54 protein-coding genes and 1 pseudogene (1 of these 55 cut by a window edge) are annotated in these 57,671 nt (G+C 45.4%); 35 read left to right on the top strand and 20 right to left on the bottom strand.

Annotated features, from left to right (window positions below; all coding sequences use genetic code 11):
• The first annotated feature begins 500 nt into the window (after nucleotides 1-500).
• From EHO61_RS06105 to EHO61_RS06095, 3 genes are all read left to right on the top strand, one after another.
• A complete protein-coding gene (locus tag EHO61_RS06105; RefSeq protein WP_135812743.1) occupies nucleotides 501-1,535 on the top strand; it encodes a tyrosine-type recombinase/integrase in 1,035 nt (344 codons plus the stop codon).
• A 105-nt stretch (nucleotides 1,536-1,640) separates the two neighbouring features.
• The gene (locus EHO61_RS06100) at nucleotides 1,641-2,462 is read left to right on the top strand and encodes a hypothetical protein (RefSeq protein ID WP_210415308.1); all 822 of its coding nucleotides are present in this window, start codon (nucleotides 1,641-1,643) and stop codon (nucleotides 2,460-2,462) included.
• A gap of 1 nt (nucleotide 2,463) precedes the next feature.
• Complete coding sequence (locus EHO61_RS06095; protein WP_135812741.1) at nucleotides 2,464-5,694, top strand: DEAD/DEAH box helicase; 3,231 nt, start codon at nucleotides 2,464-2,466, stop codon at nucleotides 5,692-5,694.
• 92 nt (nucleotides 5,695-5,786) lie between these two features.
• Here EHO61_RS06095 and EHO61_RS17425 read toward each other — a convergent pair whose 3' ends face one another.
• A complete protein-coding gene (locus tag EHO61_RS17425) occupies nucleotides 5,787-5,975 on the bottom strand; it encodes a hypothetical protein (RefSeq protein ID WP_425460336.1) in 189 nt (62 codons plus the stop codon).
• 241 nt (nucleotides 5,976-6,216) lie between these two features.
• Here EHO61_RS17425 and EHO61_RS06085 point away from each other — a divergent pair, with 241 nt between their 5' ends.
• Nucleotides 6,217-6,435, top strand: a complete 219-nt coding sequence (locus tag EHO61_RS06085; protein WP_016551389.1) for a helix-turn-helix domain-containing protein — start codon at nucleotides 6,217-6,219, stop codon at nucleotides 6,433-6,435.
• A gap of 335 nt (nucleotides 6,436-6,770) precedes the next feature.
• On the top strand, nucleotides 6,771-9,470 hold the full coding sequence (locus EHO61_RS06075; RefSeq protein ID WP_135812739.1) for a TrlF family AAA-like ATPase: 2,700 nt from the start codon (nucleotides 6,771-6,773) through the stop codon (nucleotides 9,468-9,470).
• Nucleotides 9,471-9,517: 47 nt separating this feature from the next.
• On the opposite strand, the pseudogene EHO61_RS06070 reads toward EHO61_RS06075, so the two are convergent.
• Nucleotides 9,518-10,156 (bottom strand): annotated as a pseudogene (locus EHO61_RS06070) (DDE-type integrase/transposase/recombinase); the annotation flags it as partial.
• 496 nt (nucleotides 10,157-10,652) lie between these two features.
• Between EHO61_RS06070 and map the strand changes: the two are divergent.
• Nucleotides 10,653-11,396 carry a type I methionyl aminopeptidase gene (gene map / locus EHO61_RS06065; RefSeq protein ID WP_135812738.1) on the top strand — a complete coding sequence of 248 codons (744 nt, stop codon included), beginning with the start codon at nucleotides 10,653-10,655 and terminating at the stop codon, nucleotides 11,394-11,396.
• Between the two features lie 15 nt (nucleotides 11,397-11,411).
• On the opposite strand, the gene EHO61_RS06060 is transcribed toward map, so the two are convergent.
• On the bottom strand, nucleotides 11,412-12,008 hold the full coding sequence (locus tag EHO61_RS06060; protein ID WP_135812737.1) for a dihydrofolate reductase family protein: 597 nt from the start codon (nucleotides 12,006-12,008) through the stop codon (nucleotides 11,412-11,414).
• A 125-nt stretch (nucleotides 12,009-12,133) separates the two neighbouring features.
• Between EHO61_RS06060 and EHO61_RS06055 the strand changes: the two genes are divergently transcribed.
• From EHO61_RS06055 to EHO61_RS06045, 3 genes are all read left to right on the top strand, one after another.
• Nucleotides 12,134-12,550: a GFA family protein gene (locus tag EHO61_RS06055; RefSeq protein WP_135812736.1), complete on the top strand. Its 417-nt coding sequence runs from the start codon at nucleotides 12,134-12,136 to the stop codon at nucleotides 12,548-12,550.
• 395 nt (nucleotides 12,551-12,945) lie between these two features.
• On the top strand, nucleotides 12,946-13,368 hold the full coding sequence (locus tag EHO61_RS06050; protein WP_135812735.1) for a VOC family protein: 423 nt from the start codon (nucleotides 12,946-12,948) through the stop codon (nucleotides 13,366-13,368).
• 209 nt (nucleotides 13,369-13,577) lie between these two features.
• Nucleotides 13,578-14,036, top strand: coding sequence for a hypothetical protein (locus tag EHO61_RS06045; RefSeq protein ID WP_135812734.1), 459 nt, complete (start codon nucleotides 13,578-13,580; stop codon nucleotides 14,034-14,036).
• Nucleotides 14,037-14,118: 82 nt separating this feature from the next.
• Here EHO61_RS06045 and EHO61_RS06040 read toward each other — a convergent pair whose 3' ends face one another.
• The gene (locus EHO61_RS06040) at nucleotides 14,119-14,544 is read right to left on the bottom strand and encodes an SRPBCC domain-containing protein (RefSeq protein WP_135812733.1); all 426 of its coding nucleotides are present in this window, start codon (nucleotides 14,542-14,544) and stop codon (nucleotides 14,119-14,121) included.
• A gap of 194 nt (nucleotides 14,545-14,738) precedes the next feature.
• Here EHO61_RS06040 and EHO61_RS06035 point away from each other — a divergent pair, with 194 nt between their 5' ends.
• The 3 genes from EHO61_RS06035 to EHO61_RS06020 all read left to right on the top strand — a co-directional run bounded on the left by EHO61_RS06035 (nucleotide 14,739) and on the right by EHO61_RS06020 (nucleotide 16,969).
• The gene (locus EHO61_RS06035) at nucleotides 14,739-15,326 is read left to right on the top strand and encodes a YdeI/OmpD-associated family protein (protein WP_135812732.1); all 588 of its coding nucleotides are present in this window, start codon (nucleotides 14,739-14,741) and stop codon (nucleotides 15,324-15,326) included.
• 188 nt (nucleotides 15,327-15,514) lie between these two features.
• Complete coding sequence (locus tag EHO61_RS06025) at nucleotides 15,515-16,249, top strand: hypothetical protein (protein WP_135812731.1); 735 nt, start codon at nucleotides 15,515-15,517, stop codon at nucleotides 16,247-16,249.
• An 84-nt stretch (nucleotides 16,250-16,333) separates the two neighbouring features.
• Nucleotides 16,334-16,969, top strand: coding sequence for a class I SAM-dependent methyltransferase (locus tag EHO61_RS06020; protein WP_135812730.1), 636 nt, complete (start codon nucleotides 16,334-16,336; stop codon nucleotides 16,967-16,969).
• A 57-nt stretch (nucleotides 16,970-17,026) separates the two neighbouring features.
• On the opposite strand, the gene EHO61_RS06015 is transcribed toward EHO61_RS06020, so the two are convergent.
• Nucleotides 17,027-17,506, bottom strand: a complete 480-nt coding sequence (locus EHO61_RS06015; RefSeq protein ID WP_135812729.1) for an SRPBCC family protein — start codon at nucleotides 17,504-17,506, stop codon at nucleotides 17,027-17,029.
• Nucleotides 17,469-17,849, bottom strand: a complete 381-nt coding sequence (locus tag EHO61_RS06010; RefSeq protein ID WP_135812728.1) for an ArsR/SmtB family transcription factor — start codon at nucleotides 17,847-17,849, stop codon at nucleotides 17,469-17,471. Before EHO61_RS06010 ends, EHO61_RS06015 begins: the two co-directional genes overlap by 38 nt.
• Nucleotides 17,850-18,014: 165 nt before the next feature.
• Here EHO61_RS06010 and EHO61_RS06005 point away from each other — a divergent pair, with 165 nt between their 5' ends.
• From EHO61_RS06005 to EHO61_RS05925, 17 genes are all read left to right on the top strand, one after another.
• The gene (locus EHO61_RS06005; RefSeq protein WP_135812727.1) at nucleotides 18,015-18,872 is read left to right on the top strand and encodes a class I SAM-dependent methyltransferase; all 858 of its coding nucleotides are present in this window, start codon (nucleotides 18,015-18,017) and stop codon (nucleotides 18,870-18,872) included.
• A 21-nt stretch (nucleotides 18,873-18,893) separates the two neighbouring features.
• Entirely contained in the window at nucleotides 18,894-19,310 is a 417-nt protein-coding gene (locus EHO61_RS06000) for a hypothetical protein (RefSeq protein ID WP_135812882.1), read from the top strand.
• Nucleotides 19,307-19,741, top strand: a complete 435-nt coding sequence (locus EHO61_RS05995) for a DUF488 domain-containing protein (protein WP_135812726.1) — start codon at nucleotides 19,307-19,309, stop codon at nucleotides 19,739-19,741. Before EHO61_RS06000 ends, EHO61_RS05995 begins: the two co-directional genes overlap by 4 nt.
• Before the next feature lie 24 nt (nucleotides 19,742-19,765).
• A complete protein-coding gene (locus EHO61_RS05990; protein WP_135812725.1) occupies nucleotides 19,766-20,227 on the top strand; it encodes a hypothetical protein in 462 nt (153 codons plus the stop codon).
• A complete protein-coding gene (locus EHO61_RS05985; protein WP_135812724.1) occupies nucleotides 20,208-20,636 on the top strand; it encodes an SRPBCC family protein in 429 nt (142 codons plus the stop codon). The genes EHO61_RS05990 and EHO61_RS05985 overlap by 20 nt, the downstream gene beginning before the upstream one ends.
• 150 nt (nucleotides 20,637-20,786) lie before the next feature.
• A complete protein-coding gene (locus tag EHO61_RS05980; RefSeq protein WP_135812723.1) occupies nucleotides 20,787-21,623 on the top strand; it encodes an AraC family transcriptional regulator in 837 nt (278 codons plus the stop codon).
• A gap of 66 nt (nucleotides 21,624-21,689) precedes the next feature.
• On the top strand, nucleotides 21,690-22,553 hold the full coding sequence (locus EHO61_RS05975; protein ID WP_135812722.1) for a helix-turn-helix domain-containing protein: 864 nt from the start codon (nucleotides 21,690-21,692) through the stop codon (nucleotides 22,551-22,553).
• A gap of 92 nt (nucleotides 22,554-22,645) precedes the next feature.
• The gene (locus EHO61_RS05970) at nucleotides 22,646-23,092 is read left to right on the top strand and encodes a DoxX family protein (protein WP_135812721.1); all 447 of its coding nucleotides are present in this window, start codon (nucleotides 22,646-22,648) and stop codon (nucleotides 23,090-23,092) included.
• Nucleotides 23,093-23,281: 189 nt separating this feature from the next.
• Complete coding sequence (locus EHO61_RS05965) at nucleotides 23,282-23,650, top strand: ArsR/SmtB family transcription factor (RefSeq protein WP_135812720.1); 369 nt, start codon at nucleotides 23,282-23,284, stop codon at nucleotides 23,648-23,650.
• 19 nt (nucleotides 23,651-23,669) lie between these two features.
• Nucleotides 23,670-24,047 carry a DoxX family protein gene (locus EHO61_RS05960; protein WP_135812881.1) on the top strand — a complete coding sequence of 126 codons (378 nt, stop codon included), beginning with the start codon at nucleotides 23,670-23,672 and terminating at the stop codon, nucleotides 24,045-24,047.
• A 27-nt stretch (nucleotides 24,048-24,074) separates the two neighbouring features.
• Nucleotides 24,075-24,548 carry an SRPBCC family protein gene (locus tag EHO61_RS05955; RefSeq protein WP_135812719.1) on the top strand — a complete coding sequence of 158 codons (474 nt, stop codon included), beginning with the start codon at nucleotides 24,075-24,077 and terminating at the stop codon, nucleotides 24,546-24,548.
• 92 nt (nucleotides 24,549-24,640) lie between these two features.
• Nucleotides 24,641-25,180 (top strand): SRPBCC family protein, encoded by a 540-nt coding sequence (locus EHO61_RS05950; protein WP_210415307.1) that lies wholly within the window; start codon nucleotides 24,641-24,643, stop codon nucleotides 25,178-25,180.
• Nucleotides 25,181-25,242: 62 nt separating this feature from the next.
• Entirely contained in the window at nucleotides 25,243-25,806 is a 564-nt protein-coding gene (locus tag EHO61_RS05945; RefSeq protein WP_135812718.1) for a dihydrofolate reductase family protein, read from the top strand.
• Nucleotide 25,807: 1 nt separating this feature from the next.
• Complete coding sequence (locus tag EHO61_RS05940) at nucleotides 25,808-27,373, top strand: MFS transporter (protein ID WP_135812717.1); 1,566 nt, start codon at nucleotides 25,808-25,810, stop codon at nucleotides 27,371-27,373.
• Nucleotides 27,374-27,408: 35 nt separating this feature from the next.
• Entirely contained in the window at nucleotides 27,409-28,245 is an 837-nt protein-coding gene (locus EHO61_RS05935) for a hypothetical protein (protein WP_135812716.1), read from the top strand.
• An 18-nt stretch (nucleotides 28,246-28,263) separates the two neighbouring features.
• Nucleotides 28,264-29,820, top strand: a complete 1,557-nt coding sequence (locus EHO61_RS05930) for an NAD(P)/FAD-dependent oxidoreductase (protein ID WP_135812715.1) — start codon at nucleotides 28,264-28,266, stop codon at nucleotides 29,818-29,820.
• A gap of 321 nt (nucleotides 29,821-30,141) precedes the next feature.
• A complete protein-coding gene (locus tag EHO61_RS05925) occupies nucleotides 30,142-30,402 on the top strand; it encodes an RNA recognition motif domain-containing protein (RefSeq protein WP_010409572.1) in 261 nt (86 codons plus the stop codon).
• Between the two features lie 144 nt (nucleotides 30,403-30,546).
• Here the strand turns inward: EHO61_RS05925 and EHO61_RS05920 are convergent, their stop codons facing one another.
• From EHO61_RS05920 to EHO61_RS05910, 3 genes are all read right to left on the bottom strand, one after another.
• Nucleotides 30,547-30,978: an LB_289 family protein gene (locus EHO61_RS05920; RefSeq protein ID WP_342776052.1), complete on the bottom strand. Its 432-nt coding sequence runs from the start codon at nucleotides 30,976-30,978 to the stop codon at nucleotides 30,547-30,549.
• A gap of 198 nt (nucleotides 30,979-31,176) precedes the next feature.
• A complete protein-coding gene (locus tag EHO61_RS05915; RefSeq protein WP_135812713.1) occupies nucleotides 31,177-31,605 on the bottom strand; it encodes a thioesterase family protein in 429 nt (142 codons plus the stop codon).
• 35 nt (nucleotides 31,606-31,640) lie between these two features.
• Nucleotides 31,641-32,360 (bottom strand): YIP1 family protein, encoded by a 720-nt coding sequence (locus tag EHO61_RS05910; RefSeq protein ID WP_167884815.1) that lies wholly within the window; start codon nucleotides 32,358-32,360, stop codon nucleotides 31,641-31,643.
• A 141-nt stretch (nucleotides 32,361-32,501) separates the two neighbouring features.
• Between EHO61_RS05910 and EHO61_RS05905 the strand changes: the two genes are divergently transcribed.
• Nucleotides 32,502-33,401, top strand: coding sequence for a glycerophosphodiester phosphodiesterase (locus tag EHO61_RS05905; protein WP_135812711.1), 900 nt, complete (start codon nucleotides 32,502-32,504; stop codon nucleotides 33,399-33,401).
• On the opposite strand, the gene EHO61_RS05900 is transcribed toward EHO61_RS05905, so the two are convergent.
• From EHO61_RS05900 to EHO61_RS05870, 7 genes are all read right to left on the bottom strand, one after another.
• A complete protein-coding gene (locus EHO61_RS05900) occupies nucleotides 33,390-34,964 on the bottom strand; it encodes an FMN-binding glutamate synthase family protein (RefSeq protein WP_135812710.1) in 1,575 nt (524 codons plus the stop codon). The two genes, EHO61_RS05905 and EHO61_RS05900, sit on opposite strands and share 12 nt — an antisense overlap.
• 112 nt (nucleotides 34,965-35,076) lie before the next feature.
• Nucleotides 35,077-35,874 carry a UDP-2,3-diacylglucosamine diphosphatase gene (locus tag EHO61_RS05895; protein ID WP_135812709.1) on the bottom strand — a complete coding sequence of 266 codons (798 nt, stop codon included), beginning with the start codon at nucleotides 35,872-35,874 and terminating at the stop codon, nucleotides 35,077-35,079.
• 183 nt (nucleotides 35,875-36,057) lie between these two features.
• A complete protein-coding gene (locus EHO61_RS05890) occupies nucleotides 36,058-36,450 on the bottom strand; it encodes a DoxX family protein (RefSeq protein WP_135812708.1) in 393 nt (130 codons plus the stop codon).
• 67 nt (nucleotides 36,451-36,517) lie between these two features.
• Entirely contained in the window at nucleotides 36,518-38,452 is a 1,935-nt protein-coding gene (locus EHO61_RS05885) for an AMP-dependent synthetase/ligase (protein WP_135812707.1), read from the bottom strand.
• Between the two features lie 118 nt (nucleotides 38,453-38,570).
• Nucleotides 38,571-40,364, bottom strand: a complete 1,794-nt coding sequence (locus tag EHO61_RS05880) for a diguanylate cyclase (RefSeq protein WP_246032030.1) — start codon at nucleotides 40,362-40,364, stop codon at nucleotides 38,571-38,573.
• A gap of 38 nt (nucleotides 40,365-40,402) precedes the next feature.
• On the bottom strand, nucleotides 40,403-41,773 hold the full coding sequence (locus EHO61_RS05875; RefSeq protein ID WP_135812706.1) for a polysaccharide deacetylase family protein: 1,371 nt from the start codon (nucleotides 41,771-41,773) through the stop codon (nucleotides 40,403-40,405).
• Nucleotides 41,774-41,880: 107 nt separating this feature from the next.
• Nucleotides 41,881-42,393, bottom strand: a complete 513-nt coding sequence (locus EHO61_RS05870) for an LB099 family protein (protein WP_135812705.1) — start codon at nucleotides 42,391-42,393, stop codon at nucleotides 41,881-41,883.
• Nucleotides 42,394-43,009: 616 nt separating this feature from the next.
• On the opposite strand from EHO61_RS05870, the gene EHO61_RS05865 reads away from it, so the two are divergent.
• Both EHO61_RS05865 and EHO61_RS05860 read left to right on the top strand, forming a co-directional pair.
• A complete protein-coding gene (locus EHO61_RS05865) occupies nucleotides 43,010-43,849 on the top strand; it encodes an SDR family oxidoreductase (protein WP_135812704.1) in 840 nt (279 codons plus the stop codon).
• Between the two features lie 101 nt (nucleotides 43,850-43,950).
• Nucleotides 43,951-44,376, top strand: a complete 426-nt coding sequence (locus EHO61_RS05860) for an Rrf2 family transcriptional regulator (RefSeq protein ID WP_135812703.1) — start codon at nucleotides 43,951-43,953, stop codon at nucleotides 44,374-44,376.
• Nucleotides 44,377-44,620: 244 nt separating this feature from the next.
• On the opposite strand, the gene EHO61_RS05850 is transcribed toward EHO61_RS05860, so the two are convergent.
• From EHO61_RS05850 to EHO61_RS05840, 3 genes are all read right to left on the bottom strand, one after another.
• Nucleotides 44,621-44,968 carry a TfoX/Sxy family protein gene (locus EHO61_RS05850; protein WP_135812878.1) on the bottom strand — a complete coding sequence of 116 codons (348 nt, stop codon included), beginning with the start codon at nucleotides 44,966-44,968 and terminating at the stop codon, nucleotides 44,621-44,623.
• Between the two features lie 81 nt (nucleotides 44,969-45,049).
• Nucleotides 45,050-45,391, bottom strand: a complete 342-nt coding sequence (locus EHO61_RS05845; protein WP_135812701.1) for a type II toxin-antitoxin system PemK/MazF family toxin — start codon at nucleotides 45,389-45,391, stop codon at nucleotides 45,050-45,052.
• Nucleotides 45,378-45,626, bottom strand: a complete 249-nt coding sequence (locus EHO61_RS05840) for a ChpI protein (protein ID WP_135812700.1) — start codon at nucleotides 45,624-45,626, stop codon at nucleotides 45,378-45,380. The genes EHO61_RS05845 and EHO61_RS05840 overlap by 14 nt, the downstream gene beginning before the upstream one ends.
• A 286-nt stretch (nucleotides 45,627-45,912) precedes the next feature.
• On the opposite strand from EHO61_RS05840, the gene EHO61_RS05835 reads away from it, so the two are divergent.
• From EHO61_RS05835 to recD, 3 genes are read left to right on the top strand one after another with little or no spacing between them, the layout of a single operon-like run.
• A complete protein-coding gene (locus tag EHO61_RS05835) occupies nucleotides 45,913-49,356 on the top strand; it encodes an exodeoxyribonuclease V subunit gamma (RefSeq protein ID WP_135812699.1) in 3,444 nt (1,147 codons plus the stop codon).
• A complete protein-coding gene (locus tag EHO61_RS05830; RefSeq protein ID WP_135812698.1) occupies nucleotides 49,353-53,042 on the top strand; it encodes a UvrD-helicase domain-containing protein in 3,690 nt (1,229 codons plus the stop codon). The genes EHO61_RS05835 and EHO61_RS05830 overlap by 4 nt, the downstream gene beginning before the upstream one ends.
• Entirely contained in the window at nucleotides 53,039-54,820 is a 1,782-nt protein-coding gene (gene recD, locus EHO61_RS05825; protein ID WP_135812697.1) for an exodeoxyribonuclease V subunit alpha, read from the top strand. Before EHO61_RS05830 ends, recD begins: the two co-directional genes overlap by 4 nt.
• Before the next feature lie 6 nt (nucleotides 54,821-54,826).
• Here recD and EHO61_RS05820 read toward each other — a convergent pair whose 3' ends face one another.
• On the bottom strand, nucleotides 54,827-57,671 hold the 3' portion of the coding sequence (locus EHO61_RS05820) for an adenylate/guanylate cyclase domain-containing protein (RefSeq protein ID WP_135812696.1). 5 nt of this gene lie beyond the right edge of the window; 2,845 of the gene's 2,850 nt are visible here — the last part of the coding sequence; its start codon lies off the right edge, out of view; its stop codon occupies nucleotides 54,827-54,829.

The raw sequence follows: 57,671 nt of genomic DNA, 5'->3' as shown, positions 1-57,671 counted from the left end.
GATTTTTTTTGTTAGACTAGTTCTGAACACGACCGTTTCCGAATCGAGAACCTTCCCTATCCATGGGCAAAGCAAATCCGTTAAGCTACTACAGAAAGTGATTCGTGCAAAAGTCTCCGAACTCTTTTTCGAAAATTTTCGTACCCTGTTCGTTTGCGCCGCTTCGCGCATAAAGAATCGAAAAGAAGAATATTTTAAAATTCAAAACAACCCGCGCGATCGCAGTGCGCCTAACGGTGGATTCTCCCTTAGAGGATAGGCCATTTCCCTTTCCAATCGTCTCTTAAGGAACAAATTTTGCGACTCAGGAACAATTTCTCCACCATCTCCGAAAAATTGCGTTATGCGCCTCTTTTTTACAATTTTAGACACTTTTCGGTCAAAATTTCTTGACGGATCGGCAGAGATTCGCCCATTTTAAATGCCTTTGGGACCCAAGGGGCAGAGCCATGGGGAGAAGATATACTATACAAATATTTAGTAATTTTAAATTCTGACCTATGCCTTCCCTCATAGAGATTCGCAGAATTTGGGAGAATGGACGTGCTATTGTGATCGTTCGTTCTTCTTTTAATTCCGATTTGGTTCGAGACTTTCACCGGCATAAGAAAGCAACTTGGGATCCTATCCAGAAACATTGGAAATTCCTTTTTTCGGAGCCCTTCCTTTCCGGACTCGTTTCGAAATACGGCAAAAGGATCGATGCGGATCTGGACATTCTGCTTCTTCCTTTGAAGACGGAGCTTTTGCGTAGAAATTATAGTAAAAAAACGTTAAAAGCATATTTTTTATATAATAGGGCATTTCTACGCTCTTCCGAATTGAACCCATATCATGTTCGGGAAGAGGATCTAAGATCTTATCTGGATAAGATCCTTTATGAGAAGAAATTGGCTTCGGTATCGATGCGATCCTTGGTGCAATCTCTCAAATTTTATTATAATCATGTAATCGGAATTCCTGCGTTGCGATCCTATTCTTCCCCTAAAAGGGAGAATCGTATTCCGGAATCGCTTTCGAGATTGGAAGTATCTAGGATTTTAAATGCATTAGATAATCTTAAACATAAACTTTTATTGAAGATTTGCTACGGGGCAGGTTTAAGAGTAAGCGAATTGACGAGACTGCGGGGGATAGACATTGATTGGGAGAGAAAAACGATCCGTGTCCGGCAAGGGAAAGGTAAAAAAGACAGGTTTTCTCTTTTGCCCGACATTTGCAGAGAAGAGCTATCGGAAATCATCTCTCGACAAGGCCAAAATTCTTGGATCTTTCAGGGAATGGTTTTCGGGAAATGCCTAAGCGTTCGTTCCGCGGAAAAGATCTTTTCCAATGCGAAAAAAGCAGCGAATATCAAAAAAGATGTTTCAATACACGATCTTCGCCATGCATTTGCGATCCATCTTTTGGAATCCGGAGCGTCCATTAAAGTGATCCAAAGGCTTTTGGGACACGCGTCGGTGAAGACTACGGAGATTTATGCGCGTATTACCGATCCGAACGCAATCAGGATCAAAAGTCCCCTCGATCTCTGATTTTACGAACATTCGGCTTTTTGGTTATTTTAGTGGGTTATGCGCACCTACGGAGATAGGGAGTTATCTGCCATGCCGCGCCCCTCGTCAAAGCGCCTGCCGTCCATGGCAGGCTTAAACATATATGAAAAAATGACTGATCCAATTAGGTTAATTTTTTATAACGAACCGGATCTTGTTTATGGGTCGGAAATTGAAGTAATAGATATTGAGGAATTAGCTCAATATATTGGAAAGATTATTCTTGGTCACTCGTATCATATCGAGCGGATTATTAATTCTGTTCCTTCATCAAATCCTAAACCTCCTAATAGGGCAATTGAAATTGCAATATCACATCTTGCAAAAACTGAAGAGAAAGAAATCGAAAAGAGAGACGGGTGGATATTTCAAATTATTTCCTGGATCACAATTCAAACGAGTTATAAGGGAGAAAAAGTCTTTTTTCAAATACCTCACGATGCACCTGCACAGCACGGGACAGACGGGATTGCTGTGGTTTTAGATAATTCATTAGGAATTAAGAATATTATCATAACAGAAGATAAGGCGACAAAAAATCCAAGACAGTTAATTAACTCTCAAGTATGGCCTGAATTCAAAAAATATGAGAAACGGTTTAAAGATAGCCTTATCGTGAATCGTATTTCCGGTTTATTAAGTGGAAGAATGGGGGAAGACGAATTTGATAAAGCTATGCAAAAAGACATTTACAGAATGGAAATCCGAAAATATCGCATTTGCATTACTGGAACCCCGAGGCACGTTGATTCAAGTGGAAGGAAAGAGCTATTTAAGAATTATGACATGTATGTTAAAGGTCCCAAGAGAAGGAATGCAGATATTCTAAATACGGAAAATATTAGAGATTGGATGCAAGGACTTAGTATCCAAGTTATAAAATATTTAGAAAGTCTCAGGAACTGAAATGTATAATCCTCAAGTTGAAGAAAAAATTAAAGAAATTCCTAAAATAGAGGGCATTGACCTTGATCGTCTCCCTCAGGAATTGACAAAGGCATTTGCTGAAATTGTTCACTTCAGGAGAATCCTTGCAACTGGTCAAGAATTGGATTTGGATAACATTAGTAATCGTTTAGAATCATTAATGAAACTTGCATATAATCTTGAGACTGCAATTTCGATTGTTCCAAACAGGAAGAATCGAGATTCAGTGGCTTTCGTTAGCGCAACCGCTCATTTTCTTATTCTTCAATTTCAGAATATAGAGAATCAAGGGATTCGAATTGATGCCCCATTTCGTGATGATTCAATTTCGCCTGGAATTTCGGCAGTTTTATTGTTCATGATAGGCAATAGTCCAGCTGATGCTGCTGAGATTTCAACCAAGCTTCAATCCAATAAAAACATAAAACCGATTCATAGCGTTCTTTTGCGCTATATTAAGAATTTAGCACAAGGTAAATTAAACGAGATTTTAACCCAAGAAGAGGTTCTCTCTTTCTTTAGTTCTGACGACAGCTATTATAATTCGGCAGCAGATATTCTTTGGATAAAGATCTGCTTAGGCTTGAAGGAGTTGGCTGCAAGACTTTTGGGGAAGCATGGAAATAAATATTCTGACTATTTCCAGGAAGTTATAGAACTCTCTAAAATGGATTTAGATAATAACAGAGTTAGTATTTTTGCTGGTCCATATCATTTAGCAAAGCTTTTAAAAATTCTAGAAAATGACTTAATTGAACGGAGCGTAATGAATATTCCTCCCCCGACTGGAATTGATAATTCTTCCTGGCACAAACTAATATTAAATATTGTTTCAGAACGACCATATTTGTGGGAAAATCATTACGAAGCGATTATTAACTATTCATTTCTAAATATGGGGGTATCTGGGGTATTAACATTTCCTACAGGAGCTGGAAAGTCGACATTGTCTGAACTTAAGGCAGCAGTGGCTCTTCTATTAGGGAAATCTGTAGTATATTTAGTTCCAACTCATTCTTTAGAAGAGCAAATTAATGATAATATGAAACGGATTTTTCCAGAATATAGTTCTGATCTTATTTTCGAAATGGATGCAGAATATACTGATATTGGGCTTAGAGAACTACCTAAAATTTCAGTTATGACTCCGGAACGATGCTTAACGCTTTTCGGAGTTAATTCTGAATTATTTAGAAACGTAGGGTTAATAATTTTTGATGAATTTCATCTGATTAGCGGAAAAGCAGATAATTTGGATAGAAGAAATGTTGATGCGATGCTTTGCTTGTTAATGTTTCTTTCCTGGTACCCTCAGGCGGACTACTTGCTTATCTCGGCAATGGTTGCAAATGGAGAAGAAATTTCTCATTGGATTTCAACAATAACCGGGCGCCAATGCGAAAGTTTTGCTTCTTCTTGGAAGCCGACAAGACAAATGCAAGGATGCATTGTTTATGAAAAGAAGCAAATAGATGAATTAAATAGCAGACTCCAATCAGAAAAACGGAATGGAAAGACGCAAGCTCCAAGTTCCAAATTAAAAGAACAATTAAAAATTCACCCTCTAATTATGTTTAGCCTCAAGAATATGTGGGAATCGAAATTTTTCTCAGATTATTACATTGCAGATCTTTTTAAAGGAGAGAGTTTGTTAAGTGCTAACAAGTATTGGGGGCTTACACCAAATAAAAATATAATTGCGGCCTTTATTGGAGCTCAATTTGTTTCACTTGGGTTGAAAACATTGATCTTTGTTGATAATCCTAAGAATGCAGAGTCTACAGCTAGACAAATTTCAACTTTTATAGATAATGAAAATAATCAAAATTTGCTCGAGGAATATTCAGGTTTAATTAATAAAATTGAGACTGAATTAGGTGATCGGAAATATTCGTTTATAACAAATGACGGAATTATAGGAATTCATCACGGATCAATGCTTCCGGCTGAAAGGACATTGGTTGAAAGGTTATTTAAACAAAAGAAAGGATTGAGCGCAATAGTGGCTACTCCGACTTTAGCGCAAGGGGTAAATTTACCAGCAGAAGTTGTAATAATTGCTGGCGATGAAAGATACAACGAAGACGAGAAGAAAGTTGAACGAAAGGAACCATATGAAATATTAAATGCGGCTGGCCGAGCTGGTCGAGCGGGGATGTCAGCTCAAGGTATTGTAATTGTTATACCAGGCAAAATGGCTACGATTGATAACTTGGTTTTATCTTCTGAATGGTGGAACCTAAAAAATGAAGTATTTTCAAAGAGCGATCAATGCTTAGTCCTATATGATCCATTAGAATTTATTTTAGATAGTATTCAAGATTTAACTTCCGAACTAACGGAAGAGCAAAGAAGTATAGCTCATAGGCTGAGCTTTGATGTCGCTTCATCAACAAATGTAGAAGAGATTTATAAGCGTTCCTTATCGTTTTTTCGCGCGAAAACAGAGAACAGGGTGGCGGAATTCGAAAAGAAAATAGAAATCTTTTCGCGCAGAAAGAAGGAATTAGAAAGTGATGATTCTTATCCGCTATGGAATAGAAAAATTAGCTCTTATACAGGATTAGATTCTACTTTAATTGCAAACTTAAGTAATCAAATGCAATCGTACGGCTTAGAAAAAATATTTTTGCTAACCGTTGAAGAACAAATCAATCTCTTTGCAAATTGGGTAGTCGAGTCAGGAGATGAAATGAATCAATTGCTTTATAGAGCAGATTCAACTGATTTTATTTATAAACTCGTTGATGTTAAACGAGAAAATAGAAATATCGAAAATTTTAAAAAGGGTTTTTATAAATCAATTCAACTTACTTTGATGTGGATTAATGGAGATTCTCTTGCAAAAATTGAGGAGGCCATTCATTCGAAACCTGATACTCATTGTACTCGGGCTAGGCGCTTTGCACTTAAAATTATTCCCGATTTGAGTTTCATTTTAGGTATATTCTCTATGATAATTAAGGAAATTCATCTTGAGCTAGATAAAGATTTACTTGATATTCCACTGAGCATCCGGACCCTAGCGAGTTGCGTTCGCGAGGGGGTTGATAGTGTCGCAAAGTTAGCGTTCAAATATTTAAATAAAAATCTATCACGTGTTAGTTGCCATATTGAATTTAGTGAATCAAATCTTGAATTAGTTGATTTTTCTATGATTTCCACTTTCGATGGGCTTTTAAAAGCTATTGAAAACACGAGTGATATTTGAAAATGCAATTGACAATAACGCTTCGGGGGAACGCCCGAACGCTTCGCGATCGGGACGCAAAATCTTTACTTAACTTGTTCTAACGGCCCTCGTTAAAACTGCTTCGCAGATTTTACTCGGGCTTTCCTCGGTGATTTAATTACCTCGTTAGTCGTGAATACGGAGTAAAAGAAGAAGGGAGACTTCTTATAAATCTTCATAAACTTTAAGAACTCATCCATGTATAATCTACATTTACCGGATTCTATTTTTGAAATCTGGCTTCTGCTCCTCTTGATCATTTTACCTACTTGCGCCTGAGTAAGATTTGCTTCTATTCTAGCTATCTTTAGTTGGTTATAAAAAGCTTTCTTCTCTTCCTCGGAAATTCTCCCTATTGTTTGTCTGTAGGTAGCACTTTGAGACTTGCTTTTGGATTTTCTCGTCATAAATGAGCCTTTAGCGATCGGAAATCTCGAAAGAATATATGACCCACGGTATGCCGCGTTTACTTTTTGTCAACTCTGCCGCAATATACCGTGTGTGGATTTTGAAGAATTTTTATTAAAAGTCGGAAAGAATATTCAGACAGTGCGAAAAGAAAAAGGGCTTACTCAGGAAAATATGGATGAAGGCGATTATGCCGTTCCTGTTAGGACTTTACAAGATATTGAAGCGGGCAGGGCTAATTTTACCGCTAACTCAATTTTCAAACTCTCTAAACGATTAAAAGTTAAACCCAGAGATTTATTGGATATTTAAAAGCTTTGCGTTAAGTCTTCAATTCCAATTCTATTGGCATTCCCTAACCGGCTTCGCCTTCCTTGGCTCAGCCAGTTAGACATTCGGGGCGCGGCACAGCAGATAACTAAAAATTGTCGCGGCGCTTCGGGATCGCTTCGCGACCCTTGCTTGGGCTTCGCCAAATTCCGCTTTGTCACTCGTCTTGCAAAGCAAGTCTCGCGCCAAGTCCTTCGGACTCGCGGAACTTCGACAATTACTGGTCGTTATCTGCCATGCCGCGCCCCTCATTATAGCGCCTGCCGTCCGTGGCAGGCTAATCTTAATGTTTATACAATAGTAGGAAAATATTCTTTATGAATCAATTAGGGTCTCTTTGGAGAAAGTGGGATTTGCACATTCATACGCCAGCGTCTATTGTGCAAAATTATGGTAGTGATGACGGCTGGGAAAGGTTTATAACTGAATTAGAATCTCTTCCTGCTGAGATTAAAGTTATCGGAATTAATGATTATCTTTTTATTGATGGATACAAACGAGTGTTATATGAGAAAAAGAATGGGAAGTTAAAGAATATCGATTTAATTTTACCAGTAATTGAGCTCAGAATTGATAAATTTGGTGGAAGCTTAAATCATTTAAGCCGTCTTAATTTTCATATAATATTTTCAGACGAATTATCAGCTGAATTAATTGAGAATCATTTTTTAAATGCATTATCAAGTAAGTATCAGCTAACACCCGTTTACGATAATCTTAGGACATCTGCTAAATGGGCGGCCCTTCCAACGCGAAGTAGTCTACATGATCTCGGTGAGAAAATTATTAATTCAGTTCCTGAAGCTAAGCGCGTTGAGTTTGGGCATCCCTTGATCGAAGGATTTAATAATCTTTGTTTAAGTTTAGATTCCGTTTATGAAGCGTTGGGCTCTCATTATTTTACAGGAAAATTTATTACTGCTGTTGGAAAAACTGAATGGTCAGACATTAAATGGAATGATCATACAATTGCAGAAAAGAAGACTATAATCAATTCAGCAGATTTTGTTTTTACCTCTGCAAGTTCGCAGCAGGATTGGGAAAAGGCTCACAAATCGTTATTAGAGGCAGGTGTAAATTCCAGATTATTGGATTGCAGTGATTCGCACAATTTTTCAGACAGTGAGCTTAAAGATCGTTTGGGCAAATGTTTGACGTGGATAAAATCCGATCCTTCTTTTGAGGGTTTGAAACAAGCATTGTTTGAATTCAAAAGTCGAGTTCTGATTTCAGAACAAAAACCAATTGAGCCTCTATTTCAAATTAGGAAAGTAAAGTTTAATTTTCCAGAGCAAACAAAACTAAAAAGACAAGAAACGCAAGATGATTTCTGTTTTCGGGGAAATCATGAAATTTCTTTTAGTCCATATTTAACATCGATAATTGGTGGTCGAGGAACTGGAAAGAGTACGATTTTGAATCTCTTGCATGAAAAGCTTGATAAAGGGGTTAATAGTTTTTTTAAAACCAATGTACTTGTTTCATCTTCACCTTTAAAAATTGAAGATCACGTCATAGTAGATGGCGTTTCTGATAGAAATGCGATTGATTTTTTGCAGCAAAATGAAATTGAGCAGTTTGCGATAGATCAAAGACGATTAACTTCAGCTATTTATTCTCGGATATTGAAACTGGATACTTCTAATGTTTTAATTGAAAATACAAAAAAAATATCAGATATTTGCTCTTTAATCGAGAAACAAATACGTAGATTAGATCAATTGGCAGTTTTGCAATCCGCGCATTCAGAAAAGAAAAAACAACTTACTACCAACAAGAGTGTTCTTGATTCATTCAAAGATGAAGACTATCAAAGAATAAGTAATGAGTTAAGTTTAAATAATAAACAACTTTTGTTATATCGGTCTGGAAAAGAACGTTATGAGGAATTACTAACCGCATTAGATAAAATTGTGCTTCTATACTCCAGTAAATCTAAGGTTGATTCTGAGAATCCATTTGAAACGGAGATCCAACTAATTGTAGAAGAATTAAATAGGTTAATTGAGTTAAGTAAAGGGAAAGATTCAATTGGTGAAGCAAGGAAAGCAGAAATAGAACTTATGCAAAAAGCTTCGATTCTAAAGATCGAGATGCAAAAGTTTCTTACGCAGAGAGGTCTCTCTGCTGAAAGCCTTGCTGACGCAGGTGCTGCAGCAGAACGTGTCACGGAATTAGAAGAGGAAATCTCATCGATAGTTAAGAATATGGAAGCAATCTCAGAAGAAATTGCCACATTTTCAGTGGATGAAGAGCCAAAGCTTAAATATGAGGAATCTTTAAGGAAATTATTAGCCACTATAAATTTAGATCTCAAAAATTTGAGCAGCGAAGTTCGGCCTATTGAGCTTCATTATGAGTTTGATTCTTACAGCATGAGGGAGAAGTTAATAGATAATATTGTCACATTTTTGGCCGACCGGTCTCGAAGAGATCATGTGAAGGATATGTTGGAAGGTATAGATTTGTCATCTCTGAAAGATGCAGAATCTATTTCATCGAAGATTTCCGATAGCACGAAAACTGGTAAGGCTCTTAAAACATTTTTTTCAGCTGAAGAAAATTTGGAGAAACTGAGACTCATAGCCTTTTTAGAATATATGAAAGTTGAGGAATACGGGAGGATTCGCGTTCTTTACGATAATAAGCCGATTGAATCTACATCGTTCGGACAGAGATGTACTGCTGTAATTGTTATCCTTATTATTTTAGGAAATACTCCGATTGTAATTGATGAACCTGAAGCACATTTAGATAGCTCTTTAATTGCCAAGTATCTCGTTGAATTAGTGAAATCTCGTAAGATTCATAGACAAATTATTTTCGCTACCCATAATGCAAATTTTGTAATTAATGGAGACTCTGAACTTATTCATTGTTTGTCTATGGATTCAAATAACAAAAGTAGTATTGATAGTATTACTATTGAGGATCTTAATCATCGTGAAAAGTTGTTGGCTTTAGAAGGCGGAGTTGAGGCTTTTCAGAAACGTGAACTGCGCTATGGCATCGACTAGTTGTACAGTGATAGTATTCGCCTGACATTTCTTCAGAAAGAAATTTCCTAATTTTCTAAAATTGGTTCGTCGTTTTCCTCGGTTTTGATTCCTTCGATAAAGACCTGAAATGGAGTTCTTCCATTCATATTTCTTCCTTGGTGTGCCCTCTTGTAGTTGTATTCTTCGAAGAAGATCTCTAGATCAATTTGCATTTCTTCAATCGATTCATAAAATTTGGTTCTTCCTGCAATTCTGAAATGTTCGTCGAGTAAAGTTCTATGAAGACGTTCCACATAGCCGTTACTCTGAGGTCTTCGAACCTTCGTGGTTCTGTGCTCGATATCTTCTAATTGAAGAAAAAGTTCGAACGGGTGTTGGTCTTCTCTTCCACAATACTCACGACCATTATCGGTCAAGACAGTCTGAACTTTAACATTGTGTTCCTCGAAGAAGGGAAGAACGTCGTTGTTAAGAGTTTGAACAGCCGTGACAGGGATTTTAGTATTAAAGAGTCGCCCCCATGCGAATCGGCTGTGGCAATCGATTACGGTTTGTAAATATACTCTTCCGACTCCCTTTAGAGAACCAACCATGAAAGTATCCATAGATACCAATTCTCCTGTAGAATCGGCTTGTATGTGCCTTTCTCTGTATTCAGGATCGAATTTTTCGAGTAGCCGGATCTGGTTTTCGCTGAGGGGAATATCCCATAATCTTGCAGGCTTTGCTTACATTTTCTAATTCATTTGCAAGCTATAGTAAATTTAGCTTTCTTCTGGTGGCTTTTGCTGTTGCATTGGTGTAGGTGGTCATCGGTTTCTCCTGAGTTTAAATAATTTGTCGTAAAATCATTTACTCTTTCAGAAGAAACTGGGGCCACCGGTTTTTCGATGACTGTCAGGTGAATACTATCTCAGCACAGTAAATTTTTGGGGGTAACTCCAACGTTGATATTGGAACAATAGAAAAACGGAAGGAATTGACCGGGTAGGGCTATTGATTTGCTTGTAAAATTACTCTATAAATCACAGTTTAAGTAATAAATTTTACCTACGCCTTAATTGGCTCAAAAGTTGCACTTCACGATGTTGCGCGATTCTTATTTTATTCCGCCAAGTGCTTGCACGCGTACGAAACTTCATAAATCACGATTATTGCACAAAATACCCCAAAGAGGAAAAAAAATAAATCGAGGTTCTTATGTCAATTGAATCGGAAAAAGATATGATCGGCTTGCGGAAGGTTGGAAATCTAGTTGCCGATACCATAAAACTTATGATTGCGAGCGCAGTTCCTGGAGTTACTACGAAATCCCTCGACAAAATTGCTCGGAATTACTTTGAATCTTTTGGTGCGCGTTCTGCTCCTGAAATTACATATAATTTCCCCGGTGCCACCTGCATTAGTGTAAATCATGAAGTCGCGCATGGAATTCCCGGATCCCGTGTTTTACGGGAAGGCGATCTGTTGAATGTGGATGTTTCCCTCGAACTTGACGGTTATTTTGCCGATGCGGGGTATTCTATTTGTCTTTCTCCTACTCATCCGAATCTTGCGAACCTTTGTAACGCTTCTCATGAGATTCTATTGAAAACCATTCAATCATTGCGTTCGGGAAACAGAATAAACAAAATCGGAACGACCATCGAAACCGAGGCCAAAAAACGGGGTTATCAAGTGATCAGGAATCTTACAGGCCACGGGACAGGTAGGCGCTTGCATGAAGAACCTGTAAATATCGTCAATTATAAAGATCCTGCCGACCTAAGGCTTTTATCTAAAGGTATGGTACTTGCTGTCGAAACCTTTATCTCCACTGGTGCTAAGCTTGCGATCGAATCGAAGGATGGATGGACTTTGAAGACACCCGATAAGTCATATGTTGCTCAATTTGAGCATACGATCATCATAACGGAACAGGAACCAATATTGTTAACAGCTTAAGTCCGGGTATCTTATTCAATAACTTCCGGTTTTCACTTCGCCTGCACGTTTGTAATTCGCGATGATGACACCGCTTGGAGAGACTTGACTTTCCGTCATCTGGAATGCAGCCGGAATCGTGCCTTCTACAAACAACCGTTTCCCGTTGCCCAACGTCAGCGGATAGATCTTCAGCCAAAACTCGTCGACCAAATCCTGTTTCATCAGTGTCTGAACGAGGTTTGCACTTCCATAAACGTGCAAATTCCGCCCATCCTGCCGTTTGAGTTCGGTAATTTTTTCCACGATATCCCCACCTAAAAAAACGGAGGGTTGCCATTCATGAGAAGTCATGGTGTTCGAGGCGACGTACTTGGTCGCCGACATGACGCTGGGCCAGAAGTCCGCATGCTGCGGCCAATACGGTGCCCAAATTTCAAAGGTTTTGCGCCCTAACAGCAGATCAAAAGGTACATTCATCTGCTTCTGCATGACTGCACCGACAACAGGATCGGAATAGGGAACTTGCCACCCGCCATACGTAAAGCCTCCGCTAGTATCTTCCGTTGGCCCGCCCGGGCCTTGTATGACTCCATCAAGAGTGATGAATTCGAGAACAATAATTTTTCTCATAACCGAATTCCTGATAAAATATTTTCTAACTCGATTTTGGAATAAAAACCCATACACGTCAATGGCATTAAAAGGTTGGCGTTCTTGTTTCTAACGCCCAACATGACGATTACTGGAGAACAAAGATGAGTGATCCCTATTCTGGCGGATGCGCCTGTGGCGCAATTCGCTACAATATTTCCGATGATCCGATATTTATGAATGATTGTCAATGCCGGGACTGCCAAAGAATGAGCGGCACAGGGCATGGATCGTATATTACGTTTCCATCTCGAGCCGCCGTAAAGCTTAACGGTGAAGCCTCACACTTTGATATGGTTGGCGACAGTGGGAATGTTAAAACCGGTAGTTTTTGCGCAAAGTGCGGCTCGCCGGTGTACATGACCTTTGCCGCAATGCCGGAATTATTTACGATACATGCGGCAAGCCTTGATGATCCGACTCGATACAAACCGCAGGCAGTGACGTATGCAATTCGCGGTCATATTTGGGACCACCTCGATCCATCCCTGCCGAAATTCGAAAAGATGCCTCCCGGCTAATCTTCGGTTGGTAAGTCGAATATATACTTTCTAGATTCGAAAAATGGAATATATCAGAGTTCCTAATTGGCCATGCTTGTGGATATAAAATCTTTCATTCAAAAAAGAAGTTCTGTAATTTGTAGCGGAAACCTCTCATTTTTTATAATTTATCTCCTTATTTTGATTCCATCAATCAACGTTCAGGCGCAAAATTCGAGCTATTGCTCTTATATCGATGACCGTGATCTGAAAAATAAATGCAAGGCGTCAGTCAAGTGAAATGCATCGTCTCAGTGAGCGCCTAAACGTCTGTTGTTGGCGAAAATTTTCGCGCTTATGAATGAAGATAAAAAACAATTTCGCTTGTAACACTTTTTGCGGGCTGCTATTTGATTTTGGAAAAGGTGAGCAATATGGAAGACGCAAAAAATGAAAATTCAATCCGGCCGGTTAACGCAACACCGAAGGTAATCGGGATCGGTGGTATTTTTTTCTTTTCCGACAATCCGAAGGAAACGAAAGAATGGTACGCTAAAAATTTAGGACTTGAGATCAATGCTTGGGGTTCGGTGAGCTTTGAATCCAGAAACATGAACAATCCCGATGAAATAGACTCCCTCCAATGGAGTCCTTTCAAAAAAGGGGATGAATACTTTTCTCCGTCCAAAAAGGATTTTATGATTAACTACCGAGTCCAGAATATGGAAGGACTTGTAAAGAAACTCAAAGAAAACGGCGTAACCGTACTGGATGACATTGCAAGTTACGACTATGGAAAGTTTATCCATATTATGGACGCGGAAGGCAATAAGATTGAGCTCTGGGAGCCGCGTTGACAAAGTTTCTATGATGCCGGGCAGTAAAAAATCTGAGTTCGTATTTACGGAACGGAAGACAAAGGGATGAAGTCGTTGCAGGAAGAATCTGGTGGGTAAAACGTCGGGACGGCGATCTATAACCGTAGGCGGTAAGGCTTTTGCTTGGCAAAATTTGTGCCTGTCTGTAACGTCTTCTTTAGAATCTCGGAATCGCCCGGAGGAAACCCATGTCGGCCTTTGTTCTCAAGATCTTACTATTCGTTTATATCCTTTACTCCCTTCTGAAATTCTTCGAGTTCTTTTATCGCTCCGAAAAAAAGAAACAGGAAGGCTTGGAAATGGTGTACGAGAAAGGTAACGGGAAGATCATTCAAATTTTCGATACTGTGATCTTGATCCTTATGATCTTGTTTCTTGTTCTTCTTGCTTTCACCGGCGTCGAATACCTTAGTTTTACAACCGGTTTACTCGTCGGTATGACCTTGATCCAGGTGTACTTTCATCGTTTTTCCAAACCGATTCCACCGGAAAAATCCCCGAAACCTCCGATCACGGCTCTCAAGCTTATGTCTTACTCGATCCAAGCACAGCCAGGTAATGCTTGGCGCGAATTAGTGTTCATGACCGTCCTGTTTCTTTGGGCCTTGTACAAACTTGCCACGGAAGGATTCGGCTGGTTTCATTGAGGTTTTTCAGAAACTACCGCTTAGTAAGACTTGTTGTTTAAAATGAACTCCGAGTTTTTTTAAAATAAAATCGCGGGACCCTTCATTTCCCTCGGGAAATCTCAGCAACGAGACGATCCAGATTTTGCTCGTTTGCAGGCACGACGATAGGCTCCAGTCGGCTTGCGACTTCCGGATTTTCGAATTCTTGAGACCAAGACACTAAGGTTCCTGTCGCGGACGGCGTTAAGGTGATGGTCAATTGGTATTTCGGCTCTCCAACATGCCGGATCACGACTTTCTTTCCGGACTCGATTTCTACAAAAACGTTTTCGTTCGGATAATCCGTGCCGTCAGGTCCGTGCATCGTAAAAACCCAACTCCCTCCATTCCGAAATTCACAGATTTCGAAAGTATTTGTGAAGCCCGCCGGCCCCCACCACTGAGATAAGCGTTTCGGATCGCCGATTGAGGCAAAAATCTGCTCTGCGGTTGCCTGGATTTCTCGGGACGTGTTGAATGTAGTCATATACGTTTCCTAAATCTTACGTTTTATATTCGATAAATAACTTTTATATGGAAAATACAAAAAGCATAATTTCTCCGAAGAAGAGTTTTTCGACGGACGATCTGTGCGTTACTGTAATACGGTATCGCATACGACGTTCGGAACAAGAAAAGGAGGTTACAGATTTTCAAAATGGGCGGCGTATGTACAGGGAGATGAGTAAAACGAATCCCAAAGTCGATCAATATGTGAGTAAAGCCAAGCAATGGCGGGAAGAATTCGAAAAGTTAAGAATGATCCTTCTCGATTCCGGTTTGACCGAAGAGCTCAAGTGGGGCCAACCTTGTTATGCGCTGGAGAAAAGCAATATAGTACTGATACATGGATTTAAGGAGTATTGCGCGCTTTTGTTCTTTAAGGGCGCCTTGTTAAAGGACTCCAAGAAGATTCTCATCCGACAAACGGAAAACGTACAATCCGCGCGTCAGATCCGATTTACGAATTCCCGACAAATTACGAAGATGAAACCCGTCATAAAAGCGTACGTTCGGGAAGCGATCGAAGCGGAAAAATCCGGTTTGAAAGTAAGTTTTAAAAAAACCGCGGAATATACGATTCCTGAGGAATTTCTAAGTAAATTGGACGAAAACCCCGCCTTAAAAATCGCTTTTGATGCGCTGACTCCCGGCCGGCAAAGAGCGTACATTCTTCATTTTTCCGCCGCCAAACAATCCAAAACCCGGGAATCTAGGATTGAAAAATGCACGCAGAGGATTCTTGACGGAAAGGGATTGGATGATTGATAGGTTGCACATTCATAAACCGCTTCGGGAGGAACGGAAGGAATTGATAAAAGGATCGCTACCTATGCGTCGAAGTTTTTGTTGCAATCTTCCGGCACCGATATAGTAAAATGGCTAGCGTATGATATCTCTTGAAAAGTTAAGGAAGCTCGCCTTATCTCTTCCCGAAGCGACAGAAGAACCTCATTTTGAAAGACATTTCCTTTGAACTCGTAAAAGAACCTACGAAAGCGGCGCGCGGAATCGGCTCAATCGGTCTTGAGCAGAACGTTCAATGGCCTTTCGTCTACGAATTCCTGGATTCTTTGAACAAAAAGTATGACTCTGAATTGACTCTTATCAGCTTCGATGCCGCACATAAATTCCCGTTCTCCAATAGTGCATATGCGTATTATAATTTTCCCACGGATGCCCTCGTCGCTTATACGCAGTCCAAGATTCCCTTCGAAGCGGAAATTGTTCATGACCCTTATTTTACGCATAACGCTTTTAGCACCGAGGAAAATAGGGAAATCCAGCTCGAATACAATAAAGGTTCGGCGAAGTTGCTTCTTCGCAGCGGTAGGTTCTGCGGCGTCGCGGATATCGCACTTACCGTATTCGGTCTAAGCTCCGAAGATTTCCGTCAAATCGGCCCCGATATCTTAGTCGACATCTCCGACAATCGGTTCTTCCCGATCAAAATCGAAAACGGTTTTCCGCCGTCCTCCGATTTTGTACCTTCCACTCGGGACCTAGTATATCGACCGAGCGAAGATTCCGGTCCTTTTGTAGGTCCGATCGTCTTCTATAGAAGTAACTACGACGCTAGCTGGTCGTTCGGATATACGTACACTCATTCAAAATTACCTTATTTTAATAATATAGTAGTGGAAATCAAAAGCGAAGATGTAAGAAAGATCCCGAACCGGTTCGCCGTCTGAACTTTAAAGAGCCGGCTGGGGTCCAAAAAGGCAAAGAAACGGGAAAAATCCGGTCGCAATCGATAGACCGGAAAGGAAGAGCGCATGACCGACCCTTGGACGAATCGATGGAATGAAAGATATGCCAAAGAAGAATTCGCTTTCGGCACGGAGCCGAACGAATATCTGAAAGAACGATTGGTAGGATTGTCTCCGGGGACCATTCTTTTTCCGGCGGAGGGGGAAGGGCGCAATGCGGTCTTCGCGGCCAAGCTAGGTTGGAAGGTCTCGGCATTCGATATCAGCAGCGAAGGAAAGAAAAAGGCGCTCCGGTTAGCGGAAAGCAACGGCGTTACGATCGACTACCGAGTTCTTTCCGAATTGGATTCTTCCGAATACGAACCCGAGCAATTCGACGCGATCGCGCTAATCTATGCCCATTTTCCCGCGGACGTCAAATCTTCCCTACATAGGACTCTCGCCAAATTCCTGCGCCCGAACGGAATCGTCATCTTCGAAGCATTCAGTAAAAAGCATATCGATTATGTAATGAAGGACGAGAGAGTGGGCGGTCCGAGAGACATAGAATCCTTATTCTCTATCCAGGAATTGAAAGCGGATTTTCCGAATTATGAAATTCTTGAACTTGTGGAAAAGGAAATCGAATTGAGCGAGGGTTTGTTCCACAACGGAAAAGGTTCCGTGATCCGATTTACGGGAAGAAAACCGCGCGGCGTTTGACGGTCCGCGCATAAGTTCTTTAATTTAGATCGTCGATTTTTGTCGTTTTTCGACCGTTTATTCTTTGCCTACATGCCAATATTCTAGGCCGTCTATGATGTTTGTCCAACCGCGATGGTGGGCTTCGATTTGCTCTTTCGTCAAGAGGAGTTCGTGAGTTAAGGTTACGAGTGTTTGCGGTTTTCGAACCGTCTTTCCCTCGCTTTCTATCGTGACTTCCGGCAAGGCGGTAAACGTAACGGTAACAAGAGTATCCTGATCTCCCGTCATATGGGATCTCCAAGTAAAGACCAATTTGGTCGGTTCTTCGATGATCTTGTATTCTCCCGTATGCGGTAAAACCTTTCCGTCAAGAGTCATATCGATCCGGAATTTGCCTCCGGGACGCGGATCCATGCTGACGGACCCTATCCCTACGCCCATCGTATTGCAGCATAAGAACCATCGTGAAAGTTCGTCGGGCTTCAACCAGGCGCGAAACAACCGAGCCGGCTCGGCGTTAATTTTTTTTTCTACTTTTAGGACCTCTTTGGTCATGATCTTGCTCCTCTATAAAAATTTCGAGTCTGTCTAGTTTATTGGTCCAGAATTGCTGGTGATAAGCGAGCCAGTCCGATGCCTCGGAAAGGGTTTGGTTTTGAAGTTCCAATCGGTAACTTCTCCCGTCTTCCGGATCCCGCACCTTGCGCACAAGACCGGCACTGGTCAATACGTCGATATGCTTTGCGACTCCCGCAAAGGACATGGAAAAAGGACGAGCCAGCTCTGAAATCGTGAGAGGCTGTTTCCGCAATCTTGCCAGCATCTGTCTTCTCGAGCTGTCCGCTAACGCCGCGAACACGCTATCCAGTTTCTGCTCGTTTTTCCTAAGTTCAACCATCTAGTTGAATAAATGCTCCTCGGGCAAAACCTTGTCAAGTATTAAACCTATTAGTTGAATAAATGTTCGGAAATTTTTTCTACTCCTATACAGCTTCTCCGGGTCGGTAAGAAAGGAATTGACGGAAAACGCGAAAAGGTGCAAGTCCTAGTACGAGAGAAAACTATGCAAGATAAGAAAGCGATCGGACCGGAAAGCTCCGCGGTGCGTGTGGCTTTGTGGCGTGCCATGCACGTTCAGATAGATTCTCCTCCTCATTTGTTGGAGGACGAGATCGGTTTGAAATTGACGGCTCCGGACGAGGGTTGGCGCCAACGTCCGGACATGCATCCGACGGGGACCGCGACGTATCGGGCATCGATCGTGGCAAGGGCTCGCTTTATCGAAGATCTGGTTCTGGAAGGTTGCGATCGCGGGGTACACCAATATGTGATCTTGGGTGCGGGTTTGGATACGTTTGCACAGCGTCGCCCGTCGATTGCATCTAAGCTTCGGATTTTCGAAGTGGACCAGCCGGGTCCTCAGGCTTGGAAAAAACAAAGATTGACGGATCTAGGTTTCGGCATTCCGGATGGGCTTCATTTCGTTCCCGTGGATTTCGAAGCGGGCGAATCATGGTGGAATCTTTTGGAAAAGTCCGGTTTCGATAAGAGTCAGCCGGCGGTAGTCGCCTCCACAGGAGTCACGATGTATCTTACCCAGGAGGCGATCTTTGCGATGTTACGTCAGATCGCTTCTCTTGCTCCGGGTTCCACTCTTGCTATGACCTTTATCCTTCCTTTGGAACTGATCGATCCGGAGGAACGTCCGCAACATGAAGCCGTTTATAAGGCGGCGCGTGCGGCAGGAACTCCTTTTCTAAGCTTTTTCAGCCCGCCAGATATGCTTGACCTGGCCCGTAAAGCCGGCTTCTCTCAAGTGCAATACGTATCGGCGGAAGATCTTGCCCGGAAATATTTTACGGGAAGAAGCGACGGGCTGAAACTTTCCAGCGGCGAAGCTTTTTTGATAGCATCCACCTAATTCGGACCCAGGAGATATATGATGAATCCTAGATTAAGAAACATACTTTCCGTACTTGTCGCAATCGTTCTCGGTAGTATCGCAAACATGGGGATCATAACTCTCGGCGGCCGAATCATTCCCCCTCCGGAGGGCGCGGATGTGACGACTATGGAAGGATTAAAAGCGTCCATACATCTGTTCCAACCTAAGCATTATATGATTCCCTTATTGGCCCACGCCATAGGCACGTTTGTGAGCGGACTTGTCGTTTCTTTTCTCGCAGCGAGCCGCAAAAGGGAGCTTGCGCTCGGGGTATCCGCACTTTTCCTGTTAGGCGGAATTATGAATTCCTTTACGCTTCCTGCGCCGGTTTGGTTTATCGTTCTAGATCTGACGCTTGCCTACCTTCCTATGGGATACCTCGCGGAAAGGCTTGTGACAAGGAGAAGCGCTTGAAGCTATTCACTCTAGGGTTCACCCAAAAAAGCGCGTCTCAGTTTTTCGAACTGCTCAAACAGCCGGGATTAAAACGAGTGATAGACATCAGATTGAACAACGTATCTCAACTCGCAGGGTTTACGAAAAAAGACGATTTGCAATTCTTCCTAAGGGAGATTCCGCATATCGACTACGTACATTCCCTAGACTTGGCTCCGACCCAGGAAATATTGGACGAGTACAAAAAGAACAAAGGCGATTGGAAGGTTTTCGAGAAGAAATTCCTAAATCTGATGAAGAAGCGAAAAGTGGAAACCCTCTTTCCCAAAACTCTCTTCGACGGCGCCTGCCTGCTTTGTAGCGAACCTTCCCATGAACATTGTCATAGGCATTTTGTGGCAGAGTATCTGAAGGCCTCTTGGGGTAATATTGATATCATCCATTTATAAAACGATTCGAATCGGAGGACCAAAATGACGACAAAGACCAGTATCAATTTTCCGAGAGTGCTTCTGGGAGGAATCCTGGCAGGACTGATTTTCTTCGTTGTTGCCGGCATCGTAAACGGCGGCATTCTTAAAAACGATTTCGAAGGTTGGATGCAAAGAACGAGCGGAGTCATCCATCCCTTGCCCCAATCCGATTCGCTTTTACTTTGGGCTTTGATGTGCTTCCTTCAAGGCGTCGTCGGAGTTTGGATTTATGCCGGAATTCGTCCTCGCTTCGGCGCCGGGCACAAAACGGCCTTGATCGCCGCTTTGGTTCTTTGGATCGCTTCGAAATTTTCCGTATCCATCGATTTCATCGCTCTCGGTATTTTCCCGTACCGTATTCTCGTAGGTCAATTGATCGGAAGTTTCGTTTCTACTTTCCTTGGCATCTTCGTAGGCGCCTGGTTTTATAAGGAGGAATCCCATGCCGGACATACTTCATAGAGTAGGAATCCGATCTAAGCCCGATCAGGTTTTCGAAGCGATCAATACGATTCAGGGGCTGGCTCATTGGTGGACGATCGAGACGTCGGGAAATACGGGACTCGGCAAAATCGTGGATTTCGGTTTTACCAAGATGAAGGTCACGAAATCCGTTAAGAATAAGCTGCTGGAATGGAGATGTATGGAAGGTCCCGAGGAATGGCTCGATACTTCCGTCACTTTCAAATTGGTTTACAAGGAAAAGCAGACATTCGTTCTTTTTTCCCATGCGGGGTGGAAATCTCCGGTGGAGTTCATGCACCATTGCAGTACGAAATGGGCTACGTTTCTTTTGAGTCTCAGGAATTGGGTGGAACGGGGAGAAGGACATCCTGCTCCGTACGACGTTAAGATTCACGTAAACGATTGAAAGACCGCTCCAGGTCTTTTTTCGACGGACCTTCCAAGAAGCGGAAAAAAATTCCGATGGATCCGATTTTTCTTTCCGGATCGCAAGAAGTATCAAGCGGATCGTTTTCAGGTCTGGTATTCTCCTCTCGTAAGCATCGATAGAAACGGCATGAATTTCGTTCAAAAAGCCCTTTGGTTCGTGGAAAGTCATTGGAGGGAAAACATCTCCTTGGACGAAATCGCCAAAGCTTCCGGAGTTTCGCCCTTCCATCTCACCCGAACGTTTGCGGACGCGATGGGAATTTCTTTGATGCGATACGTTCGTGCTCGTCGGTTAAGCGAGGCTGCAAAGCGACTGATGGAAAACGGAGAATCGATTCTCGACCTAGCCCTCGAAACCGGCTACGGATCTCATGAAGCCTTTACCCGTGCCTTCCGCGATCAGTTTTCCGCCACTCCCGATCAGGTACGAAACAAAGGAAACCTGAAGAACATCGATCTAGTGGAGGCTATCACGATGAATTCCCAACCTATTACCGTCGCACTCGACCCGCCGCGATTCGAAACTTTAAATCCCAGAATCATGGTCGGTATTCTGGAACGCTACGATTGCCAATCTCCCGGAGGAATTCCGAACCAATGGCAGAAATTTTCCCCGTATCTCGGAAACATTCCCGGACAGATCGGAGAGGATGCCTACGGAGTCTGTTATAACTTCGACGAGGAAGGAAACTTCGACTATTTGAGCGCTGTGGAAGTAGTCGAAGGCCACTCCTTGCCGAGTGGTCTCACTTGTCTTAAGCTACCTACGCAACGTTATGCGGTGTTTTCCCATAAAGGACATATCGCCGGAATCCGGTCCACGATTTCCGCGATCTGGAACAAATGGTTTCCGGAGTCCGGTACGAAACCCGTCAACGCGCCGAATTTCGAAAAGTACGGAAAGGAGTTCGACCCAGCTACCGGGGAGGGCGGTTTGGAAATCTGGATGCCGGTGGAAAAGTAAGTGTCTCTCCGACGTCGGATCCGATTTTTGATTTACGTTTCCGCGTCGGAATTCTAAAAAACACGTATGGTCGAGCGGGAAATTTCCATTCCTTCTTTTTCACTATCGGAGATAGAAAGGGTTCCCGAGTCCGTATTTTACGCAGGCAAATTGGAGGAGCTCCCTCCTACGTTCCGGGAATATTCCAGCTCTCATAGACACAATTATTTTGCGGTTTTCTTTTTTCTGAAAGGAGAGGGAACCCACACCATAGACTTTACGGAGTTCAAAATCCGTAAACATTCGGTATTCTTTTTAAAGCCGGGGCAAGTGCATTCCTGGAATTTCATCGGCCGGATCGAAGGGTATGCCCTAAAAGTCTCCTCGGATTTTTACGCACAGAGCGGCTTTCGATCCGCTCTTCGAGACTTTCCTTTCTTTCGATACGGATCCACGGTTTCGGGAATCGTACCTAAGAATATCGAATCCATAAAGTCGGATTTCGAAAGATTGGTCTCCTCTAGAAAAACCGAGGAGGATCCCAGAGTCCTAAACGCGATCTCCCAATTGATCTTCTTGCAATTGGAAAAGGAGTACGCCGACGTATCGAATCTATCCTCTCAAGACTCCAAAGTCGCGGAGTTTCAGCGGATGCTGGATGAATACTTTCTACAAAAAAGAAACACCGCATTTTACGCGAGGGCCCTCGGACTTTCTCCCGCGCTTCTCAATAAACAATGCAAGTCCGTCCTAGGACAATCCGCAAAATCCCTGGTTCATGACAGAATCATGCTGGAGATCAAGAGACTCCTGCTTCACAGCGACTTGAGTCTTTCCGAGATATGCAGGGACTTGGATTTTTCCGATTCCGCATATTTCAGTCGCTACGTAAAGATCCGATCCGGATTGACTCCCGTGGAAATTCGGAACCGAGTACGAAAAGTGCAATAGAAGAATCGATCCGTCCATTTACGAAAACCCCGCTTGCGTGTTACACTCGTTTTCGTAAAGGCGAGGGAAATCGCCTTTTACAGGAGAATGGAATGATCGAAAAATTGCTTTTTACGGAGGCGAACTTCGCTTATACGATTGCGAGGATTACGCTTGGAGCGGTGATGCTTCCCCACGGTCTGCAGAAGTTGTTCGGGTGGTTCGGAGGCCACGGCTTTTCCGCTACGGTGAACTTCTTTTCTTCCCAAGGAATTCCGAGCCCGGTTTCCGTGCTGGTGATTCTTGCCGAATCTTTCGGCGCCTTAGGACTTCTCCTCGGTTTCGGAACTCGAGTTTCTGCCCTGGGGATCGGCCTTGTCATGATCGGCGCCGCGATCTACCAAAGGCAGAACGGATTTTTTATGAATTGGTTCGGTTCCCAGACGGGAGAAGGATTCGAATACCATCTGCTTGCTATTGGAATTTCGGCTCTTCTATTTCTCGCCGGAGGAGGAGCCTGGGCTTTGGATTCCGTACTTTTGAAAAGAATCCTGCCCTAGATTTCCTACCTGGAATGGCCTCTCCGGGTAAAGTCCCGGTGGGGTCACCTCTGATTCTGCCAATTTGTCCAGGGTTTCCGAGATTTTCTTCCGAATTCCGGAATTCTCAGAAAAAGCCGAACCCTTTTCTTTTTTCCATTGACAAAAAGTCTGAGTACTTATTATTTTACCAGTTGGTTAATTAACTATATGGTTTCATCTGCGGTACAGGAAGATCGGTTGAGCATTACCTTTGCCGCACTTGCGGACCCGACTCGCAGGCAAATTTTGTCCACCTTGCAAGGGGGGGAGGCTTCCGTGAAGGAACTCGCGGAACCTTTCGATATGAGTCTGCCGGCGATCACCAAGCATCTAAAAGTATTGGAAAAAGCGGGACTGATTTCGAGAGGTCGGGAAGCGCAGTGGCGTCCGGCAAAATTGGAAGTAGCCCCCTTAAAAGAAGTATCCGATTGGATCGATCGCTACCGCAAGATTTGGGAAGAGCGATTCGATCGTTTGGAAGAATATTTAAAGGAGTTACAACAGAATGGGCACGACGACACAAGAAGCCGGTCATAATCCGGCAAAAACCAAAATCATGATTCGGAGTATCGCGTATTGGGTTACCACCGTTCTTACCGCCGCGAGTTTTTGCTCGGGAGGGATCATTTATATAAGCGGAAGTCCTGAGGTCGCTGCGGGAATGCAACAATTAGGATTTCCTCCTTATTTTCCGATGATCCTAGGTCCGTGGAAGTTGCTTGGCGGAATCGTAATATTGCTTCCTAGGTTGGCTCTTTTGAAAGAATGGGCCTACGCGGGAATGTTGTTCAACCTCACGGCCGCTAGCGCCGCGAACGCGTTTGCGGGAAATGCCGCCTGGCATATCATAACTCCTCTCGTGGTTCTGCTCTTGGTCGCCGTTTCCTGGGCGCTTCGTCCCGAAAGCAAAAGACTTGCAGGCACTTCGATATAAGACCGCTTTGAAAAGGAGAAATCGGATATGGAAAAAGAATTAGAGTCGAACACCGCTGACCGCGAAATCTCCACTACGAGAATCTTCGATGCGCCCCGGGAATTGGTTTGGGAAGCCTGGACGAATCCGAAACACATCGTACATTGGTGGGGGCCGAACGGTTTTACAAATACGATAGATAGCATGGAAGTGAAACCGGGAGGAATCTGGAAATTCATCATGCACGGCCCCGACGGAACGGATTATCCGAATCAGATCGTTTATTCCGAAGTAGTTAAACCGAGTCGTCTCGTCTATACCCACGGCACCGGCGAAGCGGATTATCCGGGAGAGTTCCGGGTGACCGTACTCTTTACGGAAAAGAACGGAAAGACGGAACTTTTCATGAGGTCTGTCTTCAAAACAGCGGAAGCGCGCAACGAAGTGGTCGAGAAGTACGGAGCGACGGAAGGTCTGAACCAAACGCTTACGAAACTTGCGGATTATCTGCCTAAGATGTAAGAAACGCGTCGAATACGACCGGCGAGGATTCTTTCCGTCGGCCGTCCTGAATATTTTTATAAATCGAATCCTCGGATTCGTAGGGAAAAACAATGTTTCGGTTAAAATCGATTTTAAAGGGAATCGGACTCTTAGTCCTGGTCCTCTTATTGGGAGTGATCGGATTTGCGGCTACTAAGCCGGACCATTTCCGTATCGAAAGGTCGATCGAGATCCAAACCTCCGCGGAAAAAGTATATTCCGTACTGACGGATCTGCGCCAAGGGTCCACATGGTCTCCGTTTGAAAAGGATCCTGGAATGCAAAGGAAATTCAGCGGATCCGAAACAGGAAAAGGAGCGATCTACGAGTGGGAAGGCAAGGAAGCCGGAGTAGGAAGGATGGAAATCACGGAAACGGTCCCTTTTTCCAAGATCGTGCTCAAACTGGACTTCCTAAAACCGTTCGAAGCGCATGACATCGTGGAATACACCATCGCCTCCGACGGAAAGACTGCACGACTCACCTGGGCCATGTACGGTGCCAATCACTATTTCTCGAAAGTAATGTCGGTGTTCTGCGATGTAGACAAGCTGGTCGGTTCGGAATTCGAAACCGGATTGGCAAATCTCAAACGTATTCTGGAAAAATGATACTATATGTTCCGATGCACCCGTTCGGTCGCCAAAATCAAAGACAGGAGAGACGTACTAAGATGAGAAAAATCGTTTTTCAAATGCTAACCACTTTGGACGGTTATTATGCCGGATCGAACGGGGAAATCGACTGGCACCGTGTGGACGATTCGTTTAACGAATACGCGATCGATTTTCTGGATCGAGTGGACACTCTGGTGTTCGGTCGTCTTACCTACGAGCTTATGGCGGGGTATTGGCCCACCGCCGTGGCGTCGGAACGGGATCCTGCCGTTGCGGAAAGAATGAACGGTTTGGATAAAATCGTCTGCTCGAGAACGCTGAAAAAAGCGGATTGGAAAAATACCAGATTGATTCGCGAAAACGTGGAAGGGGAATTTTCGGTTCTGAAGAAAACGTCCGGAAAGGATATCGCGATTTTCGGCAGTTCCAATCTAGGCGCCTACTTGGCGGAACACGGATTGATCGACGAATACAGGATTATGATCAATCCGCTGTTTTTAGGAAGAGGGAAGCCGCTTTTCGAGGGACTTTCCACTAGACTAGAACTCGAACTTTTCGATTGGAAACGTTTCGATTCGGGACTCGTTTCCCTTTTTTACAGACCGAGAAAGGACATTTAAAATGAATTCGAACGTTAGTCCGCGCGCCGGTAGCAAGGAATGGATCGGCCTGGCGGTAATCGCTTTACCGTGTTTATTATACGCCATGGATCTGACGGTGCTTTATTTGGCGATTCCCCAACTTGCGGCGGAACTGAAACCTTCCAGCTCTCAGATGCTATGGATCGTGGATATCTACGGATTCTTGGTGGCCGGATTTTTAATTACCATGGGAACCCTAGGGGATCGTATCGGTAGACGAAAGTTATTGCTCATGGGCGCCGCTGCGTTCGGAGTCGCATCCGTATTCGCGGCCTTTTCCAAGAGTGCGGAGATGCTCATTGCGACCCGTGCCCTGCTTGGGATCACCGCAGCGACCCTGGCGCCTTCCACACTTTCCCTGATACGGAACATGTTTTTGGATGCGAATGAACGTACCTTCGCCATCGGCATCTGGGGAACCAGTTTTTCGATCGGAGGAGCCATAGGTCCGCTCGTAGGGGGCATGTTGCTGGAACATTTTTGGTGGGGTTCCGTCTTTCTTTTGAGCGTTCCGGTGATGGTCTTACTTCTGTTGGTAGGACCGAAATTATTACCTGAATTCAAGGATCCGAATGCGGGAAGATTGGATTTTACAAGCGCACTTCTTTCCCTTTTGGGTGTTCTCTCCGTAATCTACGGACTGAAAAAAATTTCCGAAGAGGGCCTCGGTAAGGTTCCTCTCGCGTTCATTTTCGCAGGTATCTTCGTGGGATTCCTATTCGTAAGAAGGCAAAAGACTCTTTCCGATCCTCTTTTGGATCTGGAGCTATTCAAAATCCCCGCTTTTTCGGGAGCCCTGGTCGCAAACACCATGGTCATCTTCGTGGCATTGGGCAGTTTTTTGTTCGTCACACAGTATCTTCAATTGATTTTGGGATTGTCTCCTTTGGAGGCGGGGCTTTGGACTCTTCCGGGAGCGGTGGGAAATGTGGTGGGATCCTTGACGGTTCCGATTTTGGTCAGACGCATCAGACGTCTCTACGTTGTGATCGGCGGCTGCGTACTCTGTATCTTGGGATTTTTTCTCTACTTCCAGATCGAGGGTGGTTCCGGACTCGTATATATTTTTCTCGGCGCCTTATGCTTGTCGATCGGGATCTGCTGCGTGGTCATCTTAGGAACGGATATCATCGTAGGCGCCGCTCCTCCGGAAAGGGCGGGGGCGGCGGCGTCTATTTCGGAGACCGGAGCGGAGTTCGGCGGAGTTATGGGAATCGCAGTCTTAGGCAGCATCGGGACCGCAGTTTATAAAAATCGAATGAAGGAAATTTCCTTGGACGGTACGGACCCCCATTCCCTCGAAGCCGCTAAGAGCACTCTCGGAGCGGCGGTAGCGATCGCCAAGGATTTACCGGAACAACTCGGCAACGCGTTAACGGAAGCGGCTCGTCTGGCGTTTCTGGATTCTATGCGGCTTGTAATACTGATCTGCGCCGGGATCTCGACCGTACTTGCGGTCGGAGCCTTATTCATCCTCAAAAATCCTAAAAAAGCGGAAGACATTTCGGGTGTTCCGAGGGAAGAAACTGCGGAAATGGTTGAATGAATCGAACTGCATGGTAGGAAGAGTCAATCCGACTCATGAAAAATCTTTTAAGACAATTCCTGCCGCCGATTCTAGTCAACTCGGCCGCTTTTCTCCTTCGCTCGATTCGGAACCGATCCGGTTCGACGTTTTCGAATCTGGACGAAGAAAGCATTATCCGTAAGTATCTGGAAGCGCTCGGCATCAAAGAGCGTTTCTGCGTGGATATCGCGGCTTCGGACGGTATTACCATGTCCAATACACTGTTTCTGTTTCGTCAGGGCTGGAACGGGATCGCGGTGGAGTACGACGCGATCAAATTTTCCAAGCTTGCCGGTTTGTACGCCTCTTTTCCCGATTGCTATTTGATCAAAACGAAGGTTACCCCGGACAACGTGATCGCGGTATTAGAAGCAGGATTTTGCCCGGAAAAGTTCGCCTTTCTGAATTTCGATATAGACAGCTACGATTTCTTCGTCCTGGAAAAACTTCTTTCCAAATATAGGCCTTCTTTGGTCTGTCTGGAAATCAACGAGAAAATTCCGCCTCCCATCTCGTTTTCCGTTCTTTACGACGCGGACCATTATTGGAAAGAGGATCACTTTTACGGCCAAAGCATTTCCCAAGCGGAGATCCTTTGCAAAAAATTCTCGTACGACATAGTGGAATTACATTATAATAATCTATTTATCGTTCCCCGCGAGATCAATACCGCAAAGGCTCTTTCCGTCGAGGACGCCTACGACGTCGGCTATAGAAATAAACCGGATCGGAAGAGCAAATTTCCGTGGAACGAGGATATGGAAGCGCTACTCACGATGCAAAAAAAGGAAGGGATCGAATTTTTGCGGGAAAAATTCAAATCCTATTCCGGCAAATTCCTGCTGAACTGATCCGAGCAGGGAAATAAAATGATCCAAGAACTCCATCTTCGGGTATCTCCCGAGATCGCAGGGCAAGAAGAGGAACTAAAGAAATACGTTTCTAAGTCCGCCGGGATTTCGATACGCGAGCTCCGTCATGTGGAGATTTTGAACCGTTCGATCGACGCAAGACAAAGGAATGTACTGTTCGATTTAAGAGTTCTGGCTTTTATCGAGGAGGAGTTCCTGGAAATTCCGGTGCGGTTGCCGGAGTATCCGAACGTAAAAGACTCGGAGGAAGTGCTCGTTGTCGGAGCAGGCCCTGCCGGATTGTTTGCAGCACTGGAACTTATACAAAACGGTCTGAAACCTGTGATTCTGGAAAGGGGAAAGGACGTTTCCCGTAGACCTTTGGATTTGCGACAGATTAACGCGCACCATACGGTGGACGAAGATTCCAACTATTGTTTCGGAGAAGGCGGCGCCGGAACTTATTCCGACGGAAAATTATACACGAGATCCAAGAAAAGAGGTAATGTAAGAAGAATCCTGGAATTGCTAGTGGGTTTCGGTGCTTCCAAGGAAATACTCGTTGAGGCCCATCCGCATATAGGAACGAACAAGTTACCTAAGATCGTCCGTAAAATCCGCGAAACGATTCTGGAAAGGGGAGGTGAGGTTCATTTCGACCAACGGGTCACGGACATCCTACTGGAGGGGAATTCGATCCGAGGAGTTCTTACAAAGCGGGGGGATCGCTTCAATGCGGAACGGTTGATCTTGGCTACGGGACATTCCGCCAGAGACATATTCGAATTATTGCATGCAAAAGGAATCCAAATCCAGGCAAAACCTCTTGCCTTAGGAGTCAGGGTGGAACACCGGCAGTCCCTAATCGATTCCATCCAGTACCGCTGCGGAGAAAGAGGTCCGTATCTGCCGCCTTCCCCCTATAGCATCGTAAAGCAGGTAGAGGGCAGAGGAGTGTATTCTTTTTGCATGTGCCCCGGCGGAGTCATAGCGGCTTGTGCCACGAAACAGGAGGAAATCGTTACGAACGGCTGGTCTTCTTCCAAAAGAGCCAGGCCCACTGCAAATTCCGGTGTCGTGGTGGAGCTACAGCTCCAAGATTTTAAACCCTATGCCAAATTCGGTCCTCTCGCCGGGATGGAATTCCAAAAAGAACTGGAAAAACGAGCCTGGATTGAAGGGGGAAGAACCCAAACCGCACCCGCCCAGAGACTCGTGGATTTTGTGGACGGCAAAATGTCGGAAAGCCTTCCCAAGACTTCTTATGCACCTGGAATAAAATCCGTGGAATTGGGTTCCGTTCTGCCGGGATTTATATACGGACTTCTTCGCGCCGGATTTCGCGAATTCGACAAATCTATGAAGGGATATCTGACCAACGATGCTGTGGTTCACGCACCGGAAACCAGAACCTCTTCCCCCGTTCAGATTCCGAGAGATCCCGAAACCCTTGAGCATGTGAAGATCAAAGGATTGTATCCGTGCGGAGAAGGGGCCGGCTATGCCGGCGGAATCGTGTCCGCGGCCATGGACGGAATCCGGTGCGCCGGCGCGATCGCCAAAACCAAACGGTGATTTCTTTCGGAACCGATTCAGGAAGGGCGATTATTACGATTCCAAACTTATAAGCTCGAACAATTTCTTATGCTTGCATGTTCTCGAATATGATTTTATAGTGGCTTTATTGCAGGTTCGCTGATCTTTATAACCGCACATGTCATAGTAGTAGATCCATCTCTTTTGGACCTAAGTTTCCCAGAAAGTCAGGAAGTTCCGGTAGCAAAAGACGGTGGATACCCGCTCGAATCGCTTCCTCGACCTTTAGGTTGTTTTCAGGAATCGACAATTACCATTTGCGAAGTCCCGGCTGCCTAAAATGAAACTATCGAGGAAAGCATGCAAAATCGCAAACTTTTTGTTGGAAATCTCAACTACTCTGTAGGGCATTCGGAAATTAACGAATTGTTCTCTAATTATGGCGAAGTTGCTTTCGTTAAAATCATCGAAGGCAAAGGTTTCGGCTTTGTAGAGATGGCAAACGAACAACAGGCAGAAAACGCCAAAAACAGTCTGAACGGAACTGAGTTTAAAGGCAGAACGCTGAACGTAGACGTTGCAAAACCGCAAACGTTCAACAATAGACCCAAAAGACATTAATCCTCGAAGCGAATTCGCTTCGCCGGTAAAACGAATTAGGACAAGGTAAGGGGCGAAAACTGCTTCCCTATCTTGTCCTTTCTATTTCAATTTTTAGATGAAACCGATCCGTCCCCAGCGTTAGAAGACGGATCAAAATGAGGGTTAAACCCCCACTTCTTCCGTAGACTCTGCGTCTTCTTCCTCTTCGAATGAGAGGAGTTCCAGCAATTCCTGGTAGGCCCGTTCTTTTTCCACGACTCCGGTTTTCTTGATCGCTTTTCTCAAAACGTCGTCCCACTTTTTCTGAGGAATGACAGCTTGCATATCTTCCAATACCTCTAATATCGCAATATCATCCTTGGTATTGAAAATCTCCGTAGCGTCGTGGCGAAACAACCCGGACAACTGTTCGATGAAGTCTCCAATGCTGCTTCCTTTGGAACGTCTCTGCAGGGTTTCTGTTTTTTTTTGCGCTTTGCGGAGATCTCTTTCTCGTCTCTCCAACTCGGTCCGTTTCATAGAAGAACCCTCTCTTTCCGGCTGTACTTGCCATTCTTTCCAGAAGGCCTGCCAGGCAAAGAAAAAACCGTGAATCGATGTTTGGGAAGCGCAGGCCTATTCCCGTTCGGGGTACCTTTTAGCCCTTAGAGGAGGGGTTTTTTTGCCGGTTGAAAATCCTCTCGCCCTTCTTTTTCTCTTTTTTGACTCGTTTCCCGAGAACTTCCGAACTCCGAGCCTATGACTATTAGACGAAGGCTTGGTAGGAAAAAGTTTCCTCCTTGTAAGATCGGCTTAAAACCAGCTTTTAAAGGTTTGCGGGACTTCCGTGACTTTTCGAGTCGAGTAGTCCATAAAGACTAGTCCCGTTTTGGCTTCGCAAATTACTTTCCCCGAGATCGGTCCGTCGGTATGAACCATACGATAGTATAGGTCGCAACCTTTGGAACTGAAATCGTCCGCTCCGATTTCCACGCGAACCTCGTCTCCGAAAAACGCCTCTGCCTTATAAACCACTACCAGGTCCGTAAGAATGATTCCGGATCCTTCCACATCCAATTCGTTCGTTCCCTTTTCCCGAAAAAGTCTGGCCCTTGCCTCGTGCAATAGGGAAACCACTCTGTCGTGAGCCAGGTGAGCGGCGAAGTTCGTATCGTAGATTCTGATCCTAAGGGAGGTGGACCAGGAAAGTTTTTCGGGCAGTTGCAGTTGGACTCGCGCCATATTCGGCTCCTTTTTGAATTCGAGGATTTTTATTTTTAGTTCGAATGACCTTTTTCCCTTCTCGCTTTTTCCAATCTTTCGATGACTTCTTTCGCTTCCTGGATTTTTTCCTTTTCCTCTTCGGGTGTCATGGGTTTGGGATAGGAAGGTCGGAACAGGTCTTGGGAGACTCCTCCATTCATCCAGAAAAAGAACAAAAGGGAAACCGAACCGACGGCCAGGCTGCTGATAAGCGAATTCCTACGTTCGCATTTCAATCCGTAATAAAGGACGTTCAGAAGTAGATAGCTGGAATAGAGGAAAAAAAGGATCAAAACGGTGAAACGGAACCATCCGGCCGGAAGCACAAGATAGAGTAAGGAACAGAGCGGGACAAGAAAAGCCAATCTGGACAAGAAAGTGACGCTTTTTCGTGCATCTGTCAGTCCCCGGGAATATTTCGGAATCCAATAGAGAAGAATTCCTCCGATCAGTAAAAAGCATCCGGAATAGAGTGCGGAGTACGTCGCTTCCCAAAAAACGGAGGGGAAAAGAACTCTCAAAAGAAAATCCAGAACGGAGCCTCCGAAGGCCAGAAAAACGGCCGCAGATTGCAAAGAGAAAAGCCCGCTAAAGAAAGAACCGATTAGGAAAAAGAAAAAAACCCTTCGGAAAGAGACTAGAAAATTCGGATCCGTACCCGCGTCTCGGAACGCGGAACTAGGCGAGCGTAATACGATTAAGACTTCTCGAATGTGGCCGGCCAGAATTGTCATCATTATGATGGCGCAAAGTTTGTTACGAAATGAAAAAAAGGCAAGCGATTCTCCTGAAAACTTCTTTTCCGAAAGCCGAACGGAGTTAGAAAGGTCCTTGTCGTTTTGATAACACCGCTTTCCGCGGAAGGAGCGATCCACATGTCCTCGACTAGATTCCGGATGCGCGGCCGAAATTCCCTTTTTCTCGGCGTCTTTTTCGTATTTCTACTTTTCGGAACAAATTGTGTTCCTCATTCTCCGCGCACGGATCTCGTGCGGAAAGAGTTTCCGCAGTCCGTACTGATTCTAGGACACAGAGGTGCCAGAGCCTTGGCTCCGGAAAACACCCTTTCCGGATTTCGCTTAGCGATGAAATACGGACACGGCTTCGAGTTGGACACCATGCTTTGTAAGACCGGAGAATTGGTCGTTATACACGATTATAATCTGGATCGTGTGACGAACGGAAAAGGGAAGGTTAAGGACACGTCTTTAACGGACATCAAACGGCTGGATGCGGGAAGTCATTTCGCTCCCGAATACAAGGGGGAAGAGGTTCCGACTCTGGAGGAAGTGTTAAACGAATTCGGCGGAAAATCGGTGATAGACATCGAGATCAAATCCGAAGATTCGGGCGATCCCGCGAAACAGGTGGCGGACGCCGTTATAGACCTTCTCACGAAAAAGAAATTTCCGAAATACGTCTTCGTCTCCTCTTTTAATCCCTTCGTGTTGGAACGGATTAAGGAAAAGAAACCGGAAATCCTGAGAGGACAAATTTACGCTACGTTCAAGGATTCCCAGATGCCCTATTACAAGAAAGTGGCATTGAGAAATCTCTTACTGAACGACAAAGCTGTTCCGGATATATTGGCTCCGGAACAGCTGATGGTGGACGAGGAATACGTGAAAAAATACCATTCCCTAGGATATAAAATCTATCCCTGGACGGTCAACGACCCCTCCGATATGAGGAGACTCCTCAAGGACGGGGTCGACGGAATCATTACCGATCGTCCGGACCTTCTTTCCCAAATCCTGAAAGAATCAGGCAGATGATTTTTCCGGAATAAAACTGGTGTAATCCATCATCGTAGTAAAACGGACCGGTTCGCGTTCGTATTCCAATACTTCGGAAAGCGTTCGGAAACGGTTCAGTCCGGCACCTATTTCTATGTCCGTACCGGTAAATTGAAGAGGGTGCTCGTATCCGCAGGCGTGTGCGACCGCAAGTAATTCCTTCCGGAATCCTTTAATATAACTTGCGGCTCGCTCGGCCTTGAGATTCACGTCTAGCCCTGCTTGCAACCATTTACTTTGAGTTGCGACTCCGGCAGGGCAATGACCCGTATGGCATTTCTGGGCTTGGATGCAACCTATGGACATCATGGATTCCCTGGCTACATTGATCAAGTCGCACCCCATCGCGAAAGCCACGATGGCTCTATCAGGAAAACCTAATTTTCCGCTCCCGATCCAAACGATTCCGTCCGCGATCCCCGCATTCTGAAAAATGCGATACACCCTGGCGAATCCCACTTTAAAAGGTAAAGATACATGGTCGGTAAACGTTAAGGGCGCGGCTCCCGTGCCGCCTTCTCCGCCATCTATGGTAATGAAGTCGGGGCCTTTTCCGCCGGATTTCATTCTTTCCGCCAACTCCTCCCAAAATTTGGACTCTCCTACCGCGCTCTTGATGCCCACGGGAAGGCCGGTTTCTGCCGCTATCCTTTCTATAAAATCCACAAGACCTTTTACGTCCGTAAATTCGGAATGTGCGTTAGGCGAAATGCAATCCTGTCCCACTCGAATTCCTCGGATTTTAGCGATCTCGGCTGTGACTTTGGCGCCGGGTAAGATTCCTCCTTTCCCCGGTTTTGCGCCCTGGGACAATTTGATCTCTATGGCTCTAACGTACGGATTTTCCGAAAGACGTTCCAGGAACTTGTCCATGGAAAACTTCCCTTTTTCATCTCTAGCGCCGAAATATCCCGTTCCCAATTGCCACACCACGTCCGCTCCGAAGGCGTGATACGGAGAAAGACCCCCTTCTCCCGTATTCTGATAACAACGAGCGAGTTTTGCTCCTCGATTGAGTGCGGATACCGCTCTTTCCCCCAAAGATCCGTACGACATGGCGGATATGTTGATTATGGAAGAAGGACGATAGGGTTTTTTTCTACCGTGGGATTCCCCCATGACTTTCAAGGACGGGATCATGGAAGGATCTCCGTTTAGAAATTTGGCCTGACCTTCCGGAAAAGGAAACGCGGAATGCTTTATGATCGGATAGCCCGCGTCGTATAACAATTCGGTGGTTCCGAAACCGAAATTATTGTTCTGCTTCTTCGAGGTCGCGTAAACCCAGGATCGTTCGGCGCGATTAAAAGGCATCTCCTCCTTATCGTTGGCGACCCAATACTGTCTCAACTCGGGACCGATCATCTCGAACAGATAACGGATATGGCCCACGATGGGAAAGTTGTGTTTTATCGTGTGTTTTCTTTGAAGCAGATCGTGGATGAAAACCGAGATCAGAAAAATAGCGCTGACGCCGAACCAGAATAACCAAGGGTGATTGTCTATAATCCTAAGAGTTGCGAAGAGTTGTTCTTCCGACATGGGCGAAAGTATACATACAAGGAAAGATTTTGCAATTTCCTTTCATCCACGAACGGGAATTTCTGCTTCAAACGGTCCTACGAAAAATTCGAATTTGCCGGGCGACTTTCGATCAGACTTTTAATCGAAATTCCTTTTTGAATTCTTTTCTAGCGGTCATTCTGATCCCGATGAATTTGCGCAGATCCTGGATTACGAACGTGTTGCTTTTCACCCAATCTCCGGTATTAATGATGTTCATTTTCGGCAGACAGAGAAAGTCGTGCGTGTGTCCCGAAATCAGCACTTTTTTGCCTTGGTGTGCGAATTTTGCCAGCTTCTGGTAATAGGCGAGAGTTTCTTCGGCGGTCGTCGGGTCTTGTCTATTCAAGTGTTTGTGATAAAAATTCTCGGAGAATCGGAAGATTCCCGGAAACAAGGAAGCGAAGACGTGTAAGATTCTTAATATGAATATGGACCCGATCCAGGTAAATTTGTTGTATTGTCCCTGGTGGCCGTGCAACGCGATCAAGACATCGTCCTCCGCTTTTTCACAGATGATCCAGTCCCTTGCCCGCAGATAGCTTTCCACTCTGGGAGACAATCTCATCAAATAGGAAGTCGTATCATGGTTTCCTACGATGTAGTATTTCCTTCCCTTACCGCTGGAAAGGCGGTCCAAACGATCGAATAATTTGTTGAATCTTTTCTTTCCCTTTATTCTGGTCAACCTTCTGTCCGCGCTGAAAAACCAACTTTCGATGATGTCTCCGACCAGATAGAGATTATGAAACTTGATCTCCTTCCGGTCCAAATGATCGAGTAGCTGGAAAAGCTCTTTATGCTTATGCGATTTGATCTTTTTGTTCAGCAGATAATGAACGTCGGAAACGAAGAATCCGTCGTATATTTTTCCTCGTGGGAATTTCATCAGATGAAGCGGCCTTATTCCATAAGATCCGACGGATTGGAAATGTCAACGGAATCGGCCGTTTGTAAGGGGAAGTTTCGATCGAATTTGGGATAAAAATACGTTACGATCCGCAGACCTTCCCAGAAAGAGGGAATCTCCCAAGCTCGAAATTTCGATCTAAGAGAGATTCCGATCCGAAGTTTAGGGAGCGGGACGACTGTCCCATTCTATACTCAGAATGATCGTGCAGGAGGCAAGGGTAAACAAGGCCAACCCGAAGAGCAAGCCTCCGTCGTTGTGGACGACGATGCCTATAAAAAGAAGGTGGGAAAAGACCGCGCCTACCATCAGGAAGAATCCTCCGATCGCTCCGATGAATCTTAGGGGTGGGATCAGGAGTAAAACGGCTATGAGAAATTCGAATGTTCCCGTCCAGATCCTTCCCCAAGGTTCCATTCCCATGGTAGAGAAAATTTCTACGGACTCGTCCGCTCCGGTGAACTTGAAAAAAAGGGTCTGTAGAAAGATAATCGAAGATAGTATCGACAATACGGTTGAGATCCGATGCTTAAGCTGTTCCGACAGGGATAACATGTATAAAGCTCCTTTTCAACATTTCGAGAAATTCGTTTCAACGGTTACATTGGCTAAAAATAAATCCTTATTTGTACAATTTCTCTATTGCGTTTTTGTATTTTTCGGCGACCACATTCCGGCGAACCTTCATGGTCAAAGTCAATTCGTCTCCCGGCTCGAACTTCTTGGGTAGAAGATAGAAATTGGACACCTTTTCGAAATTTTTGAAACCGTTTTTGGAAGAAACCAGATCTCGAATTTCTTTCCTGAACAACTCGCGGACGTCCGGATCCGAATTCGGATCCTGGATTTCTTGGAGTAGTCTGGACTTCCATTCCTGAAGTTGTTTGTCCAAGACTTCCCAGTCCGGAACTAGGAGAGCTCCGACGGACTTCTTGTCGTGCCCGACCACCATAGCTTGTAGGATCAGTTCGCTCTTTGTCAGCGCGAATTCGATAGGCTCGGGTTCGAGATTTTCCCCTCCGGAAAGCACGATCGTATCCTTTGCTCTGCCTGCGTATTTTAGGTCTCCTTGCGCGGTCCAAAAAAGGAGATCCCCGGAATTCAGCCACCCGTCCACGAGCACTTCTGCCGTTTTATCAGGATCCTTATAATATCCCATCATCACGTGAGGTCCGCGGTGCCATGCGATTCCTTTGATTCCCGGGTCGTGAATTTCTTCTCCTTTTTCGTCGAGAAGTTTGATCTCGACTCCGGGAAGACACTTACCTAAGGTTCCTACCGTGATCGCGTCCAATCTCCTACGGGTGGAGATACCTCCTAACTCCGTCATCCCGTAACCTTCCAATAAAGGAATCCCTATGGAATTGAAAAATCGATCTATGTATTCGGGCAGGGCACCGGCGCCGGAAAGCGCATATTTCAGATTTCCCCCGAGACCGTTTCGAATTTTAGAAAAAACGAATTGAGCCATCAAATTCGGCAAATACAGAATTGCCATCGCCGCCAAGGCCGCGGATCTACGGAGAAATTCCATCGGAAAGGAAATCCTATGCAGAGAATATTCCAGACCAATAAATCTGCTTTTGTACTTATGAAAGGAAGAAGCGACTTTCTGAAAAATAGGAAAAAGCAATCTTTTAAGAGGCGAGGCTTCCCTCAGTTTATCCTGGATCTTATTATAAAAACTTTCCCAGACGCGAGGTACGGATAAGAGAAAGGTCGGACGGATTTCCTGCAGATCCTGACTTAGACTCGAAATGGAAGTGAAGGCTTCCGAAGCGCCGACACGCACACAGGCAGTTTCTATCAATCTTTCCGCGATATGCCACGGGGGAAGGTAAGCCATGGTTCTATCCTCCGGACTGAAATGGAGGTCGTAAAGAGAAAGGGAAGTGTCCACGTTAAACATTATGTTTTTGTGGGAAAGCATGACGCCTTTCGGCCTCCCGGTGGTGCCGGATGTGTATACGATCGTGGCAAGATCGTCCTCTCGGATGGACTCTCCTCGTTTGTGGAATTCCATCTCGCCTTTTTCCCGGATCCAACGATCACCCAAGGAGATTAGGTCCTCTAAATGAAGAACTTTGAAGGAATCGTTTTGTCCTAGATTGGCGGAAGGTTCGAACACGATCAGAACCTTCAATTTCGGAAACGCCGAGGAATTCGAAGCGATCTTACGAAGAGTGATTCCGTTTTCGACGAACGCAACTCTCGCTTCGGAATGGTTTAGAATATAAACTAAATCCTCGAGAGTGGAGTCCGTTCCTCTCGGGACATCCACGCTTCCTATGTTCGTGATTCCCATACTGGCCCAAAGCCATCTGTATCCGGAATCGGCGATCAAGGCTACGTTCTCTCCGCGATCGACTCCGATAGAAGTCAAACCGAGACCGATCCTGATTATGATTTCGTATAGTTCGGAATAAGACACGGCTCTGTAGGATTTTCCGTCCGGTTTGTAAAATTGAGCCGGGTGATCCTTAAAAGTCTCGGCGGAAACCTTAGTCATGTGATACAAAGTGGAGGAGTTGAGAAAAGGAAGCCTCGATGTTTCCATAGCGGGAACCGATTGTAACCTCGGTTAAAAACCGGGTCCAGGAAAATTTGGCCCTTTTAGTACTTTTTTGGCTTTTTTAGTCCGACTGTAAGTTTAGATCGGATTACAAAAATCGATTTTAATGTCGGATATGATTTCTACCGAAAGACTTCGCATCATACAGATTCTTATCCGCAGCGCCGAGAAGTTCCTGGGGAGAATGGATTTCCCTGTCTAAATTGCTGGAGACTCCGATGGACACGGTCACTCTGGAAAAAGGACTTTTTTCATGAACGATCTGCATATCTTCTACCGTTTGTAGCATATCCAAAGCGACTACTATGGCTCCTTCCACAGGAGTGTCCGGAAGAATTACGCCGAATTCCTCACCGCCGTATCTGGAGATCATGTCCGAAGAACGATTCAAACAATCCTTCAATGCGAGAGCCACTCTTTCCAGGATTTCATCTCCTTTCAGATGTCCGTACGTATCATTGTAGGATTTGAAATAATCCACATCTATCATAAGCATTGACAGAGGTCTTTCCGTACGGAGAGATCGGTTCCATTCGCGGTCCAACTCTTGGTCGAAAAACCTTCTATTCGCCACCCCCGTCAACGGATCCAACAAGGAGAGCTCCAAAAGCTGATCCGCTTTCTCTTTGTATTCCTCTTTTTCCTTTCTGAACGTGTTGATCCTATCGACCAAACCTAGAGAAAGCAAGACTACGTTACTCAAAAGACCTAATTTCAAAGCCCCGCTTGCGATCGGCTCGGATTCCCAGAGTCCCAATCTATTTAAGGAAAACATGATAATTCCCGTAAGACCTAGTATCCATGCCGCAAGGAAGATTTTGGCCCTTCTGTCGTTTTTCAGCGCCCTTAAAACGGAAACGAAGAGGAGCAAAAGGATTCCTAGGATGGAAAGAACCGCGATGATCGGAAGAAGTTTATGAAGCGGAAAAAAAGGGGAGGCGCAGAGAGTAAGAACCCATACCCCTGCCAGCAATTTCGACAAGAGATGCAGCCTAGGATGGGAGTTCCGGGTTTGTAGGTATTCTTGGGAAAAAAGGATCAAAAAAAACATCGCCATAGGCGTGATAGCGGCGAATGCGTAGTTTCCCCATTTCGGGAAATCCGAAAAAAGTAACCAGAAGCCGTAACCGGAACTGATCAAAGTAAATAACACGAAAGAGAATACGACGATCGTATAGTATAAGTACGCTTTTTCCCGAATCCCTAAGAAAAGGAAAAAATTATAGAAGACCATGACTCCCAAAGCGCCGAAGAATATACCGTTCAGCACAAGGGATATTCTGAAGGACTCTTCCCATTTGCTCCGGGTAATTAAGGAAATTGGAATGGTCAACGACCCTTCGGATTCCACCCTAAAATAGACCTCCACCTCCGCCTTGTCTTCCAAAGGGATAGGAAATACGAAGTATCTGTCTTTGACGGGTCTTTCCTTGAAAGGAGTAAGATTTCCGGTATGGTATTCACCCTCTCTACCCAAAGAATCCTTCCAATATAGGTCTATCTTATCCAAATGGGGGTATTCTATTCTTAGGTATCTTTCTTCGGATATCGGTTCTTCCACTTCCGCTCGGAATTTGAACCAGTAAGGATTGGAGTCGTAACCGAAGTTGGAGATTTTATCCGCGTTCCTACGAAAAGAGGAATCCAGTTCTCCTCCGATCACTTCGTTCGAGGAAAGCGAGCCTAGGGAATCCCTCATGAAAGAAATTTCGTCGAAAAGTCGGATCTCTTCCGGCGAGCCGGAATCCAACTGCAACTTTTTTGCAGGAGTCGTCTCCAAAGATTTGGGGAACGTTTGTCCGACGAAAATCAAAAAAACGGCAAGAAAGACCGGACCAGAGATTAGAAAACGGTAAAATTTGGAAAGGCATTCCCGCATACAGCGGAAACGATCCACCTCATTCGGAGAATGTCAAAGATTTTCTTCCGTACGATTTAGTCGGGTTCTCGGTTAAAAGCCTGCCTATTCACGAAGAGAAACTGGGTTTCGGTGCGTCTGCCGTCCGGAGTCTTACCGGTAATCACGAGGGGAGGGTAACTCACTTTCGTTTTAAAATCGGGTACTCCGACCACGTACTCCGTCGCGGATTTTTTGGATCGAATCGCGTTCTTGCCTCGGATTTTCATTTGAATCGTCGCGGGATCCAATCCTTCCACGTTTACGGAAAATGCTTGTCCGGGCTTGACCCAGGAACCGTCCGCGATTCCGAGTTTGATCTTTCCAGGAGGGCTCGCGCTCAATATCGAATTGAATCTAGCCTGAGATTGTCCCCAAGGAATCAGGGACCTATGAACCGTATAAGGATCGGTGGAAGGAACGTTCTTGCCCGGATTAACGGTGAACGCCATTCTATAACCCGCTTCCTTTGCTTCCTCTATCACCCGAACGTCGAATAATCCGAAAGGATAAGCGAGATCTTTGACCTTATGGCCGGTTTTCGCCTCGAGAATCGCTTTGGATTCCCTCAATTGTTTCCGAATTTCGGCCCGCTTCATCGCGGGCAATTTAGGATGGTATAGAGTATGAGAACCTAAATCGAGAACCCCGCTGCCCAAAGCTTCCTTCAAGTCGGGCCAACGCATATAAAATTTGTATTTGGGATTGGAGATTGTACTAGGATAAATGAATATCGACGCCCTAAAACCGTATTTTTTCAGAAGGGAAACCAGCACGGTCTTATGGGTCAAAGAACCGTCGTCGAAAGTAAGCAAAATAGGACGTTTGGGAAAATCCGCCCCGCTTTCCCCCTTTATATAAGAGTAAAATTGGTCCAAACTTACCGTTTGGTAGCCTAACTTTTTCAGATATTTGAACTGCTCTTCCAACAAACTCGGGTCAAGATTGTATCCTCCCATCGGGTTTCCGTTGTCCGCCAGATGGTGATAACAGAGGACCGGGATCCCTTTTCCGTGGCCTGACCCGTCCGGATTCTCTTTGCTGGCGTCGTAAGCGACTCTGGCCGGTAAATTCGAAACATTCGGGAGAGAATTTTCGAAAGTTTTGGCGGACTTGGGAGAATCTTCGATTTTCGACGTTTTGGACCGACGAGAGACTCGCGAGCGAACCGTTTCGCTCTTGTCGTCCGAGAGATTTTCCTTCTTTTCAGGATTCGGATTTTCGCGATCCGAAGCGGGGGATTCCTGAGAATCTGAGGCCTTGGATTTTGTGCGGGTTTCCGAAGAATTCTTCTTCGAACCGGTTGTGGACGGTTCTGGATTTAAAAAATTTTTTACCGGAGTCGCTACTGCGGAGAAAGAAATCAGGAATGTTACGATCAGGATAAACGTCGGTGTAAGGCGGCTCATATTCTCTCAGATAGGAGGAGTCACCGCCCATTTTTTTTACGGCATCCGCGTTCGCAACTTGTTTCCGGAACCTCCTCCTTAAGGAAACGCTTCGGAGGAGGGGAAATTTATTTCTTTCCTTTTTCCCTAATCATCCGCTTTAAGACGGACTCGGAATGATGACTTAATTTTACGACGGCCACCTTGGTCGGTTTCTTTTTTTCGGATTCGAGAAGTAGGCTAGCGAACCTGAATTTCCTTCGGATATGATTCACTGCAGGAATGGAAGTCTTAAATAATTTCGCCAACTCGTGGTCGGCGTGTCCTTCCTGATTCAAGTCGTAGAATTTATTCAGTTTATTTTCATCCCAAACGATCTTTTCATCCGACTTGTAGTAATTGTGATGCTCCAATCTCCGGCTGTTTCTTTCGTACGATCCCTTATTTCTTTTCTCCCGCCAGAACGGATGCCGATTTCTTGCGTATTTTATGTCATCTATTGTATAACCTGATTTATTCAACCATTCTGTGGTAATACTAGATTTCTTCGGTCCTTCTAGTTTTGATTTTATGGAAAATTCGATGTATTGCTCGGGCGTTTTTGCCGAGAGAAGTTTCTTTTTTTCCTTTTCGTAATCCATATCCTTGCCTTGCGATCGTTGACCCACCGTGAATAGGGTGTTAGTTTCTATTTAAGTCGGTGGATAGTGTTCCTTACCATAAGCTGTACCGAAACTCTTTTTCCGCCTATACTTCGAAAAAACAAAACGACTCGAGTCATTTCGATCCGGTGTTTGTAAGACTTAAATCGGCTAAGTATACTAAGAATATTAACCGAACTACAATGTCCCGATTTACTAATGTTACATGAGCCGGGAAAAATTCCGATAAGTATACGATCGAATCCGACCCCGATCCGACTCGTACAGTAGCGGTCATTTTTATAAGCGAAGTCCCTTATCATCCTATAAAAGCCGAACTGGGGATTTTTATCGGAAGCGCTCAAAAAATATTCATTAGAAATCACGGGTACGTCCGAGTTCTATTTTCCGTCTTACCGACGAAAAATGGAAGCATAGAACTAGCTCTACGATCGGAAATCGTTGGAAAACGGCATATTTGTACGCTTGGTCGCAAAAGTTCCTACATTTCCGAACGCCTCTCCTGACGAAATTTTTTTTCCATTCCTGCCGATCCGGAAGAAGGCTTTCCCGCTCTTGGGAGGTCTAAGTGAAAACTACCAAGGAAATAGTACAAATGAAATACTCGGTCATTACCGGAGGAACGGAAGGAATCGGGAAGGCGACCGTAAGCGGATTAGCCGAAAGAGGTTGGTCGGTCACCATGATCGCTCGAAATCCGGACAAAGCCGAAGCGACGGCAAAGGAAATTCGTGCGAAAACGGGAAACCAAAATGTGGACTTTATCGCCGGCGACCTTTCTTCCCTGGAAAACGTGGCGAACACGGCCAAGACCGTTCGGAAAAAAATTCCGAAAATAGACGCTTTGATCAATAATGCGGGATTGATGTCTCCCGAAAGACAGATATCCAAAGACGGATACGAAATGAATTTTGCGGTCAATCACTTGGCCCACGTTTTGTTAACCGAACTCTTACTGGAGAACGTAAAGGCAGCTAGCCAGGGGAGAATTATTGCGGTAAGTTCCAAATTGTACAGGAATGCCAAGCCCGATCTGTCCGATCTTTCGCGGGAAAAAAAATATTCCTGGATTCAGGCTTATGCGGATTCCAAATTGTATAACATTTTTTACGCCCAGGAATTGGCGGATCGACTCCAAGGAAGCGGAGCAACGGCAAATTCCTTGCACCCGGGAGTAGTCAATACGTCTCTTGCCAGGGGTTTGAAAGGTCCGATCGGATTCGTTTTTTCCGGAATAAAAAACCTATTCTTTATCTCTCCGGAAAAAGGAGCGAGAACCTCGATCTATCTCGCGGATGCGCCCGGATTGGAAAAAATTTCCGGACAGTATTTCGAAGATAGAGTTCAGGTCCCTCTATCCGGCCTGGCATTAAACGGGGAGCTTCGAAAGAGAATCGGGGAAGAAACCCGAAAAATTCTGTCCAAATTCCTATGATACTCGGGAACGGGGAAAATTTCCCGTTCCTTTTTCCGATCGATGGTGATGGAACCCGATTGACCGAGGCGAAGTTTACGTTACGCTCGGAATCCCTTCTTATGGCCGCTAATAAAAGATTTTCCGTCGCCGTTCATACGCTTGCAGTCGTAGGTTACCACCAAAGAAAAAACTCTTCCCTCGTAACTTCCGAAGATATCGCGAAGAGCGTGGATACGAATCCGGTCGTCATACGAAATCTGGTGCGGTCTCTAAAAGCCGCCGGGATCGTCGAATCGAAGGAGGGAAAAGGAGGGGGACTTCTTTTATCCAAGGATCCGAAATCCGTCACCTTAGGCGAGGTGTACCGTGCTTTGGTACCTTCCCCAGTTTTGAAAGAGAACGACGGCAATGTCCAGAAATCCTGCCAAGTCAGTTGCCATATCAAACAAATATTAAAGCCTTTTTTGCAAAAGGCGGACCAAGCCGTTTTAGATACGTTATCACATACGACATTGGAAGACGTGATTCAAGCGATTCCGAAGTAGGGATCCGGCTATCCATCGGCTTTGGCACTGTACGCCGAACCAGTACTGCTTCATGAGCTCCGTGTCGGTAAGTGCCGACCATAACTTTTCCGGCACCCATCCCGCCACCTCGCGTAAAGGTTCCGCTCGAAAAGAAATGAGTACTTCTCGTCCTTGTTTTTCACGTTTGATCAGCCCGGCGCGTTCCAGCAATATTTGTCAAACGATATTTCGCTCTTCGATTTCGGCCTTCAAGTCCTGCGATTTATTTCTTCTTTCGATTTTTAGAACTCTTCGCTCTCTTGTTGAAGTCGAGGGACAGTTCGATCCAGTAGTCAAAATCCGTATTCGTTTTGATCGCATCTTCGCCGACCAGCACGTAGCCTTTGTATTCTCTGCCTTTCATATTCATGGTTCGGCAGCCTTTTCGCTGAATCGCATCCTCGTGTAGGGCAGGATCGATGCGGCAAAGCAATTCGTCATCGCCGACGCCGATACACATCTTACCGTTCACCATAAAGGTGACGCCGCGAAACATCCGTTTCTCTTCTACGTCGGACAAATGTTGGAGCGCCGTTCTGACTCGGTTCGTCAGTTGTTCGTTGTACGCCATGAGGAACCTCACTTGAGAATTGTATTTCGATTCGAGCGGATCGCTTTGCGCAAAACTCGATCGCAATTATGTTATACTTTTTTAATCAAGGCCAAGAACGACTTTTAGTCCATCTTCTACTTCTGACATCTTGCTCGGCTTTAGTTTGCCAGCTTTACTTAAAAATCTTTCCCTATCCAGTGTAACGATCTGTGAAACATTCGCAACTGAATCTTTCGGAAGATTCGAGTCCCTTTTTGATAAAATCACGTTCCCAGGAGCTTCAGCTAAATCCAAATTTGAAGTAATCGAGACAACAATTACTGTGCTAATATTGCTTTCATTAAAGGGATTATCCTGTACAATGAGAATCGGTCTTCGAAAGCCAGGTTCGCTATTGAAAGGAATTCCTAGATCTACCCACCAAATTTCACCACGAATCATTCTTCAAACTCTTCCGTAGTATCTCTACCGATAGATCGTCACTATTTTCTTTAGAAATATTATTTTCTTTGCGATAGATTCTATTTAATCTTTCTGTAATCGACTCTTTGCTATGAAATTTAATAAATTCCTCCAATGCTCTAGCAAAAAGCTGACTTCTAGGAATACCCAATCGTTTAGCCGTTTTTTCTGCGGTTTTAAATAGGTCATCCGGAATCGAAACAGCAGTCTTCATACAATTGGTATAACTTTAGTTATACCAGAATCAAGGAAAAACTGGGGTATTTTCGAAGAAATTCGGACACGTTTGGTGGGAAAAATTCTCAGGGAAATAGATCGCTCATCGCTCCGTTCTATATAATGCGACATAATCTTGATTATCGGAAGAAACCCGTCTGTCACCAAATGCAAGCTACTTTTCCGTTTGGATCCGCTCCAATCGCGTCTCATCCAAGCAATCTCCGAACCGAGAAAAATCCTTTTCTCGGCGCTTCCTTTCCCTACATTGGATACGCCTTCCCATGTCCGTTACCGTATTTTCTTCCGATGATTTGTCCGAGTTGGCCCGGATCCTACAGGACTCGATTTCCGGAGAACTCGAACGAGAGAACGGATTGTACAGCCCTTTGGTAGTCATTCCGAACAAGAGCATGGAAACTTGGCTGTACTTGGAATTCGCGAAGCGGAAAGGCGTAGTCTTCAATCTTCGGTTTCTCTTTTTAGAAAAAGCGATCGAGGAATTATTGAAAAGAAAATATGGTTCCGATCCGGACGTTCGGACCTTCGCTCGACCGGAAGAAAGAAAATTCCTCATTTACGAATACGTCCAAAGCCACCCTGAATTTCTTTCGCGGTATCCTTCCTTACGATCCTATTTGATTCCTCCCGGCAGACAAAGTGTAGATCCGACCCGCTTATTCGAGTTTTCGGGAAGGATCGCGAATTATTTTAAGGATTACGAATTGCACAGGCAAGACTGGATTCGGAATTGGTTGGGCGGAAAAACCGAATATTTACGATTGGGCGAACAGGATATCGAAGAGAAGATCGCCACCAAATCCCAGATGTTTTTTCTCCAAAAAGAGTTGTACGCCGCGGTCGCGGCCTCTTCCAAAACTTTGATTCAATATGCAATGCAAGCGGAAAACCGCGGGCAAGGTCCGAAATCGGAAAATGAAAACCGCCGATCGACGAAGTTATATTTATTCGGTCTATCTCAACTTTCACAGACCTATCTTGCGTTATTCAAGAAATTATTCCCGGAAATATCCCTGGAAGCTTATCAATTCGGACTTCCTCAGGATAGCATCGGTACCGAAGAAAACGCGTCTCTTCCTTGTCGCAGATGGGCATCTCCGTTCCGATCCTTATCGATGAGCTGGAACTTAGCGGGGGCTTCGATTCAGAATAGGTCCTCCGTTAAGGAACGGAAAGATAAGAGCGTTCTTACCTCCTTCCAAGAATACTTACTCGCCGGCTCCGATGCGCTTTCGGACCGCAAACACTCGGATGCCAGCCTTGTCATCCTGGAGGCTCCGGGAATCTTTCGGGAAGTAGAAGCGGTGTTTCACGTAATTCTTTCCAAGCTGGACGAAGATCCTACCTTAAACTTGACGGATATCGGAATCTTTTGTCCGAACTTATCCAAGTACAGGCCCGCTATCGAGTCCGTCTTCGACGGGGGAATCCCCGCCAAATTGATAAACGAAAACGGATCCGCCGAATTTTCCGTTCGGACCCTACCGTATACGATCCAGGATCTCAGAGCGGGAGAAACCAGTCCGTTTTTGAACGGGATTCTATCCGTATTTCCTCTACTCTTGGGCAAACGTTCCAGGACGGAATTCTTTGCTTTATTCCGGAATTCCTGCTTTCGGAATAAATGGGATATCGCCGCCGAAACTGTTCGCGAATGGGAGGAACTTTCCCGGGAACTTTCCCTTTTTTTGGACGATTCCGAGGAAGGTCCTCCTCTTCCGTTTTCGTTTCGAAACGGATTTCTTCGCTTATCGATGGGAGAAGTTCTTCCTCCCGCCGCGGAAGAAGAGACTTCCTTTTCCCCCTATTTCGCCTCCGATCGAAAAACTGCGGAACTATGGATCGGAACCTGGAAACGTTTGGAAGCAATGATGGATCGATTCGCGGAGGAATGCGGACGTTCCGAAATCGATTCGGACGGATGCTTGGATTCTTTCGCATCCTTTATTCGCGAATTGCTGGGACCGACCGAAGATTCTCCCGAGGAGAACTCCATCTCATCCGAACTCTTTTCCAAATTCGATTCCTTACGGGGAAAAGCATGGGATCCGGGAAATTTCGAAGATCGGTTGCGATTTCTGGAAGTTTTCGTACGGGAATCCTCCGAGGGAATTCCGGTCCGCAAGGGAAAATATCTGACAGGTGGAATCACGGTCTCTTCTCTCCAGCCGATGCGTCCCATTCCGTTTCGGCATATTTTTCTGTTAGGTCTGGGAGAAGTCGAATTCCCCGGTTCCGAGGATCGCTCCGCATTCAACTTAAGACACCTATCTCCTAGAGAAGGAGATGTCACGAACCGGCAATTGAACGAACTATTATTATATGAGACCGTCCTCTCGGCCAGGGAAAGCCTGAATCTTTCTTTCGTGTCCATGGATTCCAGTTCGGAGGAGGAAATGGCTCCTTCCCCGTCTATTCTGCAAATGGAACAGGCGCTAAGAGATTACGTCCTTCTCCCCGAGGAAAGCGTGCGGATTCTTCTCCCTTTGAACAAACATAGCCGACAATATTTCCAGCCGAGACCGGACGGGAAGGATTTCCGGAGCCAATATTTCCGGACCTACGATATTTCCTCTTCCACGGCTCATGGATTCGAAAAAGATAAAATAGAATATTCTAAAATGTTTCTGGATTTCCGGAGCCCTGAAGCCGAGACGATACGAAAACCTGATGAGCGGTCGGGAACCGATGCGGAGATTACGCTCGACTTAAAGGATTTGATCCGCTTCTGGCGATCACCTTTGCACCATTTTCTGAGGACTCGATTCGGCCTGTTCGCAGAGGACCAAAAAGAGGAAAATTCCTCATCTAGCGAACCCTTCCGATTATCGGATCCCCTAAGAATAGTAACGAAGTCCTGGGAACTTTTTTTCAAAACCCTTTCCGAAAAATCCGTTCCGAAAGATTCCTTGGCGCTGTTTCGGAATTCCCGGGAAAAAGCGATCTCCGCTTTCGGAAAGAAGGGGTTTTTGCCCAGAGGTAAATACGGACAGGTGGAAGAGATCCTTCTCTCGGAAAGATTCGAACGTTCTTGGGGAAAAATTTCTCCTCTATTGGAAAACAGAGATTTTTACGAGGCGGTTTCTTTCGGGGAGTCGACAAAGCAAGGTAGAATTTTGACTCTTCCGACACCTACACTTACTCTAAAGAACGGATCTCGAATCCGATTTACCGGGCTCAAGGAATCTATCTTTCTCTCCCAAGAAAAGCGGAGCATCGTCCTAGTATATCCCAACTCCAAAAAGAAACTAAAGAACGGAATCGAGCCTTTTCTGATCCAATCGATTTTGGATCTTGTGCAAACGGAAAATTCCCCGAAAATCGTATCAGTCCTTTTCGGATATACGGCCAAAGACGGGGCTCCTGAAATTTTGGAATTCGAGGAAAACGATCCGGAGAGGACGGAATTTTTAAAATATCTAGCGGAAGAATATCTAGGCGCGGAAAGACCTCTACTCTCCCCCGATTTTTGGGAGGATTTTCCCTTAAGAAAATCGGGAGCTCTTTTCGATTCCGGCGGAAAGGAGAAAGAAGAACTAGGACGGGAATTCCTCCAATGGATAAACGAATCCCTGGAATACGAACTTTCGGACTACGTACCGGCGACTCTTCGTCTGCTCCCCTCCCCGAAACGCTTAGTCCCGACAAACGCATTCGAATTGTCCGAAAAATTATACGATCCCGTTTTTAGAGGGTTGTTTTCATGAATCGGAATTCTCCGGATCTTCCTCATTCCTATGCGGATCATATAGATCTTGCCAGACACGGATTCATAGGCGCCTCCGCCGGAACGGGAAAGACCCATACGATCGTATATTTAGTATTAAAAATTTTGCATGCGTACTTTCTTTCCTCCGATTCGGACGGGTCCGAAAGAGGGATAGAATCGATACTCGTACTGACTTATACCGAAAAAGCGGCCTCCGAACTCCGCTCCCGTATCAGACACGGAATCAAGGAAAGAGTTCGGGTTTTGGAAGCAGGCCTTTCCGCGGAACCGGGCTTGGAACGAGAAAGAAAATATTTCCTGGAACAACTCGGTCGCCTAGACCAAGCGACCATCGCTACGATACACGGATTTTGCAATAAGATTCTGAAGGAATATGCTCTGGAGACGGGGACCCCTTCCGATCCGAAATTGGTTCCCGAAGAGGAACCTTTGCGTCGCCTCCTGGATTCCCATCTTCGTTCGGAATTCGCGGAAGAACTCCCTCCGGAAAGTCTAGTGTTGACTCTATTGGAACTGAGAAAGTCCTTCGACAACGGATTTACCGGAGATACCTGGGAGGGATTCCTTGCGGAGATAGCCGGTAAAAAAGAAGCTTCTCCGGATTCTACATTTTTCCTTCCCGATCCTTTCTCCGGATCCTTTCCCGACGAGGAGAAGATCCGAAACGTTTTTCAATCGTTAAACGAAGAATACGGTGGACTCAAAGTAAGCCAGGAAGCCTTGTTGAAATCCCTGCACGCGAGTACCAGAAAAGCCTTGGCGGAAAGACAAATCGCCTTCGAATCCATACTGAAAAACGCGACGGCGGCTTTAGATCCTTTTCGGGAAGAGGAACTCACGAAGGCGATTCTGGAAATCGGGCGCCTCAAAAGAAAAGACTCCGGGATCGGAAGCATACTACTCTCCGACGAGGAATTGACGAAATCAGGATCCGATCCGGCTGCCGAAAAATACCGGAATTGTCGCGAAGGGGTAAGGAAAAGCCTCGTCCCTCTAGAAAACCTTGCGACCTTATTCGTGGTAAAAATCGCGGAAAAGATCGTAAAGGAAACTCCGTTCGAAAAGAACGGAAGCGGAGAAATCACGTACAACGATATGATCCGAAATCTTTCCCGATCGATTTCGGATAACTCTGATTTATTAAGCGAACTAAAAAGAAGATTCGATTACGCCATCGTGGACGAATTTCAGGATACGGACTGGAGCCAATTTTCGATTTTTAAAACCGTGTTCTTGGAGGAAAATTCCGATTCGGAGAGGACTAGGAACCGATTGTTTCTGATCGGAGATCCGAAACAGGCGATTTACGGATTCCGAGGAGCGGACATAGGGACGTATTTGGCCGCAAGGGCTTACATGGACAAAGGAGGCGCTTTTTCCTCCGTTTCCACGGTGTATCCTGAACTTGACACGAATCGCAGATCTTTGCCCGAATTAGTCTCTTCTTATAACGACCTATTTTCCGCCGGAGGGGAGGCTTGGTTTCCGATCTCCGAACCCGGATTCGAGCCTATCCGATATTCGAAAGTACAGGCCGCTTCCGAAGGTGGCAAAGCGGTTTTATACTCCGACAAAAGCGGGAGAGGAGCTCTTAACGCGTTCGCTCTTCCGGTCGGATCGAATAAACAAGGATTAAGAGAGCCTTACGCAAAGTTCGTCGTTTCGGAGATTTTGCATCTTGTTTCGCCGGAGACCGAAATTTCCATCCGAAAGGAAAAACAGAACAAGCAATCCTATCCCGGCAAAGTCGAATTCGGAGATATAGCGATTCTGGTGCGGAACCAGGAGGATTCGAGAGAACTGGAGAATTATCTTAAGATCGCGGGAATACCCTATTCGAATATCCGCAAACGAGGACTCTTTTCCTCCAACGAGGCCTTTCGTTGTAGGCAGATACTATCCTGCATAGAAGACGAAGGCTTGCCGGATTCCTTTTACAAACTTCTGCTTTCGGATCTCTTCGAAATTGCTCCGGATCGTCTGCATCTATATGCCGAATATTCCCTGGAATCGGAAGAAAAAAGACGAATCGAATCCTGGAGAAGATTCGCGCGAAAAAAGGACTTCCCCGCCCTATTCCGTTCCTTGAGTACGGAAAGCCTTTTGGCGAGACCGAGAGATTCCGAAATGACTTTGGAATGGGAAAGAAGGATCGCGAATTTCAAGCAGATCTTTTCTTTGTTAACCGAAATGGCCTCCGAAAACGATCTTTCCCTTCGGGAGATCATAGATTGGATGGACGCCAAAATTTCCGCCGAAGCCGGAGTGGAAAAGGACGAATCCTTATCTCGGGAAACGGAAGAGGACAGGGTAAAAATCCTGACCATACATTCCAGCAAAGGTCTGGAATTTCCCTTCGTATTTCTAATGGGTGGGTTCTCAGGCTGGTCTCTTGTACATCGTAAATATTACGAATACAGGGAAACGGTTTCCGCAAACGGTTCCGAGCCTAAAAGTCGTAAGATTCTGGACCTTACCAAAGAGCATCCGGAAAAATACCTGACCTATCTAAAGAACGAAGACAAACGGTTGTATTACGTTGCGGTCACTCGAGCCATGTACAAATTCTACTTCCCTTTGCTTTCCGAGCCGTCCTCGGATCGCCCTTTGGAATTGTTCCGTTCCTCCTTTGAAAAGATAGCGGAGCGTCCTTCTTCTACCTCTCATATCTCTAAAATCTTTTGGAACGAGGAAAAGAGAAAGTATTCCGTCGAGACCCTTTCCGGTGTTCCGACGGAAAAAAAGACGTCGGTGGCGTTGGAACCCCTCGCTTCCGAGCAGGAACCTACGAGAAGTCCTCTCCCTTGGCCTCGAAACTGCGAACGTAGAAGAATCCGTATGGAAAGTTATTCATCCTTGGATCGGTTTTTAAACCCTCCCGAAATCAGATTCGGATCGGAGTCGGAACTCTTCCGAATGGACGAGGAAATTCCCGTCTCCCTCCCGTCCGGAGAACTTCCATCCTCGAACCGAATGGGAAATCTTCTGCATCATCTTTTGGAGACTCTCGAATTTTCTCTTTTCTATCGCGCTGAAAACCCTTTCCACTTAAACGAACCTCGCGCTACGGATGTGAAAAAACTACTGAGAGAATACGGATTCGGAAAGGACGACCAAGAAAGACAGGTTTTCGCCGAAAAGATTTTAGCTATGCTCTGGAACACCCTTCGTTCTCCCCTTCCCCAAATTCCGAGCTTGGATTGCCTCGCGGCATTACCTCCATCCGAGAGAAAACACGAAGTGGATTTCTTTCTCAAACTTTCGACGGGACGGTCCGAAAAGGAGGAATTCCTGAACGGAACGGTGGACCTGATCTTTTTTTCGGAAGGCAAGTACTGGATTCTAGACTGGAAGTCCAATCGTCTGGAAAGTTCCTCCTACTCCGAAACGGATCTGAAAAGAAAAGTGGAGGAAGTATATTCGCTTCAATTAGCACTTTATTCTTTAGTGTTAAACGAATGGTTGAAAGCCAGGTTCGGAGACGAATACGATCGGAATCTCCTCGGCGGGATGTATTTCCTCTTTTTAAGGGGGATGGATCCGAATCGTTCCGATTCGGGAATTTTCTTTCAAAAGATCGATCCGGAGTTCGTCGAAAGTTCCAGATTTACCGTTCTTGACGCTTTGGAACGAAAACATTCGGAAAAAGGAATACGACTATGACCGAGGAAATCGGAACCACCGATCGGGACTATATTCGATTTCTGACTTCGGAGATGCACAGAGTCCTTCCGGAATCCGAACAGGAGGATCTTTTCCAAAGGAATTCCCTTCTCTTAACCGCCTTGAGAACGGGAAGTCTGGGAATTCCCGAAAGAAAGGATTCTCTTTCGAACAAGGATAATCCTTTCTTTCGATCCAGAAACGGAATCCTGTATTATCGAAAAACCTTCGATGCTCTGACTTCTTCCGAGGAGATTTTCCGAAGTCTCTTAAAAAGAAATCCGCCCGAGAGTCAAAAAAAGGAAATCCCCAAAATCCTGAAGGAAATTACGGAACGTTCCCCTTTAGTCTTACGCAAAGAGGGCTTGGAAACCGTACTTTGCGGCGAAGGGGAGCAAAGAGAGGCTTTGGAAGCGGCTCTTCATTCCTCTTTTTTCGTGCTCACGGGAGGTCCCGGCACCGGAAAGACCACGGTGGTTACGAGCCTTTTGCGGGCACTGGTTCGATTGGGATATGATCCGGATAAAATCGGATTGGCCGCTCCCACCGGCCGGGCTGCACAAAGATTAAGAGAATCCTTGGAAAACACTCTGAAGTTTGGGACCGGTACGGATCCGATAGATCTGAAATTGTACAACCTATCCACCTCCACCTTGCATAGATTATTAAGATTCGATCCGAATACTAGGAATTATAAATACGGAAAGGATTTCCGTCTTCCGTACGATGTGGTCGTGGTGGACGAAGTTTCCATGGTGGATTTGGATTTGATGCATTCCCTTCTACTTTCCTTACCGGACACAAAACGGGATCGATTTCGGATCGTTCTGCTCGGAGACGCGGACCAACTTCCGAGCGTGGAGGCTGGCGCCGTCCTTTCCGATCTGGCGGAATCTATTTCCCGGTCAGAGAATTTCTACAGGCTTAAGACCGGCCGCAGGCAAACCGGAAACGCCTCGACGATTTTTGATGCGGCAAAGGAATGTATCTCCGCAGATACCGATGCCGATTCACTTTTAAAAACGACTTTTTCCGTCCAATCCTCCCCGTCGTTAAGCGAAGTACCGGAAGCGACGATCCGAGACGGCTTTTACCGGAGCGAAATCGATCTCAAAAAGGATCGTATCCGTTTTTTAAGCGAGTACGTGGAGAAATGTCTACTCCCCGGATTTTCTTCCTTGGACAAAATCCGTTCCGATCCGAGACGACTGGCAGAATTTCTCAGAGCGGATCTGAATCACACGCGAATCCTAACGATTTTAAGGCAAGGAGAATTCGGAAGCGAAGGGATCAACAGAGATATCATCCGCTTGCTTTTGAAACAAACGAAGATACGCACCATTCATTTGGGTACCCGGGTCTATTTTCCCGGGCTTCCGATTCTGATCGTAAAGAACGACCGTTCTAGAGGTCTTTTTAACGGAGACACGGGACTCGTTTTGGAATTCGAAACGATCACGGGAGAAACGGAGATGCGTGCCGTTTTCTTTCTGGACGGAACCATCCGGGACTTTGCTTTGGATACCTTGCCTCCTCACGAACCGGCGTTTGCGATTACGGTGCATAAATCCCAAGGTTCCGAATATGATAACGTATTTATTCTATTTCCTCCGGATCCTTCCTCCGAAACGGAATCCCCGAACGAATTGCTGCGCAAAGAGATCCTATACACCGCGTTAACGAGGGCGAAACGGAAAGCGATCTTACTAGCCGAAGACAAAAACCTTTCCGTCTCGTTGAAAAGGAAATCGGAAAGACTCACCGGATTCCGTATTTAAATTTCCTTATTTGTGGTCTCTGGTATAGACTCCATCCCAATTTGCAGGAGGAGGGTTCTTCAAGTATTCTTTGCAGCGATCGATCAACAAATGTACGGATTTATCGCTTTGCTTCTTTACGGTTTCCGATTCCTGAAAACAACGGACCGCTTTGTCCCAATGTCTTTCCAAATACCGGGAGATTCCCTCTTCGTACAAAGCGATGGATTCCTTGATAGAAGTCGGAACGGCGGCATTTTTTTCCGCGATCGCCTCGTATAGTACGACGGGTTCCGTCTTACCCTTGACCCTTACGAGATCCAATTTGCGGGTGAGAATGGAATCTTTGATCTCTCCGTATACGGCGTCGGAGACAAGAATCGACACTCCGTAATCCTTACCGGCCGCTTCAAGACGCGCGGCTAAGTTGACCGTATCACCCATCATCGTATAGGAAGCGAGAGCATCGGTTCCCATAAACCCGACCTTCGCTAATCCGGTGTTCAAGCCGATCCTGATTTGCATTGCCCTGGCTTCGGGAATGTATCTATGATCTTTTTCCCAGGATTTGCGGAGTTCCTCCAATTTCGCCAGCATCTTCAAGGAGGCTCGTGTGGCTTTTAAACAATGTTGCTCCACCTCCACCGGTGCGTTAAAAATACCGACGATAGCATCCCCAATGTACTTATCCAGGACCCCTTCGTGATCCTTCAAAATCAGTGTCATGGCAGATAAGTATTCGTTCAAAAGTTCCGCCAATTCCACGGAGCTCAGTTTTTCGCTGATGGCGGAGAAACCCGCCACGTCGGAAAAAAACGCGGTGACTCTTTTTTCCGTTCCTCTTTTTAAGGCCGCGAGATCCTTCATTGCTTCGCCGATCACGACCGGATCGATCATACTTCCCAAAATACCCTTGATCTTTTCCCGTTCGCGTAAGCCGCCCACCATGTGGTTCAAGGCCACGGAAAGATTTCCGAATTCGTCGTTTCCTCCGGGTTCGAACTCGACGTTCAAGTCTCCCTCTCCGACTTCCTCCGCATCCCGGATCAATCTTTTGATCCTCTGCACTACGATTCCGGAGATAAAAACGGCCAAAAAAATGGAGAAGCCGCAAATCCCGAGAGCGGACAAGACCGCACGATCCCGGTTGTTCCGAATGGATTTCAAACCTTCCGTTCTATCCACGATAGTTCGGATCAGTCCGGAAAAATTCGAACTCAATACGATTGTGGGAACGTCGTCTCCTTCCCCTGATAGGAGCGGGACCGTATCCAATTTCCAGAGAATCTGTTCCGCTTCCGTACGACTGTTTCCTATGATGCCGTCCGGGAATAAGGCCTTCAATTTCGCAGTCGGAGTCTCGCTTTCTCCGGAATAGATCCATTGGCGGAGACTAGTCCACCTCTCTCGAAAGATACGACTTTCTTCTTCCGATCGGAGAGACCTTTCGTAATCCGATCCGTCCGGACGAAAGCGCAAAAGGACCAAGTCCTCCAAAGCCGAGTCTCGGATCGACCCTAGGGCTTCCAGCCGTTCCTGTTCCTCCTCTTTGGGAGGATGATTCCTTTTGTACGTGGCGAAAAGAAGGTCCCGCTTTCGTATGAGAGATTCGTAATTCTCATACTGTTTGCGGAATTCTTTGTCCTTAAACGGAGGAATCGGCGGTTTCTTCTCCCGCAATTCCCTTAGTCTAGTCGTCAACAAGGGAGGAATCTTGCTAAGGTCGACAAGAATCGCTCTTTCTTCCGAAAGATAGGAATTCCAGGCCCCGAGATGATTCCGGGACGCCTCCACTAATTTGGCTCTTTCCGTAGAAGCCGGATTCCGAAAATGGGGAGAATACAATGCCTGTAATTCCAAACCGGAATGTTGAAAAGAATCGGGAGGAATTTCTCCCGTAACTCCAACCTTTTCCACCAACGTATTCAAGGAACGTTTTAGACCTTCCTCCAAATTGGAATCGAAAGAAATTTCGTTTAACGGGGACTCCGGATCGAAGATGCGGGTATCCAGAGTAGGCTCGGAGTCCTGCCCGGGAAGAATTCCGGAAAGAGGAAAGGTCTGGAGTCGGAACCTTCCCGTATCTAGTCCCAAGTCCTTGATTTTTTTTCGACGCGAATCCGCAAGCAGTTGGACGATTTTGGAATCCATCGCCGACCTTCTTTTACGAGCGAGAAGGGATTTTTCTCGGACGTCCTCCTCCAAAGCGGAGAGTTCCGTGGCGTCCATTTTTTCCCGGTTTTCTTTTACCTCGTACAATCGTTTGCGCAATAAGGAAGCGTCCCTTTCCGCAAAGACCACTTGCTTTGCCAAATGTTGGAGTTGGGAAAATTCCCGTTCTCCGACCGGCTCATGTCCCCCGTTCTGTTGCAACTGTGCCTTGACGTTTTTTTCCAGAACTTCGATGTCTCCCTTGGACAGATATTCCGAATAATACGTATCCAAGGTTTTTCTAATTTTATTTTTTCCTAAAGCTCCAAAAAGACTAGTCTTGATCCCGAAAAAAGAGACCTTTTTTTCCTGAACCAAAGTCTTGGTGGTTCTATATTTCTTTAAGGCCTCGGTTTGTTTGCTGACCCGATCCCGGAACTCCTCGATACGGATCAAACTCTGGGAGATATTGTCCAACTCCAAGACCAAGGAGGAAATGTACCTTCTGGAAATGGCCGCCTCTCTTTCGTAACTATCCGTCAAGATCTCGGTCTGCTGCTTCACGTAAATCACCGAGAGAATGAAAATCGTCAGCACGATCAGACTCCCCGTAAATAGGGCGAGTTTTGCCCGGATCCCGGAATAAAAAAGACGAAGGATTCCCTTGAAGCCGGAACGGATACGATTTAAAAAGCTCGGATGGGAAGAGGGCAAGGTCTCT

Origin of the sequence: Leptospira fluminis (genome assembly GCF_004771275.1) — a bacterium.
In the GTDB taxonomy this organism is placed as follows: Bacteria; Spirochaetota; Leptospiria; order Leptospirales; family Leptospiraceae; genus Leptospira_B; species Leptospira_B fluminis.
Note: the sequence above shows the minus strand (reverse complement) of the source record. Positions and strands in the feature narration are given on the sequence as shown.

Excerpts from the sequence above, each read along its gene's own strand:
- EHO61_RS06105 (WP_135812743.1), top strand. The coding sequence starts at position 501 with ATGCCTTCCCTCATAGAGATTCGCAGAATTTGGGAGAATGGACGTGCT.
- EHO61_RS06100 (WP_210415308.1), top strand. The coding sequence starts at position 1,641 with ATGGCAGGCTTAAACATATATGAAAAAATGACTGATCCAATTAGGTTA.
- EHO61_RS06095 (WP_135812741.1), top strand. The coding sequence starts at position 2,464 with ATGTATAATCCTCAAGTTGAAGAAAAAATTAAAGAAATTCCTAAAATA.
- EHO61_RS17425 (WP_425460336.1), bottom strand. The coding sequence starts at position 5,975 with ATGATCAAGAGGAGCAGAAGCCAGATTTCAAAAATAGAATCCGGTAAA.
- EHO61_RS06075 (WP_135812739.1), top strand. The coding sequence starts at position 6,771 with ATGAATCAATTAGGGTCTCTTTGGAGAAAGTGGGATTTGCACATTCAT.
- map (WP_135812738.1), top strand. The coding sequence starts at position 10,653 with ATGTCAATTGAATCGGAAAAAGATATGATCGGCTTGCGGAAGGTTGGA.
- EHO61_RS06060 (WP_135812737.1), bottom strand. The coding sequence starts at position 12,008 with ATGAGAAAAATTATTGTTCTCGAATTCATCACTCTTGATGGAGTCATA.
- EHO61_RS06055 (WP_135812736.1), top strand. The coding sequence starts at position 12,134 with ATGAGTGATCCCTATTCTGGCGGATGCGCCTGTGGCGCAATTCGCTAC.
- EHO61_RS06050 (WP_135812735.1), top strand. The coding sequence starts at position 12,946 with ATGGAAGACGCAAAAAATGAAAATTCAATCCGGCCGGTTAACGCAACA.
- EHO61_RS06045 (WP_135812734.1), top strand. The coding sequence starts at position 13,578 with ATGTCGGCCTTTGTTCTCAAGATCTTACTATTCGTTTATATCCTTTAC.
- EHO61_RS06040 (WP_135812733.1), bottom strand. The coding sequence starts at position 14,544 with ATGACTACATTCAACACGTCCCGAGAAATCCAGGCAACCGCAGAGCAG.
- EHO61_RS06035 (WP_135812732.1), top strand. The coding sequence starts at position 14,739 with ATGAGTAAAACGAATCCCAAAGTCGATCAATATGTGAGTAAAGCCAAG.
- EHO61_RS06020 (WP_135812730.1), top strand. The coding sequence starts at position 16,334 with ATGACCGACCCTTGGACGAATCGATGGAATGAAAGATATGCCAAAGAA.
- EHO61_RS06015 (WP_135812729.1), bottom strand. The coding sequence starts at position 17,506 with ATGACCAAAGAGGTCCTAAAAGTAGAAAAAAAAATTAACGCCGAGCCG.
- EHO61_RS06010 (WP_135812728.1), bottom strand. The coding sequence starts at position 17,849 with ATGGTTGAACTTAGGAAAAACGAGCAGAAACTGGATAGCGTGTTCGCG.
- EHO61_RS06005 (WP_135812727.1), top strand. The coding sequence starts at position 18,015 with ATGCAAGATAAGAAAGCGATCGGACCGGAAAGCTCCGCGGTGCGTGTG.
- EHO61_RS06000 (WP_135812882.1), top strand. The coding sequence starts at position 18,894 with ATGAATCCTAGATTAAGAAACATACTTTCCGTACTTGTCGCAATCGTT.
- EHO61_RS05990 (WP_135812725.1), top strand. The coding sequence starts at position 19,766 with ATGACGACAAAGACCAGTATCAATTTTCCGAGAGTGCTTCTGGGAGGA.
- EHO61_RS05985 (WP_135812724.1), top strand. The coding sequence starts at position 20,208 with ATGCCGGACATACTTCATAGAGTAGGAATCCGATCTAAGCCCGATCAG.
- EHO61_RS05980 (WP_135812723.1), top strand. The coding sequence starts at position 20,787 with ATGAATTTCGTTCAAAAAGCCCTTTGGTTCGTGGAAAGTCATTGGAGG.
- EHO61_RS05975 (WP_135812722.1), top strand. The coding sequence starts at position 21,690 with ATGGTCGAGCGGGAAATTTCCATTCCTTCTTTTTCACTATCGGAGATA.
- EHO61_RS05970 (WP_135812721.1), top strand. The coding sequence starts at position 22,646 with ATGATCGAAAAATTGCTTTTTACGGAGGCGAACTTCGCTTATACGATT.
- EHO61_RS05965 (WP_135812720.1), top strand. The coding sequence starts at position 23,282 with ATGGTTTCATCTGCGGTACAGGAAGATCGGTTGAGCATTACCTTTGCC.
- EHO61_RS05960 (WP_135812881.1), top strand. The coding sequence starts at position 23,670 with ATGATTCGGAGTATCGCGTATTGGGTTACCACCGTTCTTACCGCCGCG.
- EHO61_RS05955 (WP_135812719.1), top strand. The coding sequence starts at position 24,075 with ATGGAAAAAGAATTAGAGTCGAACACCGCTGACCGCGAAATCTCCACT.
- EHO61_RS05950 (WP_210415307.1), top strand. The coding sequence starts at position 24,641 with ATGTTTCGGTTAAAATCGATTTTAAAGGGAATCGGACTCTTAGTCCTG.
- EHO61_RS05945 (WP_135812718.1), top strand. The coding sequence starts at position 25,243 with ATGAGAAAAATCGTTTTTCAAATGCTAACCACTTTGGACGGTTATTAT.
- EHO61_RS05940 (WP_135812717.1), top strand. The coding sequence starts at position 25,808 with ATGAATTCGAACGTTAGTCCGCGCGCCGGTAGCAAGGAATGGATCGGC.
- EHO61_RS05935 (WP_135812716.1), top strand. The coding sequence starts at position 27,409 with ATGAAAAATCTTTTAAGACAATTCCTGCCGCCGATTCTAGTCAACTCG.
- EHO61_RS05930 (WP_135812715.1), top strand. The coding sequence starts at position 28,264 with ATGATCCAAGAACTCCATCTTCGGGTATCTCCCGAGATCGCAGGGCAA.
- EHO61_RS05925 (WP_010409572.1), top strand. The coding sequence starts at position 30,142 with ATGCAAAATCGCAAACTTTTTGTTGGAAATCTCAACTACTCTGTAGGG.
- EHO61_RS05915 (WP_135812713.1), bottom strand. The coding sequence starts at position 31,605 with ATGGCGCGAGTCCAACTGCAACTGCCCGAAAAACTTTCCTGGTCCACC.
- EHO61_RS05910 (WP_167884815.1), bottom strand. The coding sequence starts at position 32,360 with ATGACAATTCTGGCCGGCCACATTCGAGAAGTCTTAATCGTATTACGC.
- EHO61_RS05905 (WP_135812711.1), top strand. The coding sequence starts at position 32,502 with ATGTCCTCGACTAGATTCCGGATGCGCGGCCGAAATTCCCTTTTTCTC.
- EHO61_RS05900 (WP_135812710.1), bottom strand. The coding sequence starts at position 34,964 with ATGTCGGAAGAACAACTCTTCGCAACTCTTAGGATTATAGACAATCAC.
- EHO61_RS05895 (WP_135812709.1), bottom strand. The coding sequence starts at position 35,874 with ATGAAATTCCCACGAGGAAAAATATACGACGGATTCTTCGTTTCCGAC.
- EHO61_RS05890 (WP_135812708.1), bottom strand. The coding sequence starts at position 36,450 with ATGTTATCCCTGTCGGAACAGCTTAAGCATCGGATCTCAACCGTATTG.
- EHO61_RS05885 (WP_135812707.1), bottom strand. The coding sequence starts at position 38,452 with ATGGAAACATCGAGGCTTCCTTTTCTCAACTCCTCCACTTTGTATCAC.
- EHO61_RS05875 (WP_135812706.1), bottom strand. The coding sequence starts at position 41,773 with ATGAGCCGCCTTACACCGACGTTTATCCTGATCGTAACATTCCTGATT.
- EHO61_RS05870 (WP_135812705.1), bottom strand. The coding sequence starts at position 42,393 with ATGGATTACGAAAAGGAAAAAAAGAAACTTCTCTCGGCAAAAACGCCC.
- EHO61_RS05865 (WP_135812704.1), top strand. The coding sequence starts at position 43,010 with ATGAAATACTCGGTCATTACCGGAGGAACGGAAGGAATCGGGAAGGCG.
- EHO61_RS05860 (WP_135812703.1), top strand. The coding sequence starts at position 43,951 with ATGGCCGCTAATAAAAGATTTTCCGTCGCCGTTCATACGCTTGCAGTC.
- EHO61_RS05850 (WP_135812878.1), bottom strand. The coding sequence starts at position 44,968 with ATGGCGTACAACGAACAACTGACGAACCGAGTCAGAACGGCGCTCCAA.
- EHO61_RS05845 (WP_135812701.1), bottom strand. The coding sequence starts at position 45,391 with ATGATTCGTGGTGAAATTTGGTGGGTAGATCTAGGAATTCCTTTCAAT.
- EHO61_RS05840 (WP_135812700.1), bottom strand. The coding sequence starts at position 45,626 with ATGAAGACTGCTGTTTCGATTCCGGATGACCTATTTAAAACCGCAGAA.
- EHO61_RS05835 (WP_135812699.1), top strand. The coding sequence starts at position 45,913 with ATGTCCGTTACCGTATTTTCTTCCGATGATTTGTCCGAGTTGGCCCGG.
- EHO61_RS05830 (WP_135812698.1), top strand. The coding sequence starts at position 49,353 with ATGAATCGGAATTCTCCGGATCTTCCTCATTCCTATGCGGATCATATA.
- recD (WP_135812697.1), top strand. The coding sequence starts at position 53,039 with ATGACCGAGGAAATCGGAACCACCGATCGGGACTATATTCGATTTCTG.